Origin of the sequence: uncultured Marinococcus sp., from assembly GCF_947493875.1 — a bacterium.
Taxonomy (GTDB): Bacteria; Bacillota; Bacilli; order Bacillales; family Marinococcaceae; genus Marinococcus.
Map to the genome: position 1 here is coordinate 1 of NZ_CANLSU010000010.1, position 55,643 is coordinate 55,643.

Annotated in this window: 58 protein-coding genes and 3 pseudogenes; 21 read left to right on the top strand and 40 right to left on the bottom strand. The window is 43.7% G+C overall.

The window, feature by feature from the left end; all coding sequences use genetic code 11:
- On the bottom strand, positions 1-74 hold a 74-nt coding region (locus tag Q0757_RS15020; RefSeq protein WP_298788884.1), incomplete at its 3' end, for a metal-sensing transcriptional repressor.
- A gap of 181 nt (positions 75-255) precedes the next feature.
- Here Q0757_RS15020 and Q0757_RS15025 point away from each other — a divergent pair.
- From Q0757_RS15025 to Q0757_RS15040, 4 genes are all read left to right on the top strand, one after another.
- Entirely contained in the window at positions 256-558 is a 303-nt protein-coding gene (locus Q0757_RS15025) for a hypothetical protein (protein WP_298788780.1), read from the top strand.
- A 1,085-nt stretch (positions 559-1,643) separates the two neighbouring features.
- Positions 1,644-2,252 carry a recombinase family protein gene (locus tag Q0757_RS15030; protein ID WP_298788782.1) on the top strand — a complete coding sequence of 203 codons (609 nt, stop codon included), beginning with the start codon at positions 1,644-1,646 and terminating at the stop codon, positions 2,250-2,252.
- A 92-nt stretch (positions 2,253-2,344) separates the two neighbouring features.
- Complete coding sequence (locus tag Q0757_RS15035; protein ID WP_298788784.1) at positions 2,345-2,920, top strand: hypothetical protein; 576 nt, start codon at positions 2,345-2,347, stop codon at positions 2,918-2,920.
- Entirely contained in the window at positions 2,913-3,074 is a 162-nt protein-coding gene (locus tag Q0757_RS15040) for a hypothetical protein (RefSeq protein WP_298788786.1), read from the top strand. The genes Q0757_RS15035 and Q0757_RS15040 overlap by 8 nt, the downstream gene beginning before the upstream one ends.
- A 201-nt stretch (positions 3,075-3,275) precedes the next feature.
- Here Q0757_RS15040 and Q0757_RS15045 read toward each other — a convergent pair whose 3' ends face one another.
- Positions 3,276-4,649 carry a copper amine oxidase gene (locus tag Q0757_RS15045; protein WP_298788885.1) on the bottom strand — a complete coding sequence of 458 codons (1,374 nt, stop codon included), beginning with the start codon at positions 4,647-4,649 and terminating at the stop codon, positions 3,276-3,278.
- Between the two features lie 486 nt (positions 4,650-5,135).
- Entirely contained in the window at positions 5,136-6,191 is a 1,056-nt protein-coding gene (locus Q0757_RS15050) for a class F sortase (RefSeq protein WP_298788787.1), read from the bottom strand.
- 408 nt (positions 6,192-6,599) lie between these two features.
- On the opposite strand from Q0757_RS15050, the gene Q0757_RS15055 reads away from it, so the two are divergent.
- Positions 6,600-6,881 carry a hypothetical protein gene (locus Q0757_RS15055; RefSeq protein WP_298788789.1) on the top strand — a complete coding sequence of 94 codons (282 nt, stop codon included), beginning with the start codon at positions 6,600-6,602 and terminating at the stop codon, positions 6,879-6,881.
- Between the two features lie 207 nt (positions 6,882-7,088).
- Here Q0757_RS15055 and Q0757_RS15060 read toward each other — a convergent pair whose 3' ends face one another.
- From Q0757_RS15060 to Q0757_RS15070, 4 genes are all read right to left on the bottom strand, one after another.
- Positions 7,089-7,619: a hypothetical protein gene (locus tag Q0757_RS15060; RefSeq protein ID WP_298788791.1), complete on the bottom strand. Its 531-nt coding sequence runs from the start codon at positions 7,617-7,619 to the stop codon at positions 7,089-7,091.
- 439 nt (positions 7,620-8,058) lie between these two features.
- Positions 8,059-8,121: a hypothetical protein gene (locus Q0757_RS17005; protein WP_366139541.1), complete on the bottom strand. Its 63-nt coding sequence runs from the start codon at positions 8,119-8,121 to the stop codon at positions 8,059-8,061.
- 1,190 nt (positions 8,122-9,311) lie between these two features.
- Positions 9,312-9,638: a DUF5839 family protein gene (locus tag Q0757_RS15065; protein ID WP_298788793.1), complete on the bottom strand. Its 327-nt coding sequence runs from the start codon at positions 9,636-9,638 to the stop codon at positions 9,312-9,314.
- 373 nt (positions 9,639-10,011) lie between these two features.
- The gene (locus Q0757_RS15070) at positions 10,012-11,451 is read right to left on the bottom strand and encodes a hypothetical protein (RefSeq protein ID WP_298788795.1); all 1,440 of its coding nucleotides are present in this window, start codon (positions 11,449-11,451) and stop codon (positions 10,012-10,014) included.
- Between the two features lie 305 nt (positions 11,452-11,756).
- Between Q0757_RS15070 and Q0757_RS15075 the strand changes: the two genes are divergently transcribed.
- Positions 11,757-12,167 carry a hypothetical protein gene (locus Q0757_RS15075; RefSeq protein ID WP_298788797.1) on the top strand — a complete coding sequence of 137 codons (411 nt, stop codon included), beginning with the start codon at positions 11,757-11,759 and terminating at the stop codon, positions 12,165-12,167.
- Positions 12,168-12,457: 290 nt separating this feature from the next.
- Here the strand turns inward: Q0757_RS15075 and Q0757_RS15080 are convergent, their stop codons facing one another.
- The 5 genes from Q0757_RS15080 to Q0757_RS15100 all read right to left on the bottom strand — a co-directional run bounded on the left by Q0757_RS15080 (position 12,458) and on the right by Q0757_RS15100 (position 17,008).
- On the bottom strand, positions 12,458-12,808 hold the full coding sequence (locus Q0757_RS15080) for a hypothetical protein (protein ID WP_298788799.1): 351 nt from the start codon (positions 12,806-12,808) through the stop codon (positions 12,458-12,460).
- Between the two features lie 23 nt (positions 12,809-12,831).
- Positions 12,832-13,650 carry a replication initiator protein A gene (locus Q0757_RS15085; protein WP_298788802.1) on the bottom strand — a complete coding sequence of 273 codons (819 nt, stop codon included), beginning with the start codon at positions 13,648-13,650 and terminating at the stop codon, positions 12,832-12,834.
- 432 nt (positions 13,651-14,082) lie between these two features.
- Positions 14,083-14,385, bottom strand: coding sequence for a hypothetical protein (locus tag Q0757_RS15090; RefSeq protein WP_298788805.1), 303 nt, complete (start codon positions 14,383-14,385; stop codon positions 14,083-14,085).
- Complete coding sequence (locus tag Q0757_RS15095; RefSeq protein WP_298788807.1) at positions 14,372-15,148, bottom strand: ParA family protein; 777 nt, start codon at positions 15,146-15,148, stop codon at positions 14,372-14,374. The genes Q0757_RS15090 and Q0757_RS15095 overlap by 14 nt, the downstream gene beginning before the upstream one ends.
- Before the next feature lie 1,197 nt (positions 15,149-16,345).
- Complete coding sequence (locus Q0757_RS15100) at positions 16,346-17,008, bottom strand: peroxiredoxin (RefSeq protein ID WP_298788809.1); 663 nt, start codon at positions 17,006-17,008, stop codon at positions 16,346-16,348.
- Between the two features lie 429 nt (positions 17,009-17,437).
- On the opposite strand from Q0757_RS15100, the gene Q0757_RS15105 reads away from it, so the two are divergent.
- A complete protein-coding gene (locus Q0757_RS15105; protein WP_298788811.1) occupies positions 17,438-18,277 on the top strand; it encodes a heme A synthase in 840 nt (279 codons plus the stop codon).
- Positions 18,278-18,300: 23 nt separating this feature from the next.
- Here Q0757_RS15105 and Q0757_RS15110 read toward each other — a convergent pair whose 3' ends face one another.
- Positions 18,301-18,660, bottom strand: a complete 360-nt coding sequence (locus Q0757_RS15110) for a Na(+)/H(+) antiporter subunit C (protein WP_298788813.1) — start codon at positions 18,658-18,660, stop codon at positions 18,301-18,303.
- Positions 18,661-18,723: 63 nt separating this feature from the next.
- Positions 18,724-19,065: a metalloregulator ArsR/SmtB family transcription factor gene (locus tag Q0757_RS15115; protein WP_298788815.1), complete on the bottom strand. Its 342-nt coding sequence runs from the start codon at positions 19,063-19,065 to the stop codon at positions 18,724-18,726.
- A 115-nt stretch (positions 19,066-19,180) separates the two neighbouring features.
- On the opposite strand from Q0757_RS15115, the gene Q0757_RS15120 reads away from it, so the two are divergent.
- Positions 19,181-19,486, top strand: coding sequence for a metalloregulator ArsR/SmtB family transcription factor (locus tag Q0757_RS15120; protein ID WP_298788817.1), 306 nt, complete (start codon positions 19,181-19,183; stop codon positions 19,484-19,486).
- Between the two features lie 26 nt (positions 19,487-19,512).
- Positions 19,513-20,457 (top strand): cation diffusion facilitator family transporter, encoded by a 945-nt coding sequence (locus tag Q0757_RS15125; protein ID WP_298788819.1) that lies wholly within the window; start codon positions 19,513-19,515, stop codon positions 20,455-20,457.
- 384 nt (positions 20,458-20,841) lie between these two features.
- Here Q0757_RS15125 and Q0757_RS15130 read toward each other — a convergent pair whose 3' ends face one another.
- The 6 genes from Q0757_RS15130 to Q0757_RS15155 all read right to left on the bottom strand — a co-directional run bounded on the left by Q0757_RS15130 (position 20,842) and on the right by Q0757_RS15155 (position 27,190).
- Positions 20,842-21,147, bottom strand: coding sequence for a cytochrome o ubiquinol/quinol oxidase subunit IV (locus tag Q0757_RS15130; RefSeq protein ID WP_298788821.1), 306 nt, complete (start codon positions 21,145-21,147; stop codon positions 20,842-20,844).
- 2 nt (positions 21,148-21,149) lie between these two features.
- Complete coding sequence (gene qoxC / locus Q0757_RS15135; RefSeq protein WP_298788823.1) at positions 21,150-21,764, bottom strand: cytochrome aa3 quinol oxidase subunit III; 615 nt, start codon at positions 21,762-21,764, stop codon at positions 21,150-21,152.
- Positions 21,748-23,727 (bottom strand): cytochrome aa3 quinol oxidase subunit I, encoded by a 1,980-nt coding sequence (qoxB, locus tag Q0757_RS15140; protein WP_298788825.1) that lies wholly within the window; start codon positions 23,725-23,727, stop codon positions 21,748-21,750. Before qoxB ends, qoxC begins: the two co-directional genes overlap by 17 nt.
- Positions 23,711-24,556 (bottom strand): cytochrome aa3 quinol oxidase subunit II, encoded by an 846-nt coding sequence (gene qoxA / locus Q0757_RS15145; RefSeq protein ID WP_298788828.1) that lies wholly within the window; start codon positions 24,554-24,556, stop codon positions 23,711-23,713. The genes qoxB and qoxA overlap by 17 nt, the downstream gene beginning before the upstream one ends.
- Before the next feature lie 274 nt (positions 24,557-24,830).
- Entirely contained in the window at positions 24,831-25,847 is a 1,017-nt protein-coding gene (locus tag Q0757_RS15150) for a cytochrome d ubiquinol oxidase subunit II (RefSeq protein ID WP_298788830.1), read from the bottom strand.
- Entirely contained in the window at positions 25,844-27,190 is a 1,347-nt protein-coding gene (locus Q0757_RS15155) for a cytochrome ubiquinol oxidase subunit I (RefSeq protein WP_298788832.1), read from the bottom strand. Before Q0757_RS15155 ends, Q0757_RS15150 begins: the two co-directional genes overlap by 4 nt.
- Before the next feature lie 357 nt (positions 27,191-27,547).
- On the opposite strand from Q0757_RS15155, the gene Q0757_RS15160 reads away from it, so the two are divergent.
- On the top strand, positions 27,548-28,159 hold the full coding sequence (locus Q0757_RS15160; RefSeq protein WP_298788834.1) for a hypothetical protein: 612 nt from the start codon (positions 27,548-27,550) through the stop codon (positions 28,157-28,159).
- A 74-nt stretch (positions 28,160-28,233) separates the two neighbouring features.
- Positions 28,234-29,061: a prolipoprotein diacylglyceryl transferase gene (lgt, locus tag Q0757_RS15165; RefSeq protein ID WP_298788887.1), complete on the top strand. Its 828-nt coding sequence runs from the start codon at positions 28,234-28,236 to the stop codon at positions 29,059-29,061.
- Between the two features lie 162 nt (positions 29,062-29,223).
- Here the strand turns inward: lgt (Q0757_RS15165) and Q0757_RS15170 are convergent, their stop codons facing one another.
- From Q0757_RS15170 to Q0757_RS15180, 3 genes are all read right to left on the bottom strand, one after another.
- Positions 29,224-30,033: a ZIP family metal transporter gene (locus tag Q0757_RS15170; RefSeq protein WP_298788836.1), complete on the bottom strand. Its 810-nt coding sequence runs from the start codon at positions 30,031-30,033 to the stop codon at positions 29,224-29,226.
- A 297-nt stretch (positions 30,034-30,330) separates the two neighbouring features.
- A complete protein-coding gene (locus Q0757_RS15175; protein ID WP_298788838.1) occupies positions 30,331-30,603 on the bottom strand; it encodes a DUF4190 domain-containing protein in 273 nt (90 codons plus the stop codon).
- Positions 30,604-30,918: 315 nt separating this feature from the next.
- Complete coding sequence (locus tag Q0757_RS15180; RefSeq protein ID WP_298788840.1) at positions 30,919-31,875, bottom strand: arsenic resistance protein; 957 nt, start codon at positions 31,873-31,875, stop codon at positions 30,919-30,921.
- Between the two features lie 129 nt (positions 31,876-32,004).
- On the opposite strand from Q0757_RS15180, the gene Q0757_RS15185 reads away from it, so the two are divergent.
- Positions 32,005-32,565: a bifunctional transcriptional activator/DNA repair enzyme AdaA gene (locus Q0757_RS15185; RefSeq protein WP_298788842.1), complete on the top strand. Its 561-nt coding sequence runs from the start codon at positions 32,005-32,007 to the stop codon at positions 32,563-32,565.
- A gap of 486 nt (positions 32,566-33,051) precedes the next feature.
- Here the strand turns inward: Q0757_RS15185 and Q0757_RS15190 are convergent, their stop codons facing one another.
- The 4 genes from Q0757_RS15190 to merR form a co-directional block, all read right to left on the bottom strand.
- Positions 33,052-34,398: an NAD(P)/FAD-dependent oxidoreductase gene (locus Q0757_RS15190; RefSeq protein ID WP_298788844.1), complete on the bottom strand. Its 1,347-nt coding sequence runs from the start codon at positions 34,396-34,398 to the stop codon at positions 33,052-33,054.
- 116 nt (positions 34,399-34,514) lie between these two features.
- Positions 34,515-36,164 carry a mercury(II) reductase gene (gene merA / locus Q0757_RS15195; RefSeq protein ID WP_298788889.1) on the bottom strand — a complete coding sequence of 550 codons (1,650 nt, stop codon included), beginning with the start codon at positions 36,162-36,164 and terminating at the stop codon, positions 34,515-34,517.
- A gap of 13 nt (positions 36,165-36,177) precedes the next feature.
- Entirely contained in the window at positions 36,178-36,405 is a 228-nt protein-coding gene (gene merF, locus Q0757_RS15200; RefSeq protein WP_298788847.1) for a mercury resistance system transport protein MerF, read from the bottom strand.
- Positions 36,402-36,824: an Hg(II)-responsive transcriptional regulator gene (gene merR, locus Q0757_RS15205; protein WP_298788849.1), complete on the bottom strand. Its 423-nt coding sequence runs from the start codon at positions 36,822-36,824 to the stop codon at positions 36,402-36,404. The genes merF and merR overlap by 4 nt, the downstream gene beginning before the upstream one ends.
- A 232-nt stretch (positions 36,825-37,056) precedes the next feature.
- Here merR and Q0757_RS15210 point away from each other — a divergent pair, with 232 nt between their 5' ends.
- From Q0757_RS15210 to Q0757_RS15235, 6 genes are all read left to right on the top strand, one after another.
- The gene (locus Q0757_RS15210) at positions 37,057-37,674 is read left to right on the top strand and encodes a CadD family cadmium resistance transporter (protein ID WP_298788851.1); all 618 of its coding nucleotides are present in this window, start codon (positions 37,057-37,059) and stop codon (positions 37,672-37,674) included.
- 356 nt (positions 37,675-38,030) lie between these two features.
- Entirely contained in the window at positions 38,031-38,315 is a 285-nt protein-coding gene (locus tag Q0757_RS15215) for an SHOCT domain-containing protein (protein WP_298788853.1), read from the top strand.
- A 196-nt stretch (positions 38,316-38,511) separates the two neighbouring features.
- Positions 38,512-39,888, top strand: a complete 1,377-nt coding sequence (locus Q0757_RS15220; protein WP_298788855.1) for a cell wall metabolism sensor histidine kinase WalK — start codon at positions 38,512-38,514, stop codon at positions 39,886-39,888.
- Between the two features lie 96 nt (positions 39,889-39,984).
- On the top strand, positions 39,985-40,317 hold the full coding sequence (locus Q0757_RS15225; RefSeq protein WP_298788857.1) for a four-helix bundle copper-binding protein: 333 nt from the start codon (positions 39,985-39,987) through the stop codon (positions 40,315-40,317).
- Between the two features lie 99 nt (positions 40,318-40,416).
- The gene (locus Q0757_RS15230; protein ID WP_298788859.1) at positions 40,417-41,130 is read left to right on the top strand and encodes a response regulator transcription factor; all 714 of its coding nucleotides are present in this window, start codon (positions 40,417-40,419) and stop codon (positions 41,128-41,130) included.
- A gap of 35 nt (positions 41,131-41,165) precedes the next feature.
- Positions 41,166-41,360: a hypothetical protein gene (locus Q0757_RS15235; protein WP_298788861.1), complete on the top strand. Its 195-nt coding sequence runs from the start codon at positions 41,166-41,168 to the stop codon at positions 41,358-41,360.
- A 27-nt stretch (positions 41,361-41,387) separates the two neighbouring features.
- On the opposite strand, the gene Q0757_RS15240 is transcribed toward Q0757_RS15235, so the two are convergent.
- The 3 genes and pseudogenes from Q0757_RS15240 to Q0757_RS15250 all read right to left on the bottom strand — a co-directional run.
- Positions 41,388-42,230, bottom strand: a complete 843-nt coding sequence (locus Q0757_RS15240) for an HD-GYP domain-containing protein (protein WP_298788864.1) — start codon at positions 42,228-42,230, stop codon at positions 41,388-41,390.
- A 153-nt stretch (positions 42,231-42,383) separates the two neighbouring features.
- Positions 42,384-42,815 (bottom strand): annotated as a pseudogene (locus Q0757_RS15245) (YdhK family protein); the annotation flags it as partial.
- 117 nt (positions 42,816-42,932) lie between these two features.
- Positions 42,933-43,463 (bottom strand): annotated as a pseudogene (locus tag Q0757_RS15250) (peptidoglycan-binding protein); the annotation flags it as partial.
- Between the two features lie 366 nt (positions 43,464-43,829).
- Between Q0757_RS15250 and lgt (Q0757_RS15255) the strand changes: the two are divergent.
- From lgt (Q0757_RS15255) to Q0757_RS15265, 3 genes are all read left to right on the top strand, one after another.
- Positions 43,830-44,657, top strand: a complete 828-nt coding sequence (gene lgt / locus Q0757_RS15255; RefSeq protein WP_298788891.1) for a prolipoprotein diacylglyceryl transferase — start codon at positions 43,830-43,832, stop codon at positions 44,655-44,657.
- 341 nt (positions 44,658-44,998) lie between these two features.
- A complete protein-coding gene (locus Q0757_RS15260) occupies positions 44,999-45,280 on the top strand; it encodes a DUF2933 domain-containing protein (protein ID WP_298788865.1) in 282 nt (93 codons plus the stop codon).
- A 496-nt stretch (positions 45,281-45,776) separates the two neighbouring features.
- Positions 45,777-47,705 carry a copper-translocating P-type ATPase gene (locus tag Q0757_RS15265; protein ID WP_298788893.1) on the top strand — a complete coding sequence of 643 codons (1,929 nt, stop codon included), beginning with the start codon at positions 45,777-45,779 and terminating at the stop codon, positions 47,703-47,705.
- Between the two features lie 135 nt (positions 47,706-47,840).
- Here the strand turns inward: Q0757_RS15265 and Q0757_RS15270 are convergent, their stop codons facing one another.
- From Q0757_RS15270 to Q0757_RS15315, 10 genes and pseudogenes are all read right to left on the bottom strand, one after another.
- Entirely contained in the window at positions 47,841-48,980 is a 1,140-nt protein-coding gene (locus tag Q0757_RS15270; protein WP_298788867.1) for a DUF418 domain-containing protein, read from the bottom strand.
- Between the two features lie 602 nt (positions 48,981-49,582).
- The gene (locus Q0757_RS15275; RefSeq protein WP_298788869.1) at positions 49,583-49,819 is read right to left on the bottom strand and encodes an SHOCT domain-containing protein; all 237 of its coding nucleotides are present in this window, start codon (positions 49,817-49,819) and stop codon (positions 49,583-49,585) included.
- A gap of 132 nt (positions 49,820-49,951) precedes the next feature.
- A pseudogene (locus tag Q0757_RS15280) lies at positions 49,952-51,171 on the bottom strand (MFS transporter).
- Between the two features lie 211 nt (positions 51,172-51,382).
- Positions 51,383-52,792, bottom strand: coding sequence for an MBL fold metallo-hydrolase (locus Q0757_RS15285; RefSeq protein WP_298788871.1), 1,410 nt, complete (start codon positions 52,790-52,792; stop codon positions 51,383-51,385).
- A gap of 31 nt (positions 52,793-52,823) precedes the next feature.
- Positions 52,824-53,138 carry a rhodanese-like domain-containing protein gene (locus Q0757_RS15290; RefSeq protein WP_298788872.1) on the bottom strand — a complete coding sequence of 105 codons (315 nt, stop codon included), beginning with the start codon at positions 53,136-53,138 and terminating at the stop codon, positions 52,824-52,826.
- Positions 53,139-53,247: 109 nt separating this feature from the next.
- Positions 53,248-53,631, bottom strand: a complete 384-nt coding sequence (locus Q0757_RS15295) for a DUF302 domain-containing protein (protein ID WP_298788874.1) — start codon at positions 53,629-53,631, stop codon at positions 53,248-53,250.
- Between the two features lie 64 nt (positions 53,632-53,695).
- Complete coding sequence (locus Q0757_RS15300; protein WP_298788876.1) at positions 53,696-54,478, bottom strand: sulfite exporter TauE/SafE family protein; 783 nt, start codon at positions 54,476-54,478, stop codon at positions 53,696-53,698.
- A gap of 57 nt (positions 54,479-54,535) precedes the next feature.
- A complete protein-coding gene (locus tag Q0757_RS15305) occupies positions 54,536-54,763 on the bottom strand; it encodes a sulfurtransferase TusA family protein (RefSeq protein ID WP_298788878.1) in 228 nt (75 codons plus the stop codon).
- Between the two features lie 90 nt (positions 54,764-54,853).
- Complete coding sequence (locus Q0757_RS15310) at positions 54,854-55,333, bottom strand: DsrE/DsrF/DrsH-like family protein (protein WP_298788880.1); 480 nt, start codon at positions 55,331-55,333, stop codon at positions 54,854-54,856.
- Between the two features lie 68 nt (positions 55,334-55,401).
- Positions 55,402-55,643, bottom strand: a 242-nt coding sequence (locus Q0757_RS15315; protein WP_298788882.1) for a metal-sensitive transcriptional regulator, incomplete at its 5' end; no start/stop codon positions are given.

Genomic DNA, 55,643 nt, shown 5'->3' on the forward strand with positions numbered 1-55,643 from the left:
ATCATACGGAGAATACCACGTAGTTGACCTTCCACACGTTTGACCCGGTGCTTCATTTGATCCGTGTATTCCATCAGACGTTCCTTCTTTCATAACGATATTACCCTATGGGGTATATGAATACCTTAAAACAAATTCCCAGGAGTGTCAACCAGTTTTCTTAAAAAAAAATTTTGGATTCCTAAAATACGGGTGCGCGTATGCTAAAATATAATAACAATATTCATTGATTCAGCAATAGAAGGGAATGAGTAGATGCATAAAACGTATGCAGCCAGCTATCGGCGCCATCGTTTAGGGAAACTTAGTGGCCTTATGGTTCTTGGAGCGGCGGTTTTCTTATGGAAGTACTTACGGGAAGGCCGTTCTTCGCAGGATGCCTGGACTGCGTCCATTCTCCGTCACGTGATGGATCCGGAACAGTCCCGGGAAGAACAAAAAGAACAGATGAAGAAGGCATTCAAGCTTGCAGAAGCTGCCGGAACGAAAAAACAGGAACTGGTTCAGACCTATCAGCACTTGGCTAAGGAGTCCTCCCAGTCCAAAAAATCTAAATGAAAAATTTGTGGTATTGTTCTTTTCCTGCTTTCTCTTTTGTTGATCAAAAATTTCATGGACCGTATTTATTCTATAAAATAAACTTCAAGGAATGATACTTCAGGGGTCTCACTAGGGCGGCATTATTCTTTTCACCTTCTGGTCTTCGATCAAACCTGGCAACATTGGTTATATCTAATACCAAATTCTTTTGACATAAATGAAAAAACGTTTGTTTTCGTTCGTGAGTGGCAGAATGTCTTTTTCCCAACTTTACTTTCTTTGATATTAAAGAAACCACTCGTTTGCTATCTTTGAGAAAAAAGCTAATCTTTCTAACGATTGGCTTTTTTATATACATATCAAAAAGTACGCTTTTTGATAGAATACCTCGACCGATGGTTCTTGCGGGCTAACAATCTTGGTTTTTCGTTAAGGGGAGAGCTTCCATTCCAGAGAGATTGTTAAACCTTTATTAAGATGAATGGCCGAGGGTCGTGTCGTGCTTGCGGGCATGATAAGGTGATTTTGGGAGCGATCTTCCTCCCCGTTACTCCCCTTAAGTAATGATACCCCGTTGGAAAGCCACCCGACCGAGAGGGCTGGCTTTCTTTCGTTGGGAATCAAATCCAAGAGCAACAGGCAGCAGCCTGTTGAACGATGTTGTCGTCGAGGAAAGCCTTTACTCCGTCGTCATTTTCCATGAACATCCTTCTTTTAAATGTTTGTAAAGATGCTCGTCTTTACGTAGCCAATGGATCTTGGGCGTGATAGGTTAAGAGTAGGAGTCGCACGTCTCCCCAACAATCACCCTTGTTGTTCAACACCTACTAGGATGGACCAGCTCTGTATGGGCTGGTCTTTTTTTGTTTCTTATAAACTGTTATGGATCGTCATGAAATGATCAACCATACTTCGCAGATGGAAAATGTTAGCGTTGAAAAAGGTAGACGTTTATCAACGGATTGAAATCATACACATCAAGGAGTTATAAGCGTGGCAAAATATCCAATTTATATTTTTGCCACGTTGTATAATTAACATGGCTTTTTTGATACACTGAATGTAGAAAATCACCGTTTTAACGAGTAAGGAGTCGACCGATCATGGATAATCGCCAGTATGGATACATACGAGTCAGCAGCCGCGACCAAAATGAAGCTCGTCAAATGGATGCCATGAAAGCAGCCGGCATCCTGGAACGGGATATTTTTGTGGATCATGTGAGTGGGAAAAACTTCGAGCGGGAACAATATCAGTTATTAAAACGCATTCTCCGCAGAGGGGATGTGCTGACCATTCATTCGCTGGACCGGTTTGGTCGGAACAAAGACGAGATTTTACAGGAATGGAACGAGCTGACGAAAACGATGCAGTGCGACATCGTCGTGTTGGACATGCCGCTCTTAGATACGCGGGAACAGAATGACTCTATGCGTACGTTTATCGTTGACATGGTGCTGCAGATTTTGTCCTGGATCGCGGAAGAAGAACGGACGCGCATTCGCCAGCGGCAGCGTGAAGGCATCGATTCGGCCCAACGCAAGGGCGTAAAGTTGGGACGACCCCAGGCACCCCTCGACGATTACTTCATAGACATTTACAATCAGTGGAAACAGGGACAGATCACGGCGGTAGAAGCTTCGAAGCGAGTGAATGTCAACAAAACCACCTATTATCGGATGGTCAAACGATATGAGCAAGAACACACTTAATGATATTTAAGATTTAGCATATATAATTACGATACGTGAAATTTATAATTGATGAAACAGAAATCTAGAAACGAACTTGAAGGGGTTTCCGAATGGTTAAAGACATCGATCAAGAACTACCTAAAGGGCAATCGGTTCTTATCCAAACATTAGATGATGAGGATCGTGATATTGAATTAGAAATTAAACAACCAACTTTTCAGGAATTATTGCACGTCTATACTCTCAAAGAGCAAGAAAAGTTAACGTTTCATTGGCAGAAAAAAGACTTGATCGAGTTAGGTATTGAGGAAGTATTTGGTCTTTATGAACATCAAGAGCTAAAGGCGATTAGCGGAGGTAGGTGGGTGAATGACGATTATATGCTTGTGCAAATGGAACGTTTGGACAGAAATGACAAAGAAGTCATGATATACAAAGCTTTTCCTATTATTGCCGCTTTTCTTAGTACCCGTTGCCTGAATAATCAAGAAGATGGATGGTTCATTATCGAATCAAAATCAAATGAGACCTTAATTGACTATTACCTTCAAGAAACAAACGGCATCGATGCTGGAGCTGCTCCCTATAAAGAATCTGTGCGCTTAATCGTCGTCAATCCGCGTAGACAAGAAGAGCTTACACAACGTATAATTAAAGGACAAAGGAGGACACATCATCATGAATAAAACGATTCGAGGCAAAAAAAAGAATCAAGAACAAATAATTGCCGAAAAGTATGATGGCGTTCTGGTAGGGGCAAACCCTGAGCATCGACACACTCGAGAAGAAGTCGAAGATGTAATGAAAAAACTGAAAAAAAATCCGAAGCTTCATAAATAATGCATCAGAGAGAAAGCCTAAGCTTCCATGCTTCAGGCTTTCTTTTTTATTCAATATTTAGCGATAATACCGTATTTTCCGCTTCAAAATACAATGAATGTTTGATGAAGAAAAAAGCTGGTGCCTATCTATCAATGATAGAGGCACCAGCTTTGCATGATTCGTTGGTTTTCCATGTTGGTTCTTTCCGCGGGAGACCTATTAAGCCTCTCTGCGGCGTTTCGTGAGCGCGATTCCTGCCATGACGAGCGCCATGCTTCCGGCAGCAATGCCCCATGGACTAACATTCTGTGCCGTACCGCCGAGGCCGGTTTTCGGCATTTCTTCCGGCATCATGTCACTTTCAAACTGATCTGGATACTGGGCCACCACGGCTCCTGAAACACCTTCCCCTACGCCAAACATATGGCCGTAGGCTTCGCGAACGTCTTCATAAGCCATGTCATACTCTTCCATGGTATAGCTGTCAAAGGCACCAATTAATTGGTTTACGTGCATCTGCAGGCCTTCGGCCAGCGCATCGGCTTCCAGTTCCCCGCCGGTCGCTTCTTCCATGAACTTGGAGAATTCCATCCGGTAGTTATCAAGATTATCAAGGGCTTCCTGTTGAGCGGCTTCGTCTTCCGCCCCGGTCGCTTCCACATAATCCACGAAATAACCGATGTGTTCACTCCACATGTCTTCAAACTGTTGGCCGGCTTCGTCGCCGTACACGGATGCAATTTCATCCGACAGTTGCTGCGTATTTTGGTTCAAAATACCGGCTGCAGCACCGAAATCTTCCGCGCCAGCTCCGCCTTTTTGCATCGCGGTTACCGCAAGTCCTGCGTGCTCGGAGAACAGGAAGTTCATATCGGAACGCAGGTCCACGGCCGGCGTATCCGGGTTGGTGTTATTATATTTGTCTGGGAACTGATCGGTAATGGCTACGGATAGGTTTTCACTCACCCCGTACATATGCTCCATCGCGTCACTGGCCAGCGAATAAGCTTCTTCATAGTCTCCGGCCACGTAGCTGTCGAACGAGCCGATCAGCTGATTCACGTGCATTTCCAGTCCTTCGGAAGCAGCTTCGGCGTCAACGCCGCCATCGGTTGCGTCATCCAGGAACTGGGAGAATTCCTCACGGTAATCCTTCAGGTTGTCGAGCGCTTCCTGCTTGGCCGCTTCATCTCCGGCATTCGTCGCTTCCACATAATCGACAAAATAGCCGATGTGTTCGCTCCACATGTCTTCAAACTGCTGGCCGGCTTCTTCGCCGTAGACCGAAGCAATCGTATTGGACAGGTCTTTCGTATTCGCCTGCAGTGTGGCAGCGGATTCTTCAAAATCCTCGGCGCCATCTGCGCCCTTCTGCATTGTTGTCACGGCCAGATACGCATGCTCCGACAAATATTGATCGAGTTGAGCACGAAGATCGCCTGCCGGCGTGGATACCGATGCCATCATCTCTTCCGATGACATTTCCATGTTGCTTTCGCTTTCATTACTATCTGCAGAAGCAATCCCTGGTGTCGTCGGAATCACCACAGCTGCCGTTAATGGTAATGCTAGTGCTGTTCGTTTCCAATTGATCTTCATATTCATATAAAAACCCCCTTTGTATGTTGTTCCACTCAGTTAACGAAATGAGTCAGCTATTGGATCATTATTTTTTGAAATTTTTTAAAAAAATAAATAATTATTCCATCCATACCAGTCGGTACTTCCAGCCTCAACGGTTTTGACTTTTTACTTTTTGGACGACCACGACGCCCCAAAAATATACTGAAACACCCGGTCTTTCAAGCCATGTGGGGGCAAATCATTGCCTCTGGCGTTGTTCTCAACCTCGAGAACTTCATGCTCTCGGTGAATTTGAAGCACATGTTTTATGAGTCGCCGCTGTCGAGCCACTTGTTGATATCTCGGATCTAAGTGTACATGATCCCTCCATTTCTCCGCGTCCATCATCATCGACTCCCTCATTAACCTTCTGATTTCACACGATAAAACGACAAAGACGATGCCGCGTGACACGTTCATCGCCTTGTTGTTGATGGATAGCTTCTATTCCATCCTCTATTCGTTCAAGGTTACGTCCTTAGAAGGATCCGATTCGGTCCCGTCTGCATTAACAGCTGTCACATGGTACGTGAAGGTTCCTTCCTCGGTTTCGGTGTAGCTTTTCCGCTCGTGTTCATCCACGCTCGCGACGCGGGTGAAATCATCTCCACCTTCTTCCTGGCGGTACACCCGGTAGCCAACAATGTCTTCGTCCCGCACCGCATACCATTTCAACAGCGATCCCTGGAGAGAAATGTTTTCAGGGGGCGGCGGCGGATCCGATGCTTCTTCGCCATCATTCATCAGGGCTTCTTCGCTCTCCTTGGTGAGTTCCGTGTAGACGACCAGCCGTTCATCGTGCGTGCCCTGAGCCTGTTTAAAGGTGCCGGTGCACGTAATCAGCTGCAGGTGCCGGCCGTCGCTGGATCCAAAAATGTCCTCGATCGGCGCATCCTTCCTCGGATAACTCACGACTTTCGTGACGGTAAACGCCAGCTCCTGATCGTCTTCATTAGTCACCTGCACCTCGTCTCCGGCTTCCATGTCCTCCAGGTCAAAAAACACCGCCGGTCCGCTTTTACTATCCACGTGGCCGGCCATGACCGCGTTGCCTTCTTCCCCCGGCGTGACGCCCGGTTCAAACCAACCGACCCCCTCTGCGGAATCCGGTACGCCCATCTGGCCGTTATCAAGCACGCCCACACCTTGCAGGTTCGCCTCCACATCAATCGATGGAATCAACAGCTTCTCTGGATCCGCGAGTTCAACAGGCTCTGTCTCCGTCGTTTCGTTTGGTTGTTCCGAGGCCTCTGCCACCTGGACAAACTCTTCCACCTTTTGCGACGAGGAGGAATCGTCATTCCCGGTATCCTCGTTCGTTTCAGGATTCGTTGCATCCTCCGCTTCGGATAACACCGTGGTGTCTGCCGGTGAGGAGAACAGGGTCTGTTGAGCATATTGCACCCCCAGACCGATTGCCACAAACATCGCCGCTGCGAACAATAGGAATTTGACACGTCGTTTTGTCACTGTTCTTCTTTCCTTTCGTTGTTTGCTCCGTCGTTCCGTCACTATTCTTCTCTCCTTTCGTTGATCGAATCATTATTAGTCAAGTTTTTGAAAAACATAAAGGCTCTCGTAAGGGCCGTCATCGCCGCTGATGCAAATACCCTGGCTTACTTACGGGCCATTGCCGTCAACAGTGCTGATCATGCCCACTTGTGGTATTTCCGAAGGTATTGCTTCGCCGCCCTTCGTAAAAATCTCTTCCGTTTCGATGGTTTCAGGAAGCTAACGAGACCAAGGAATAGTTGGATCATTTTTGACCAAAATTTTCTCTATTCTTAATCTTTTTCCATACTTCGTTCCCGCTATTTTTGGTTCCTATATGAGTAACCATCCATCAAAAGGGGTACTTAAGAATCATAAAACCTACCGAACGAAATGCTTTAGGCCTATAAAAGGGGGCACATATTTGCGATGACCTATGAACGGTTGCTTGTCCGCCTGCAGCGCCGGGAACGCCGTGCCCTGGAAGATCTCTATGATGCGACGGCGTCCCGTCTTTACGCCTGTTTGTATCATGACCTTCCGGATGAACAACAATGTGAATACGTGCTTGGTCTTCTGTACGAGCATGTATGGACCTATCCTCAAGCTTATTGTACCGAAGCCCTTTTCGATCAATTATTGACGTGCGGCCGCCGCTTCATCCAAGACCAACACTTGAATTTCACCATGCGCGGAACGCCAACCGTTTAACCATAGGAACCGAACAATTTTGAAACATGTTTAAAAATACCGTCAAAATTGACCGGTGATTGTTGCCTATTTGTAACTTTTCTCATTAAGCACATGGGAGAGAAATCTCTTCTTTTATATTAACTTTTAGATGGAAAACACTCCGTTTTTATAGCCAAAAACGGGGTGTTAAGGGCAATGTCCAGAAGTTAAGGGTTTTAGACTGTTTTATCGGTTATACTCATTTAAACGCTGTATCCCCATGACAAAAAATGAAATTAATACACCCAATATTAGGATCCCCGGATAAATAAGGTGAAAGGGAAAAAGAGAGAATTCGAAATGGAAGCTAGCTTGTATTCTTTCGATGGAGTACCCGGTAAAAAAAATAACCGTGCCAGACATGACCCAGCTAAAAAACGTTTTCACTTTACGCAAAGACGCTTTTGATGTGGAAACATCAACGTCAAAGAAAGCAAAGTGATGAGCGTACACTCGCAAGATAGGATTTAATATCGTCACAATCACTGCTAAACCTATCCAAATGAACAAATTCCATTTACTACCGTAGTTCATTTCCCCCTCTGGCAAAAAATTAGTGATGACTTCATCAGGTATTCTTTCCCAAACGACAAAAATATAGATGATTAAGCTTAAACATAAGAGAGTAGACAGAAGATCATGAACAATATACAACGGAGATTTTATATCCTTCCCTCGATAAGAAGGATTATGATGGAGAATAGGAATAATAGACACAACCCTTGCGTACGGAATAAATATGAAATTTTTATTATACGATAGAGTTCCATTAGTATGTAGCTATTTTATAACTATTTTTTCGACATCAAAACGCCGACAAAAGATTAACTTTTTCCTCTCCACACTGCTGATAATCGTCATTATGGTAAGTAGATCATGGCTGATAGCCCGATAAATCAGGGTTTGGCAAAAACGGCATGAAAAGAACCATGCAGTTTTCATACAGCCTTGATCTAACAGGCGTTTCCGGGGCCGTGTCCGCCGCAGCCGGACACCCGACTGCATAAATCCTTTCGCCAAAAACATCGGCACAACGGGTGCTTTTGGAAGGAAAAACCGTACGGTAGATGAAATTTCCTTCGGGGCCGCCAGGGTTTTTGGATCCACCAGGGTCGGGTATACTATGTTCATAGAGCGTCCACTCTATGAGGGGTTTTTATTTACGATTGTCATTAGACATTATTGTCGCAACGAGTATCCCGAAGGAAATCATCACCATTAAAATGCTGGTTGTCGGACTTCGACAAACAGCAACGCCCCCGGCCTACTGTGAATAGGTTGGGGGTGGTTTTATTTTCAGGGTTTGTTACTCCAACATATTCTTTTAGGCATATATGCTTTCAGGCATATTTTTATTGCTGCGGATCGTTTCGGCTGAGGAAGTCTTTCTTGATCACACGCCATAGATAAAAGACAATCGGGAGGCATAGCAGAAAGAAAGCGAAAGCCCCACCCACATGATTTTCCCTCACCCAATAAAAGGCCCAGCCTAAACCAAAGGTGAGCATCGCCACGTAATACAGTACTTTGATGTATCTCAACTAACCATCCTTTCTACTCGTTCTCGACCTCGAGCCCCTTTCCTCCATGGTTCTTTTTCTCTCTCCCGTTTATAGAAAAGCACACGGAGAAAACAGACGTTGCTTTCCCCCTTCGCTCGTACTAAAGATAAAATTCTGACCAGGTACACCGTTTTCTCTTGCTTGTTCCGGGGTATACAGGGACTACAACCACCCAACCTTTCTCAGGGGTTTTTATTGCTTGTCATTAGACAGGATGGTGGCGACTGTAACGCTGCGATCACCCCTGGCCTTTCTTCTGCATCCGCAGAAGAAAGGCTTTTTTCGTGCCCCGGTCTTCTGATGCTTCCAAATATGCCTACAGGCATATTCCAGAGAACATTTCAGCTGAGATGAAGTCCTCAGCAAGCCACAGTGCGATAGTTCCTTCGTTGGGAATAGTAACACGGTCATCGAACAAACGAAAAATACCTGTGCGGCTTCTCTGGGCGTTCTGCGGAATCGAGAGATCGTATGGTATCTTGAGATCAGTCAGAAAATGGAAGGAGCGATCCGATCCATCATAAGCTCGGGAGGATATTTGTCTTTCTGCTTGCGATAGCCTTTCTCGTTCTCGGGATCATCACGTTATGGACGATGCCCAGGCCAGGTGTGCCTATATCGTTATCCCTCACACTTGGCCTCGTTTATCTTACGCTTGGCATCAGCGAACTGATTCGTCTTCAGCGAAAAAACCGTGCCAAATCCTAAGGAGACCCGGCCCGTTCCATGGCTCACCTGGAAGGAAGCCTTTGAAGCTTCGGCAGCTGCCGGGGCTCTTTTTTTATGTCATATTGAGATCATTGTTACTTATCGCAATGATGAACAACCGTGGAGGGGGAAGTTGTTGTTACGATTCCTGGGCAGGTTTCTCCGGCGCTCGTTCGAGCACCTTGATCACTTTTTTGTATTCCCGGCCCGTGTCTTCGATGTCTTCCCGAAAAACGTTCATCACCACGACCGACCGTTTTCCTTTTTTCGTTGGCACCTGGATAATGTCTCCCGGTTGGATCGAATCTTCGCGCAGCCGTTTCGGAATGTTCCAGTGATACAGTTGGTTCGTGTTTAAGACCGGAGCGCCGTTTTCGTCCCAGCGGAAAATATGATACGCCGCAATCGTATTGTTCGTTTTCATGGTTCTTCGTTCCTTTCGTTCGTTCTTAACTTTGTTGTTCATTTCCCCAGGTCGATGATTGTTGTTCACCGGAGTCGTTCACTTAAGTAACTCATTGTTCCGATGTGTTGTTCCAAAAATATGTGTGAAGTTATTTTTGGAATATTCGGTTTATAACTTTAAGCATTTTTTATTTGTCCTTTACACGCAGCATACGTCACAAAGACGTTCCAAAAAGGCCAAAAATCAGGGGAAAAAATTTCCCCAAGCGGTGGGGAAAATTTTTCCCCTTTTTGCTTATTTGTGTTCCCACGTTTGGCCCGGCACTGCCGGGCTTCCCACCCCAGGTGGGAACAAAAACCCCTTATGCTCTTTTACAAAATTTGCGTGTTTCATTTCTTTAAACTTTTCTTCTAATTTCGATAATGTTTTTTCATTACTGTTCTTCTTCCATCTTTTCTATTTGTTCTTTCTCTTCCTCAAAAGATAACAAGTAACCTCCATTCTTAATTTGTCTTTGTTCTTTTTCACGTAATTGTTTGATGCTTTCTTTTACATTTCGAATACTCGCTTTGGGAGGTGCTTCAAAATCATAAGTTTGTGGTGCTAAATTAAATCCTAATTCTTTTAATAATAACTCTTGAACGATTTCTTTTAACTTCATGATTCTTTCGTTATCTTTTTCTTTAAGTGTATAACTTCGGCCATGACTTAATCGATCACGTAAATCCTTCAAGCGATTAACAAATGGTTTTACATCTTCTTCGTAATTCTCCATTTCCACTCGTTCTACATGCAATTCTTTTTTGATTAATTGTTGAATAGCATCTCCAGCTGGTTTTGCATTTCCTCCTCTTGTACTTTTTTTAATATGGTCAATGTCCTCTAAGCTAAAAACGAAGTCTGATTGAAGCAAAGCCGTGTCTAAATTTTCTATAAGATGATTTAATTCTTCGCTCGCATACTTTTGGTTCCCACCATTGTGATGTGTACCTAAGGATTCTAAGCATCTATAGTAACTTAAAAACTTATCCTCTAACGATTGGTGTTTAAACCGAAAAGTTGAAACAAAATGCATCCAGAGCTTAAAATTCTTACTAATCATTGGATCAATAATAGCTTGTTTTATTTCATTAGAATTTGGCTGTAAGCGATGAAGGTACTGAGTAATCTTAGGTTTTTGGAGAAACATATTCTCCTCCCGAGAGCTATAAAAGATTTTACTCATACCTTTGGTATACGCATGTTTGTTCTTATAACTAAAATGTTCGACTGGAGTAAAATGATTAGCCAGAAAAGACACCATTGTGGTAAATCGGAAAAATAAATCTTCTAAGTAATGAAATCCGACGCTCTTTTTTGTTCTAAATGTGACCAGCACACGTGGTTGTTTAATTTCTTCAAAAAGTGTGCCTCTCTCCCACGAGCCTAACTTGATCTTAAAAATAATTTCATTATTGTGATGATGGAAACGTCCTTTTATTTCCTCTTGTGTATTAAGTCCTTGGAAAAGAAGATGAAGTTGGGTATACGATGCTGTTAAACCAAATAATTTTATATCCTGAAGATCCGTAGCTTGTAATTCGAAGGAGTTATCTATGTAAATTCCGGGCCGAAAAATTACTTCTGCTTCATTTTCATCGCTAGCATGGAATTTTTGCAGTTGGCACTCAAACAAACTGATCCATCCTCCGCTTTTCATTTTTTTGCAATGAAAGACAAAGGTTTCATTTAAATTATTTTTAAATGTTTCCAGTAGTTCCTGCTCCTCCACTTTCACATGTATCGTTTGAATGTCTTTCGTTAGTTGTAGATAACCGGTCATTGTTTGTCCCTGGTAATATACTTTGACAATTCCTTCAAAATCTTTTTGCATCGAAATCATCCTTTAGTAAGTAACAAAATATCTTTCTTTTGAAACAGTTTAACTTGTAAAGAGCATAAGGGGTTTTTGTCCCCAAATGGGTGGGGAACCCCGCAAAGCCGGGCAAAACGATGGGGACATGAAAAAGTACTTTTACACACCTTTTCGCACACCTATTTACACACGATTTACACATGCTTTTTGACGAAGCTTTTCGATATAGAAATTTCAATATGTCACGAAAATGTCTTCCGATATAACAACCTTGAACTTCCTGGACGATAAAACAAGAAGAAGATATTCAGGGAGGTTCACGTATGAGTGCCAAACAACGAAAGAATTATATGCTGTCCGAACAAACGATTGCTTATATTGATAAGGTCAAAGAACAACAAGGGGTATCGGCTAGTGCTGCTCTTCATCACATTGTGGAAGAACATCGAGATCAGGAATGGCGACAAGAGCTCTCGAATTATTTAGTCGATAAGGTGGCTGGCGAAGTTCAGAATAGGCTGCACGATGATTTAAAAAAGATTCGTATAGGAGCCAACACCGCTGACCGTAAAGCAAGCATCTTATTAGAAGTGATGAACGTGTTAATGATTCATCATGATTTGAAAGATTATGTGTCTACAGCAGAAACGTTATCACCGATACTAGATGGGGCAGATGAATATATAGCCGATAACATTGCTAAAGCGAAGCAGCGAAAAGATAGTCGGAATTAAATGTACACATAAAAGTGCATGAAAAATCTATCGCATTAGCGAGTACCATGAAGCATAAATGTTTGCCCGACTCGAAGTTGTTTAGTCGCATTGATTAGTCCTTCATTATCAAGCTTTACCAATGCGAACTGGAATGGCCTCAAGGACGAACCAAACATGCGACATGTTCGAATGCTTTTCGTACCATAAGCTTCTTTGTTGATTGCTCCTCTGAAAAAGATTTCAACAACAGAAAAAAGGTTTTGAGTATGGCTGTGTTTGCTCTACGGGGTACTCATCATCAACGATGCTTACGTTGCATCGTTTCCAAAGGTCTTCCAGAGCTTCGGAATCTTGTTCGCTTTGTGCGACGAGACGACGTAATGCGTAAACGGCTGCTTGGTTTCCGGATCCTTATAGGTATTGATCTCATACGTCTCCGTGGGAGCGGTGACCACGACTTCGGCGGCCCACTGTGCACGCTTTTTCCCCTTCGATCGACGATCACTTACCGTAATACCGGGAACTTGGCCTTCATTGACGATCAAGTACTGCGTCATGCTATGAGCATCCGCTTCGATCTTCACATGAAAACCGATCGTGGTTAATTCTTTTTCCAACTGTTTCACACTTCGATTGATTTTGGAGATGGTCCCTGCCATCGACTTCTCCCTCCTCCATGGGTTTATGAGCCATCCTGCAGCCAATTATAATTCAGTGGATGATTAGCTGGTAAATGCGGATACGGTTGGTCAATCACGCCTCGTTTCAGGCGATGTTTGTGTAAAGTATTGTCGAGGCACGTTCGCAGATATGCTTCATAATGACGAACCGGTTCTTGTTTGTTGGCGATTTCGTCTTTGACTCGTTGAATCAGTTCTGGAGATAATCCTTCTTGGATATATTCTTTTTCGATTTCATATGTATTCATCGTTTCCGAAGAAGAATTGTTAACGTTATTGTTAACAATAGTATTATTCATATCAGTCTTACTATACTCAGTCTTATTTCCGTATGATTTTGATACTTCTTGATGTATCATTTTCATATTTCTGGAGCTATCATTTTCATATTTCCGGACATATGATTTTGATAAATCCTTGTCCCCCAAGGATTCTGGATCATTTTCCTTTTTAATTTTATATATATCATCATCAGATGCTAGGGGCTTTTTAATATATAATTTGTTAGGTTTGTTTAACCCTACACGTACTTGATAAAGAAGATCTGCTTCAGTTAATTCTTTTTTAATCTTAGAAATTTTATTTGGACTTTTAATATTCAAGATGTCCATTAGATCATCGTTTGTATAAATGAAATAAATATTCCCATTCTCATCAAACCAATTGTTTTTTATAGAAAGTTGAAAACGGTCCTTTAAAATAGACCAAGCAATTTTTGTATCATTACTCATATTCATATACTTTTCATTTTGAAAAAAAACTTTAGGCAGTTGGTAATAAGTTAATCCTTGTTCCTCATAGATATTAAAGAATGTAGACATAATAAAAACTCCCATCTGTTTATTAGATTGAGAGTTACTTTATACACACACATATGCTATATGAAACAAATTATTGATATAGCTTAAACGTATCCCTTGAAAAGATATGAGAATATGCTAAACTAAAGTCAAATAGTTTCTTCTAGCCACAGAAGAATTAGTGTATAGAGTTAACTCTCTACGAAAGCAGTCGGTGTATCCAGCACCGGCTGTTTCTCGTTTATTAAGTATATTTTATCTGAATAAAAAGCAATAAGCAAATCGCTTTCAAAACATTACTAGCTAGGATAAAATATTCTTAGGCTCTTTGTTTAAATACATATGGCCATCCCTTAAATAAGTCACTTCTCTCCAGGGAGTGGCTTATTTTTTATTATTCAAAGCATAACCTACAATTGTTTTCTTTGTTGAGATTTTGCATGAAAAATAGACTTATAACATGTCTTTTTCTTTCATAGCTTTTTTAACGGCTGCATTAACAAACTCAGAAATAGATCCTCGTCCGTATTGATTTTTTAAACGATCTAATTCAATCAACACCTCGGGGTCAAAATAGATTCCTTTAACCTTCGGCTTTTCTTCATTTTTGTTCTGATGTTTTTTAAAGAAGTTGTCTAGTTCGTCCTCATTATTAACCTCTTTATCATTATCAATATTAACATTATCATCATTGTTAATATTACTATTGCCTGCAACTTCTCCAAATCCTGCAATATTTCTTTTATTTTTTGCCATTATCCAGTTCCTCCTTAATATTGAAGTAGACTTCTGTAGCTGGGTTTTTTTTACGATTCATAACAGCAGGCTGCTGTTCATATGCAATACTGTTAGCAAACTGCACCGATCTAGGGATGATCTGTTTGAACATACGTATATTATTTTTCTCACAGTACTCTTCACATTGCTCAAGAATCTGTTTGTGTAGAACAGTTCTACTATCTACCAACGTTCCAACGACTCCACTGACTTTTAGATTTTTATTATGGCTTCCTCTAAAGTTATCTATTACTTCTAACATCTTAATAAATGAACGCATTGAATAATGTTCTGGTTGAAATGGAATAATTATATCTTGGACAAAAGATAAGATATTACCTGTGATAAGTCCAATATTAGGAGGGGCATCCATTATTATTACATCATAAGATGCTAACAAGGGTGTAAGTTTTTCACGCATGATATGAAAAGGCTTAGGATAATCATTAGAATTTGATAGTACATCAAACTCTAAAAATGCTAACTCATCGTTAGCTGGCAGTATATGAAGATTCGAGTTTATTTTATCTATTGCAGCCTCAGGAGAGACGTTTTGGGCCAATACGTCATAAATGGTGTATTCATATTGATCTGGGTTGCGGCCATATGTAAGAGCTACGTTGCCTTGATTATCAGCATCAATAATCAATGTTTTTTGCTCCTGGGAATAAATTGAGGCCAGACTTGTAGCAATGGAGGTTTTTAATACCCCGCCTTTGTTAGTTGAAACGGCTAGTAACATATTCTTTCCCTCCTTAGATGAATTCTAAGATTTTATAATAATTATTATGTCGTACATAAATCCCTTGGGCTAAAGGATAGTCGTCGGCGAACTCATAAATTTTATTAATAATTGTTGTTTGATTTATCATTAACCTAAATCAGTTTATATTTGTTATAGATAACCATAGCATAACTATCTTGAAATATAAATAGTTATTAATAAAAACATTAAAGTTAATATTAGTATTAACTTTAATGTTTGAAGGTTAACGGAAAAGTGTTTACTAAAAACAAAGATAGTATTAAGTAGACAATATCCATATAAAAATAATAGTAGGGATATTACCTTATGTTTGCGCTAAATACCTTCTCATAAAGCTATTGATTATTAGCATAAAATTTTCATTATTGTTATTATTTATATTAACATTAACAATAATAATTAACGAGAAAAATACTATGAAAGTATTGAAAACAAAATAAGTATCTTAGAATTGTAAAGCAACCAACAAAATAATATTAGATGATATAAGAAGATCAGGAAACGTCAATAAATTTGTGTGATTGACTGTCCTTCTCCACTCATGAAGTTAATTTTGCCGTTGAAGCATATCTTTTAATTGATGTTGGGTCTGGGCGAAGTCTAGTTGGAAGTGAGTGGGGAACTTTTGATTGTACGCGTCGAACCAGCTGATCAAAAATTGTTCGATGGGTGCTTCATTCGGAAATTGTTCTTTTCGTTTAATTTATTTTTTCAGCTGTTTGTTGAAAAATTTCGACGAGGTTGATCGAAAATAGTCTCCGCCAGGTTGCAGAGGAGAAATAATAAAAAGTGAGTAAGATGGGGGATCGACGAGCACCCGACGAAGCGATGGGTAGAGTGGCAATTAATCGGTGATAAATGCGGTGAGAACCTAGGCCGATTCATCACGGTTGTTGACTCGTCACACGGTATTGTTTTAATTATTAATATTAATAATATTAATAATATTATAAATGTTAATATAAATATTGTTATCAAGTGAAATAATATTTATTATGCCAAGGTTATTTGAAACTATACTTCCGATAAGGGCCGTTATGTAGATAAGACTGGGTACGTCACAAAAAGTACGCACAAATAAAAAGCTTGAAGTATATTTTAAGATGAAATGATAAGCAAAAACTGATGACCTCAGCAATGACTCCCGGCTAAAAGAAGCCAGGAGCTTTGTTTTTATTGGATGTCTTTTTGACAGTAGTACCAATCCACGCAGTCGTAGTCATCACTGTTCATTCGTTCATTGGCTTCATCTTTGGTCTTTGGTGGGCTCACGATAGCTTTGTCCCCAGACTGCCAGTTCGCCGGGGTGGATACACCGTGCTTGTCCGTGGTACGCAGCGCTTCGACCAACCGAACGATTTCTTCCATGTTTCGTCCGGTGGATAGGGGATAATAAATGACGGCCCGGATTTTTTGTTTGTCATCAATGACAAAGACCGCTCGGGAGGTTTCGGTGCCGGTGGATTCCGGCATGACCATGCCGTACTGGGTAGCGACCTTTTGATCCAGGTCCGCAATGATTGGAAATTCAATGGTGGTCTGGAAATTTTCTTCAATGTTACGAATCCAGGCGATGTGGGAACTCACGCTGTCTATGCTGAGGCCTAACAGTTCGGTATCCATTGCTTTTAAGCGGTTGTAAATGTCCTGAAAAGCCACAAATTCCGACGTGCATACCGGTGTGAAATCTGCGGGATGAGAAAAAAGCACAAGCCATTGACCTGAATAGTCGTTCAATGAGATAGTTCCATGCGTCGTTACCGCATCGAACACCGGTGCCTGCTCCCCGATACGTGGAAGACCCTGAGATTGGATATGTGGTTCTTGTTGGTCCATGGTGTTAACTTCCTTTCATGAAAATAAATATGGTTGCTCTAAGGCTTTTACCAAACGAGATGAAACAGCAAACGCTTGTTTTTGCTTTTTAACGAATTGTCATCAAATGGTAACATTACAGGAGCGGGTACGAGAGAATATTGATAAAGATGCTTAGAATTGATAAACACTGATAGGAAATTAGCGTTTATGTAGTTTGATTTTCAAGGAGTTTACCAATAGATATAAATAATGAACCTTTTTAAAGGGATGTAAGCGACACACGTATCATGCAAAGGTCGACAATTATTTTAGATGTATAATCTTTTCAAAAGTATATTTATTCTGATGACAAGCGAGAATGTTCCCTCTTTGTTCACTCGTTAAAAAGTTTTGACATATGTTAATATATTAATATGTATCGAATCTTTTTATGTTAGGGGATTGCTGGTGAAATTGGGATTAAAGATTTTCAGTGTATTTACTGCTGTAGGAATGCTCATTGTTTTGCTTCAAGGGTCCATTGTTACTAATACGGGCTCGGGAGAAGGGTGCGGTGCCACCTGGCCGTTGTGTTTTGGAGAAGTGGTCCCCCAAAATCCTGCTTTAGCTACCATTATTGAATATAGTCATCGGCTGTGGTCTAGTTTAATGGGTCTCTGTGTCTTAATTCTGGCTTTTTGGTCGACAAAACAATTGGCTCATATTCGCGAAACGAAATTTATCGCGTTAATGGCCGTGTTGTTTATTGTGTTTCAAGGTTTAATGGGAGCAGGCGCAGTTATATGGGGAAATTCAGGGTTTATATTAGCTTTGCATTTTGGGATAAGCACGATTTCTTTTTCAACTGTAGCTTTGCTTGCGGTATTTTCTTTTGAAAAAAATCCTTTACAATGGCAACGGGGATCGGTCAGTAAAACATACTTCTGGTATTTAATCAGTGTCACTGTGTATTCGTATATGGTGATTTATACAGGGGCTTATATTAAGCATGCTTCGTACGACATCACGGTTCAATGGATTCATCGGAGTGCAGCGGTTGTTTTGATTCTAATGATTATCACTCTCTTGGTTTGGTCATGGAAGAAGTATCGATATTCTATCTTAGGGCATTTAAGTACGTCTATTTTTCTCTTGATCGTAGTACAAGCGTTCTCTGGGTTAGTTATTGTACTAAATGGCTCTTCTTTAACAACCGTGTTAATTCATGCATTAACCATTAGTGTGATTTTTACCATCATGATTTATATGATTATTGTCGTCATTCGTTCGAGGGTGTTAGAAACGTGATCGCCCAGGGTGTTTGTGGCCAATCATTTGGTTGAATCTTGGGTGTGAGGGTCATAGAGGTTGTTGAGCCTATCCATTTCAGCCGTCCCGGTCACTTTAAACGTTCGATACCCGAGCACAAGAATAAAAGAAGTAATACCAAAATTAATAACAATAGCGGTTAAAATGAGAGCTTGGGGCAAGGGATCGACATAAGTATCTGCATCCAATCGTAATAAGGGAGGCAAACCGCCTTTGAGTCCTCCCATGGTTAATAGCATGATATTAGCTCCGTGGGTTAATACCGAACTGCCAATAATCATTCGGATAATGTTTTTTGATAAAACAAGGTAGGTGCCCACCATAAATAAAAAGCCACCAAGCATCGACATTAGGATTTCCATAGGGCCTCCTTCAAGAGAATCATTTATTATACGTCAAGCATGCGAAGGAACAACTAAACGGTGTTATCCTTGTTCTTTCCAAGCAATGATTTTACTAACAACATGTTCTAGATGTTTGTCTTTAATTCTGTAATGATTCTCTCTCCCTTGCTTTCTTTTTTCTAAGATATTTACTTCATGCATTTTGCGTAAATGGTGAGAGGCTGTGGCGGCCGAACTTCGAATCAATCCAGCAGTCTCTGTAACGTTTAATTCTTGTTCAATAGTTAACGCGTACATAATACGTAGCCGCACCGGATGCGAAAAATGATGAAAGATGGGGGATGCGATATCTACTTTTTGTATTTCTTGGCTTAATCGAAGCATTTTTAGCCCGTGGATGGGTATAGGCTTTCTATACGTCATAAAAATCACCTCACATTATTATAAAGAATATAATCATCTATTTTAATAATATATTAACATATGTTAATATATTATTGTATTGAACATTAAATGACAATTGAAAGGAGCACGTGTGATGGATTCTTATAATGGAAAAGCTCTGGATGAAGAAACGTTATTTATGGTTTCACAGACATTCAAAGCGTTGTCTCATCCTAATCGTATACGCATTTTGCATCTTTTAGCTCATGCAGAGTACTCTGTGAATGAAATTGCGGAACACTTGGAACTCAAGCAGGCTTCCGTTTCACATCAACTTGTGTTTTTGAAAAATTTAAGATTGGTCAAATATCGTCGAGCAGGGCAAAGTCTTTATTATTCGCAAGACGACGAGCACGTAATGCATATGCTTAACGAAATGATTGAACACGCTCAGCACTAACTAAGAGATGATAAGGAGGGAGTTGAATGAGTCACGATCATGATCATGCCCATGGGGCAAACAAAAAAGCTTTAATGATCGCATTTATTATCACCACCATTTACATGGTTGTGGAAGCCATTGGTGGATTTCTAACCAATAGTTTAGCTTTATTGGCTGATGCGGGACATATGCTAAGTGATTCTATATCGCTTGGTGTAGGATTGATCGCGTTTATTGTTGGAGAAAAGGCGGTCAGTAAAAGCAAAACGTTTGGGTATAAACGTTTTGAAATTCTAGCTGCTTTATTTAATGGAGCTACACTAATTGTTATTGCTGGATATATTTTCTATGAGGCTTATCAACGTTTCATGGATCCGCCGGAAGTAGCGTCAGTGGGCATGTTGTTTATTGGTATTGTGGGGTTATTGGTCAATGTTTTGGTTGCTTGGATGCTTATGTCCAAGGGAGATACGGAAGAAAACCTTAACTTGCGTGCTGCCTTTTTACACGTTATTGGTGACCTATTAGGTTCTGTAGGCGCTATTGTGGCTGGTTTGCTCATTTTCTTCTTCAATTGGGGATGGGCAGACCCCGTGGCGAGTGTCATTGTCGCTATTTTAATTACCATAAGCGGAGGACGTGTAGTACGCGAAAGCGTTCATGTTTTAATGGAAGGAACGCCAAAAAACATTGAACTGGAAAAAATAAAACAAACCATTGAAAAGCATGGGAAAGTACAGTCGATCCATGATTTGCATGTATGGAATATTACTAGTGAACAGATTATGCTTTCTTGTCACGCAGTGACAAGCAGTGATTACACGATTCAAGAAGGACAAGACATGTTACGCGAAATCGAAACAGAGCTTCAAGACCTTGGTATCTATCATGCCACGATTCAGTTAGAAACAAGTGCCCATGATCATGAAGAGCGCCTGTTGTGTGCTATTGCTTCTCCTGAAGAACCTCATGATCACCATGCACATTAAAAGAAGAGCAATAAAAAGACCTTTAATGTGAAGAGAACACTATGCTATCAAGTAAATACCAAAAATAAAGAAATCACTTCAACGGCTTGATTCCGATATAATACCGGGATCAAGCCGTTGACATATTTCTTATATTATTGGTTGGGAGAACCTCAGAGATGCTGTGCTCGTAACATTCGTATCGTTTGAATCCTCACTAACTGAGACAACATTCAGCCTTACTTTTCGTCCGTACACGAAAGGCCAGGATTAGCTCGATGTTTTTCGATCGTAGTCTTAATAATGTATAAAAATACCCCTTTGAAACAGAAGTAATGAGAACGTTCATTGCTCTATTTAAAGGGGGATATTCAAGTTAAATATTTTCATGGGAGTTAGAAATTACTACATGCCAGTTTCCATGATCCATATTGTGCCTGCGACAACGATGAGCGCTACTGTCAAACCGTAAGCAACGATAGCTATTTGAAATGCTTTGTCTAACTCATTGAGGTGCATGAACATGGTTAATTGTACGATCAATTGAATAGCAGCTAACGCAACAATGGCCACAATCGTTACTTCTCGACTATAAGACATAAAAAAGGTCATGAATAAGGCCAAAACGGTTAAAATAATAGAGACAAAAAAGCCGAGCAACTGCTTCCATGGAAAATGCTCTTGATGGTGGTTAAATACTTTTTCATTCAAGGTTAAAGCCCTCCTCCAATCAGATAGACAGCTGTGAGAATGAAAATCCACACAGCATCTAAAAAGTGCCAATAAAGGCTCGCAATAAATATCTTTCTTGAAGTTGTCGCATTGATGCCCTCTCGAAGAAGGTGAACGAGGACCGTTGACATCCAAAAAATGCCGAAAGTGACGTGGGCTCCATGTGTACCGACTAGGATATAGAACGAAGACCAATAAGCACTTGTCGAAATGCTTACACCTTCTTCTACATAAGTGATGAATTCATTGATTTCCATTCCTAAAAAAGCGAGACCTAGTAGTAGCGTGATGGCCATCCAGATTAGTAAACGGTTTTTATTACGACGGCGGAGTTCGAAAATACCAATACTAGAGGTGAAACTACTAGTTAACAATAAAAAGGTTTGAATAATCACGCCGGGATATTCAAAAATCTCGGACCCTGTAGGTCCTCCGGCTGTCCGATCTAAATATACTAAATAGGTTGCAAATAAACATGAAAACAGCACAAGTTCTGCAGCTAAAAAGATCCAAAACCCAAATATCTTCACTTGACCGTCTTCGTCTTCATATTCTGGTGGCAGTTCTGAGAGAGCATTATTATGTGGTTCTGTCATAATTTTTAGTTGGCCTCCCTTCTTCTGTTTCTTTTATTTTCCATGCTGGAATATGATAGCCTTTATCTTTATCAAATGAACGAATAAACATTACCGCGGCTATGCCTACAGCACCGATAATAGCTATTGAAATCCACTCAAATACTAAGCCGAAACCAGCGATAAAGAAAAATAAAGACATGAAAAAAGGTTGACCAGAATTGTTCGGCATATGAATGGCCTTGTAGTCTTTTTTCTTTTCGATAGTTTTCGGTTGATGTTTTTCAGTCCAATAAGAATCAATTCCCGTGATTTGAGGGGTATGAGCAAAATTATATTCCGGCGCTGGCGATGGAATAGACCATTCTAACGTTCGTCCGTCCCAAGGGTCTCCGGTGGTATCTTTTTGTCCGTACCGGGCACTGTAATAAATGTTGTAAACAATGACTAGAAACGCAATGCCCATCAAGTAAGCACCTATCGTTTCAATAAAATTTAATGATGTCCAACCAGCATCAGCACTATAATCGTTGACGCGACGCGTCATCCCTAAAAGTCCTACAATATACATTGGGAAGAAGGTTAAGTTAAATCCGATAGCAAACAACCAGAACCCCCATTTCCCTAATGTTTCGTTTAGGGTATGGCCAAACATTTTCGGCCACCAATAATGAAGGCCGGCAAAAATAGAGAACACTGTCCCAGAGATTAAAACATAGTGAAAATGGGAGACGAGAAAATAGCTATTATGATATTGATAATCTGCTGGCGCACTAGCTAACATCACTCCTGTAGCCCCGCCAATAACAAATATAGGAATAAAACCGAGAGCCCATAAATTGGCTGTACTCATTTTTATTTTCCCTTTGTACAATGTTAACAGCCAATTGAATATTTTTACGCCAGTGGGGACAGCAATGGCCATCGTAGATATAGAAAACACGGAATTGACGGCTGGCGCATTTCCCATGGTGAAAAAGTGATGCACCCAAACCACAAAACTTAATACCGAAATAACAATCATGGAATAAACCATTGCTCGATATCCAAACAGTTTCTTTTTAGCAAAGGTACTGATAATTTCTGAAAAAATACCAAATGCCGGGAGAATTAAGATATATACCTCAGGATGTCCCCATAACCAAAACATATTTACGTACATCATAGGAAGGCCTTCTCCCGCAACGGTGAAAAAATGGGAGCCAAAAATACGATCAATAGTAAGAAGAGCTAAAGCTATTGTGAGCACTGGAAAAGCAAACACGATAATAATGGAAGTGATTAATGTTGACCAAGTAAAGATGGGCATCCGCATTAATGTCATTCCTGGTGCACGCATTTTGACAATAGTAGCGATAAAATTTACCCCGCTCATTAGTGTTCCTAGACCAGAGATTTGGAGGCTGAGGAGGTAATAATTGATGCCTGGCCCAGGACTTAATTTATCCCCCGCTAATGTTGGGTAGTTCACCCAACCAGCGTCTGGCGAGCCACCAATAACAAATGATAAGTTAAAAAGCATCGCACCAAAGAAAAATAACCAAAAACTTAATGAGTTAAGGTACGGAAAAGCCACATCTCGAGCGCCAATTTGTAAAGGCATAGCCACGTTAATTAGTCCAAATAGGAAGGGCATGGCCATGAATAGTAGCATGACTACTCCATGGGTTGTAAAAATTTCATTATACTGTTGAGAATCTAAAAAATTCATTGAGGGAAGCATAAGTTGTGTACGCATCATCAGCGCATCTATCCCTGCTCGAAAAAGCATCATTAGTGAAGCTATCATGTACATAATGCCAATTTTCTTATGATCGACAGAAGTGATCCATTCGTTCCATAACCATTTCCATTTTTTGAAGTAGGTTAAGATGCCTATAATAAATAAGCTTGTGAGCACAATCATGATATCGGCCGCGTATATAAACGGTTCTCCTGTAACAAAAAAATCATTGAACAAGAAATCCTTAATGTTGGTCAGCATTGTTTTTGGGACCTCCTCTCATGTTTCGCAGATAGTCATATTTTCTAGGATAGGAAGAAAAAGCCATAGGTTCGACGGTCCCCGGGTTTAACAGTTGATCCATCCCTTGATTTGTGATGGGGGGTTTTGTTTCTTGTATTTGTTGCGTCCAAGCAGCAAACTCCTGTTTCTTTTGAGAATTCACCTCGAATGTCATATCACTATAGTTTTCACCAGAGAAATTTGCGGCTTTTCCTTGAAAAGTACCAGTTTCATCCGCTTCTAAGTATAGAGTTTCATTCATCCCTGGCATGGTATATTTTTGGCCCCCGAGTTGAGGAATCCAAAAAGAGTTCATGGCGGCTGCGGACGTCAATTCAAATTTAATCGGTCGATCTTTGGGAATATTAAGATAGTTAACAGTTTGAATTCCTTGCTCTGGATACCGAAAAATCCACTTCCATTGCGCTGAAGTGACTTGAACAATTAACGGGTCTTTGTCTGGACTTGGGGATTTTTCTAAGGAATACGTTGCTTGAACGGTTGGTACTGCTAAAAAAGCCACAATCACAATAGGAATGACAGTCCAGAGAATTTCTAGTTTTTTATTTCCTTCCATATCAGGAGGCTCGTAATTTGGATCAGACTTATTTTCACGATATTTGAAAACAACAATGCCAAACACGATAAAAACAGGAATAAGTACTAAACTCATCAACACGATAGAATAAATAATAAGATCATATTGGGTTTTGGCTACCGGTCCTCGAGGATCTAGCACCCCTTGGCAACCTGCAAGTAAGACAACGAGCGAAAAGAGAGGAATCGTTTTGACAAGTAATTTTTTCATATGATTTTCACCGTCCTTTATAGTGTGTCATTGAATAAGAAGCGTGATAGCACTTCTTAAAGTAACAAGCAAAAATTCAAAACTGACGTAATATAAACAAACGTCAATAAATGTACAATTTTATATAAATAAAGAGCACCGCCCAACAATCAAGGGCGGTGCTCCTTATTTATAGATTTGAAGATTTCTGACCGAACCAAGCAAACACTGTTAATACAGCAGTGGCTAAAATGAGATGCGGCGCAATCATGATTAGAAAAAATTCCATGTCTCATCATTTCCTTTCTCCGCGAACATAAGAAGCATCGAACAAAAATAGGCGCATCAATAAATACAAGGATGGAATGAGTAAAAATAATCCTGCGATAAAGGCGGCTATCAGGAACCAAGCCATCGTTTCATTGACAAAGCCATCATAAATCGTAAGTTCTCCATATAATAACCATGGAAGATGGGAAGCTCCATAACCGAACCAAGCGGTGAAGAATTGAAGCATCACTAGCACAAAGGTCATTCCAAGTCGCTGTTGCCGGTAAGTGAAATAAACAGCTAGGCAGAAAAAGAACAACGAAAGACCAAACATCCACCAAATATTGAGAATATCGGTAAAATGATCTGGATTTTGCTTACTAAGGCCGATGAAAACCAGTAAACTAGCAAGAAGTGTAGGCAGAGCCCATATGAACGTATATCGCCGAAAAAGCCGATAGGAGTCGTTATCTCCCGCTTTATATGCATAAAACTGTAGAAACGAAGCTGAAATAAATAGAACACTCACAATAGCTAAGATGACCACACTCCACGCATAAAAACTGGAGAATAATTCATTATATAATAGCTGAACATTCTCCTCATCCACGGCTACATAGCCGCCTTCCGAAATGGTGAGAGCGATCGTTAATGATGCAGGAATCAGCAATCCCGTTACTCCATACAAAAACGAATATATTCGACTATCTTTGGCGCCATACGTATTGAATGCGTAATAAGAGCCACGGATAGCGATTAAGATGATCGAAAAGCTGACCGGTACTAATAAAGCAGTGCCGAAATAGTAAGCTGTAGACGGAAAAAAGCCTACAATCCCTACAAAGAAAAAGACGAAAAACACGTTGGTGACTTCCCACACCGGAGAAAGATACCGTTGAATCAATGAATTAACTTGGTGATCCTTACGGGAAATTTTATTAAAAAAATGGAAAAAGCCAGCACCAAAATCAATGGAACTTACAATCATGTAACCATATAGAAAAAACCATAAGACCGATAACCCTAATACTTCGAGGCTCATGATTCATCCCCTCGTTTCTCATATCGACGCTCGAACTCGTGGGCAGCAGGGTTATCTTTAAACATCTTTCGTAATACGACGGTTACCGTAATTCCCAATACTGCGTACAATAAAATAAATAAATATAGCATGAGATCCACGTTCTCAGCTGTGGTCGCGCCTTCTTGGGTTCGCATAATACGGTATAAAATCCAAGGCTGACGGCCGATCTCTGCAAATATCCATCCAAATTCAATAGCTAAGATCCCCAATGGTCCTCCAAGAATAATGGCTCGCATCAGCCATTTACTGTATTGCCAGGCAGGTTTCCATTTACTAATGAGCAAATACAATAAAGAAACTACTAGCATATAAATGCCTAAAGCGACCATGCCATCAAATAAATAATGAATGTATAGCGGAGGTGTGTTTTCAGGTTGAAAGGCGTCTAGACCGGTAACTTCGGCAGTAGGATCACTGTGTGCTAAAATACTTAACGCGTACGGGATTTCTAAGGCACCAGAAACCTGTTGGTTTTCTGATAACCAGCCGCCTACAATAAGAGGAGCTTCGCTTTCAGTTTCAAAATGCCATTCGGCCGCTGCTAATTTTTCTGGCTGGTATTCAGCTAAGTATTTGCCCGAAAGGTCTCCGATAAGTGCTGTAGCTGAAGCGAAGACAAAGGCTGATACCATGGTTAATTTCAATGCTTTTTTGTGATAAACATTTTTATTGCCGCGCATAATTTTAAAGGCTGCGATAGCCCCCAAAACAAAAGCAGAAGCCAGATAACAAGTAACAATCACATGAGCTGTTTTGGTTGGGGTAGCTGGGTTAAACATGGCGACTAAGGGATTGATATTTGTGATAACACCATTGACTAATTCAAATCCTTGAGGTTGATTCATGAAGGCATTTACGGTCGTGATAAAGAAAGCAGAAAACGAAGCTCCTATCACTACAGGGATAATTAATATAAAATGCTTCCAGCCAGAGCGAAATCGATCCCACGTATATAAGTAGATGCCTAGAAAAATTGCTTCGAAAAAGAAAGCGAAGGTTTCCATAAACAGTGGTAGAGAAATCGTTTGGCCAGCTAGTTCCATAAAATTTGGCCATAACAAGCTTAATTGCAGCCCAATTGAAGTTCCTGTCACAACTCCAACCGCTACAGTTATGACAAATCCACGAGCCCATCTTCTAGCTAAAAGGGTATAATGCGGATCATTCTTTCGTAAGCCAGTCCATTCAGCTAAAGCTATTAAAAGCGGAATACCAACGCCGATAGTAGCGAAAATAATATGAAAGCCTAAAGTCGTGGCAGTTAAAATTCGGCTAGCTGTGGCCGGGTCTAAATCAAACATTATTATCCCTCCTTATATTTAAAATAAACGCCCTATTAATGAAAGCATTAAAATAAAGGCTACAACAAAAACAATAATAGCTAATATCTTATCTTGGCCTAATTTCATAATTGCGCCCCTCTCCCAATGTAAAAAGATTCAGTGGGAATCTATTTGATGATGCCTGAGCTAATGTTGGTTCATCTTAAAGGTTTATACGACTGTATGTAAGTGCCATTAACGAAACGTCATACAATAGTTTAATAACGGACAAAAAATGGTCAAAAATATTTAAATAATAACATATGTAAATATTAGAATATATGTTTTAATAAGCAGTGTTGTATGCATAATACTTTAATGAAAAAGGAGGCCCACATGACTTATCAAAATAAAAATTTAACTTTGCCATTGGCTTTTGTATTCGATGAACATTATCAACAACTTTCAGCTAGCAGTAAATATGCGTATGCTGTTTTGCAAGAAATATCGGATTGGAAGCAAATCAGGCATGGTTATTTTCCTGTCGAGAGCCGTCCTTTCAGTATCAATCGATCCTATTTACAGGAACTATTACCACATACAAGTGCTCCTGAGATTTTGAAAGAGCTCGTAGCCTTTCAGTTGGCATCAGTGCAAAAAAAATCAGAGGATGCATGGGTGCTGCAACTTCTTCCGGTAAAATGTAATCGGCCACAAGATAACTTTCTTGAAGAATTTGTAGATGGAAACACTGTGTCATTAACCTTTAAACAACAAGTCGAGAGATTGAAAATGCCATTATATATTCAGCAGGTATTAATGGAACATCAACAACGTTTAGTCAAAGAAAATATAAGTCCTCTTGAAATCGACGAACATTTTTTCAAGCATAAAGAAATAGTACCGATAGCGACCTATGCTGCTAAGTTAAATAAAGCACTCAAAACGAAAGGAACTATTGTTAGCATTTCTGATATCCTAGATAACGAGCTAAACTTAAAAAAATAAATGTTCGATGCGATAACTCATAAAAAACATCGGAGTTAGTGCATATTTAGCAGGCGGGAGTGGCGGAAGACATGATTTATGCATCAATACAGCCGATCGACCGGGTCGCCTTTGAGATTGGATCGATCCCTATTTACTGGTACGGCATACTTATTGGCGTCGGTGCTTTGCTTGGGTACATACTGGCTTCCTACGAAGCGAAAAAGCGGGGGCTTCCGGACGATATTTTCGCAGACCTGCTCATTTTCGCTATACCAATTTCGATTATTTGCGCCCGATTGTATTACGTCATCTTTGAGTGGGAATACTATGCCGGGGATTGGGGCAGTATTTTTGCCGTGTGGGAGGGCGGCCTTGCGATCTACAGTGGATTGATTGGCGCTGTGCTTACAGGCATCATTTTTTCGAAAATCAAGCGCGTTTCTTTCTGGAAGCTGGCGGACATTGCTGCACCGAGCCTGATTTTGGGCCAGGCAATCGGTCGCTGGGGCAACTTTATCAATCAGGAAGCCTATGGCGGTGAAGTGAGTCGCTCATTTTTAGGAGGCCTGCACCTGCCGGAGTTCATTATCAACCAGATGTATATTGGAGACGCCTATTATCATCCAACGTTCTTGTATGAGTCGCTTTGGAATATGGCTGGGTTTTTGTTACTGTTAGGATTGCGCCGGGTCAATCTCCGGCGCGGGGAACTGTTTTTGACGTATGTGATCTGGTATTCCTTCGGGCGCTTTTTCATTGAAGGGCTGAGGACCGATAGCCTGATGCTGTTTGATACCATCCGGGTGGCGCAGTTAATTTCGGTGCTGTTGATCATAGTAGCCGTAAGTTTGATTTTGTACCGAAAAAGGATTGGGCTTTCTAAAACCAGATATTTAGACAATGAGGAAATTAGATCCTAAAGTAATATACTTTTAAAATGATAGCAATTACTTTAAGCAGTCTCATATCGTAGCAAAAAGGGCTCTCCTAAAAATAGGACAGCCCTTTTTGCTCTTTTATATACAAAAGATATTAGTTGATAGTTTTGTTGCTCCCATGTTGGAAGGATCATTTGGTTTTAGTTATCCCAGAGAAACATCTAACACCATCATAATGCTGAACCCTATCATCAAGGCACAAGTCGTGAGTCTTATATGCCCGCGTTCTTGCGAGCCGGGAATAGCTTCTTTCGCAACGACAAAGATCATTGCCCCGGCGGCGAAACTCAAAGCATACGGAACTAAAGGTTCAATTACGACTACTGCCCAAGCTCCAAGCAAGGCGGCTACGGGTTCGACAAATCCAGAAAACTGTCCGTAAAAAAAGCTTTTTCTTCTGCTCATTCCTTCTCGTTGAAGGGGTAAAGATACAGCTGTTCCTTCTGGGAAGTTCTGAATACCAATGCCAATAGCTAAGGCAATAGCTCCTGCTAGACCTGCTTCAGAAAAGTTGTTGGCTAAAGCGCCAAAAGCTACACCAATGGCTAGCCCCTCTGGAATATTATGCAAGGTGATCGAAGAAACAAGCATGAATGTTCGGTGTTTGGAGCGAGGATCCTTAATTTCGGGAAAATAACGGTCCGGGTTAAGCATAGGAATGAGGTAATCTAATAGTAATAGAAATACTCCTCCTAGCAAAAATCCTATGACAGGAGGCAGGAAAGGCACCATCCCTTGCTCTTCCGCCATTTCGATACTTGGAGCCAATAGGGACCAAAAACTAGCGGCAATCATTACGCCGGCAGCAAAAGCTAGCATGCTATCCATAAAGCGTGTAGACGCTTTATTGGTAAACCATACGAGACTGGCACCAGCAGCTGTCATGAACCAAGTAAATAGGGTTCCAATAAATGCTTGCCACATGGGTGATAGTTCCATAAACCAATTCATCACGTTAGAAAACTCCTTCGGCCGAATAAAATACAAATGTCCGCTTTATTATCTAAATTGGTCTAGAAAAATGTTGTTAGACTTTATTTTCTTTAACGATAAAATGTTGCCTTAAAGCAATAATATTATAGTAAGGAAAAAAACACAACTTTTTGATAAATTCTTTAAATGATTGACACTACTATCAGAGCACTTTCAACAGGAAGTGGAACATTATGAATAGAAAAATATCAAACCGTAGTAATTAGAAAAAAGACCGGCGCTTTTAGGTCAGAGCAACCTAGAAGCGCCGGTCTTTACTTATAATATAAACACATTTAACGTAACCACGGTCCCTATAGTTATTCCAATTATGCTGAAAAATAGCCCAGCTAAAGCTGTTTTTTTGCCACGATAATGATAAACTTTAATATCCTTTAAGGCTTTGGTGGCAGTCCATAAACCAATTATGCCGAAAATAAGACTGAAAGGAAAAAGAATTATAAGAAAAATAAACGCATCAACGCCCAAGATTAAAGAAATAATAGCTTTGATGCTGCTCGACTGTTTGACTGCTGTATTAGTATTGTTCACGTCCCAACATTTCGCCCCTTTACTTTCTTGCATTGTGTATGTATTTTTTTACCGTAACACTGGCATCGATCAAAGACAATAAACATGAGTGGCATTCTCTTGACAATTGTAAAAGACGTTTCTAGGGCCTTCCCTAATTGATCTTTAACATCAAAACATAGCAACGTTAGACTTTAATGTATAGCCTATCAAAAAGTACTGTAATCATATAAAAATAAAAGTTTCCAACAGTATCCGCTAATAAACTCGGTGAGGTTGAGTGATTGGTGAGTGTTGCTCTAAGAATAACCAGCAGGAAAAACACCCTAAGAAAAATTAAGATTGCTTGGGGCTGTTGTTTATCTTTAATAATACCTGAGCAAGGAGGGCTAAGACCGGCAATTCCAATAAAGGGCCGATAATCAGCGCCAGCGCAATAAGCGGCTGATCCGGAAAAGCGGTCAGCACGATCGCTAAGGCTATGGGGGAATTCCTGGCAATGGTGGTCATGTTCAAACTGATGATGTCTTTCACAGGAAAAGCAAAGACTTTCCCCAGGCCTTGAGCCAGGAAGAAATTGATGAGATAAAAGAGCCCAAGGGGAAGCAGCATCAGAAGAATCACCTGGAGATTGGTAAGCAAATACGATGCCTCCGAGGCAAACATGGCCGTAATCGCTAAACATAGAAACACTATTTGTGACGAAGCAAAAAAAGGCACGACCTTTTGTTCCAAGATTTTTTGCTTTTGTCGGAACAGGTAGCGGGTCAGCGTAGCCAATACAAACGGCACAGCTAAAAATAGGATTACTTCCAGGATAATGGCGCCTTCAAACGTTCCCATCGTTCCGGAAAAAATCCATAAGTACACCGGCAATAATGTTACCTGTAAAAGCAAATTCACCGGTAAAATAGATGTGGAGAGGGAGACGTTCCCTTTGGCTATAGACGTAAAGACCAAATACCAATCGGTACAAGGGGTGACTAATAACAGGATGAACCCCAGCCACAGGGCCGGATGATCAGAGAGAAACAAAGCTCCAAGCCCCCAGGCCAACAGAGGCGTCCATACGAAGTTCATCAGCACACTGGTGCTGACAAAGGTTCGTTTGTGAAAGGCTTGTTTTAATCCCTGAAGCGGAATCGTCAAAAAAAGCCCGTAGAGCATGAGGAATAAAAAGGGCATAATCCATGCCTCGGCGTGCTGTTCGATCCAAGTGAATTGCCCTAGAAACAACCCAAGACCCACAGCAGCTAGAATAAAAAACGTTTGTGATTTTTCGATCATATTCATCAAATGAGCCCCCTTATCTTTCTAAAGGGTACGATGTGCACAACCTACCGTTAAAGCCAGTGTACCCTGCGATTTCGAGAGGCGCATTAGCCATATTGACCTGGAATTTCAAAGGAGCGAAAAAACGCCATGAATGAACAGCAATGGGAAGCCATTCGAACCAACAACAAAACCTATGACGGGATTTTCTATTATGCGCTGTCGACGACGAAGACCGTCTGTCGGCCTTCCTGCACCTCCCGGACGCCCAATCCGAAACATGTATTTATCTACCGGAGTGTCGAAGCCGCCGTCCACGAAGGATTTCGGCCCTGTACCCGGTGTAAACCGGAAGCCGAAGACTGGGAGGGCTATCAGGAAGAAGTGGCCAAAGCCGCAGCGGCCTATCTTCAGACGCACTATCACGATCCGTATCGCTTGGCTCAGTTAGGCGAGGCCTTGAAGAAACATCCGTCCTATATTCATCGCAGCTTTAAAGCTATCCGTGGCATGACGCCCCTGGCGTATCTTCATACGTTGCGCCTGGAAGAAGCGAAACGATTGCTGCACAACCAGCATCTTTCGATGATCGACGTGGCCCTGGACGTGGGATACAATGACAGCACGCAATTTTCGGTGAAGTTTAAAGCCTATACCGGCATGGCGCCCTCGATCTATCAAAAATCATTAAAAACAAAAAGTACTATTTAGTTCGGTAAACCAACCAATGATAGGAATGCTTATATAGATGAAAGCAGATGGCTATCTCTCCATGGAATTTTTCAGCCACCTAATCCATTAATGGAACTTTTTCTTGTTTTAGAATAATAAGCATACGTGCTCCTTGGGCCAAATCTTCTCATGGCTTTATATGCTGTGTTTTTTCTCTTCGTGGCCTCCCGAATCCCCCATTAGATCTTAAAGACGGTTTCTATAGCGGTCCTAGGAGAAGAGCCATTCATTTAGATGACGGGGCCAAGTTCAGGACGATCGCCATTTTTTGGATGCTAACATCGACCTAATTCTTCCCTTGATTTACTATCGCATCTTCCTATAAACAGCGTTGTGGTCGAAAACCGGCGGTCTTACCGGAAACCGATCAGGCCTATCTGTGGTGTCATCATCTTTAGCCCTGGGTTATAGTATTAGCAAGAACATTTAAAAGTTATTATTTATTTTTTTAAGGTCGTACTACATTCATAGCATGTGAGCAATATCAGAAGCCGCCGTGGGATAAGCAAAAGTCATTTGTTTTAATTCTTTTGTAGAGATGCCAAAACGGATAGCTGTTGCAAAATGGTTAATAAGTTCATCAGCCTCTTCGCTCATCAAATGAGCCCCAACAATTCGATCGTCATCTTTATCGATAAGAACTTTAAAACTTGTATGAGATTCATTCGTGCGTTTATAAGTGAACCATCCCTCCACTTCTTGGTGCTTCACTTCAATATTTTTTTCTGATTTTTTTGCTTCCTTCTCCGTCATTCCTACGGAAGATAGCTTCGGCACTGTGAAAACCACAGATGGCATTGGTGGATAGTCTACTTTTTTCATGTTTCCTTTCAATATATTAGAAGCGACTATATGGGATTCCATGCTTGCTACGGGGGTAAGAGGTAAACCACTGGTTGAGGAAGCATCACCGGAGGCATAAACATGCGAATTGGTTACACTTTGGAGATAGTCGTTTACGACAATTCCATCTTTGTCTTTGTCAATTTTCCCTCTATCTAGATTTAAATCCAAGGCAGGTACTCGGCCTGCTCCATGCACAACTAACTCGGATTGAAAAGATATACTCTCTCCATTGCTTTGAGCTTGTACGTAAAATTTATTCTGACGTCTTTCGATACTTTCCACAGAGTGATCTAAATGAATTTGGATACCCAATTCTCTTGATTTTTGTAGTAGAGAATCAACTAAATCAGGATCAAAATTTTCTAAAGGTCTTTTACCACGATGAATGATGTGAACGTCTGCTCCTGCTCGTGCTGCAATATGAGCAAATTCAAAGGATATATACCCTCCGCCTACAAAAACGATGCTTTCAGGAAGGTTGTCCAGTTCTAAAAATTCATCACTATAGGTTAAATATTCTTCACCTCGAATCGATAAAGGGCTAGGCGTAGCACCAGTGGCAATCAATATATACTTCCCCTCAAGGACTTCTTCTCCTACCGTTAATTGATTTTCATAAATAAATGAAGCTTTTCCATGATACGTATCTATTCCTTTTTGGTTTAATGCCTGCTCTTTTTTATCGGGCACAGAAGCTGTAAAAGTTCTTTTAAACTGCATAAGCTCCGGCCAATGAATGGTCGTATCTCCATGAATTCCAAGTCCTTTCATCCGTTCGTGCCAATCATATAGTTCGACGGCCCCGTGCAATACCTTTTTAGGATCACACCCTCGTAAAGCACAAGTACCTCCATAAGGGCGGTCGTCTACCATGGCTACATGCCATCCTGCTTGATTACACTTAGCTGCGGTGAGTGATCCTCCAGAACCTGAACCAATCACAATAAGATCGTATTTGTTGATCATTTTTATTTCCCTCCTAATATCTTTTCATGTTACACGTGCTTACTTTTTGAACTGCCAAATTCAGTATTTTACCCATGATCAACTATAGTTGATCGGAAGTTATAGGGTATAGATTTTTAACCAGCACAACAAGACAGTTTCGAGACATCTTTATCGAAAGTAAGGCTGGTTAATTTTAGTCCTTCCGCCATCGTAAGATAAGGAGCCATAGTCTCTTGGAGGTCATGAGCGGTTAATTTAAATTTCACAGCTAACGTAGCGGCATAAATGACATCTCCTGCATTTTCAGAAGCCACATGAGCACCAATAATTTGGTTGGTTTTCGCGTCCATGATCAGCTTGAAAACACCATGAGTTTGGTGGTTTACTAACGCTCTTGGAACTGATCCTAATGGAAACACGGACGTTTTTACCTCATAGCCCGCTTGTTTGGCCTGGTGTTCTGTTCGTCCAATAGAAGCAATGGAGGGAGTCGTAAATGTCACTGCAGGGACATATTCTAGATTTTGCGTTTTTGCTGGTTGTTTGGCTACGTTTTGTCCAACGATGCCCCCTTGGTGAGCTGCCACATAAACGAATTGGGGACTAAGTGTTACATCGCCGGCTGCGTAGATATGAGAAATATTGGTTTCAAGAAAGTTATTGATTAAGACTTCGCCATCTTTCCCAAATTTTAAACCAATGTTCTCTCCTTGAAGTCGCTCCGTATTGGGCTTTCTCCCTGCAGCAATTAGAAGATGATCACTTTGAACGATTGTTGATTTTCCTTTCATTTCAATATGAACAAACTTTTGACCGTTTGTTTCTTCAACTTTGTGATAACGGACATCTTTCAATAAAGTGATGCCTTCTTCTTGTAATACATTTTCCATGGCTTCAGAAATTTCTGGATCATAGCCTTTCAAAAAGCTTGAACTGCGTTGCATCATCGTCACTTCAGCACCTAAATGGCGATACATTTGTCCTAATTCCAGCGCAATGTATCCAGATCCTATAATAAGTAGATGGTCAGGAACTTCACGCAACTCTAAAGCAGACGTACTTGTTAAAAAGGACGTTTCTTTTAATCCAGGAATATCGGGAATGAAGGGAGAAGCTCCTGTAGCAATTAAAAAGAATTCAGCCGTTAGATCTTTCCCTTCTACGGATATGGTGTGTGAATCACGGAAGTAAGCCTCTCCTTTGATGAGATCGAACCCGTACTCTTCAATCAGGTCTTCGTACTTTTCTTGGCGCAATTGGTTAACCAATTGCTTTTTTTGTGTTTGTAGCTCATCCATATTTGGTTGTTGAGCCGAAGTCATCAAACCCTGGAATGGCTGTTGTTCGGTTTGGAATTGAAGGTGTCCAGCTTGCAGAAGGGTTTTAGAAGGAACACATCCGATATTGACACAGGTGCCACCAATATCTCCTTTTTCTACCATGGCTACTCGTAACCCATTTTCAGAGGCTTGAATGGCTGCAGAATAAGCTGCTCCTCCGGACCCAATTATTAAAAAATCATAATCGTACCACCCCTCCGAAGCTTTTTTTTCACTATCAGATGAAATAGGAATCACCGTCCCCGGTTGGTATGGGGTTTTTTGTAGTTCTTTCTTTATATTTTCTTCTTTGTACCCATGTGGTAATTGGAATTCCGTTTCCCCTTTTTGATAGTTCACATGAATATTTTCAGCGCCATTTTGATGAAGGGTGTCTCGTACATGATTTTCACAGCTTACACATGTCATCCCTTTGATTTCCATTCGAATTGTTTTCATATTTATTCTCCCTTCATTTTTAAGAGCAGCAATCTTTATTGGATAATGTGTTTTTTCTTTTTTTATTCAAGACGAATGCAAGGATCAAAAATACTATTAACAGGGGAATTAAAACGTAATCCAAGTAACCTACCCATACTCCTAGCCCAAGTATTCCTAATAAGATGACTAATAAAGGTGTGGCGCAGCAAAGAAGGGTGAGGAAAAATCCGGTCAAACTTCCTATCAACCATTTATTTTTTCTCATACAGGCCCTTCTTCCTTTTCCACATCTTCAATCACGTGTTCTATCATCGGGCAGGCGTACAAGTCTCTTTCGTTCGGACAACAGTCTTTTAATTCATTTAAAACTTTTTGGATGTGTTGTAAGTCATTAATTTTCTTGTCTACGTCTTGCTGTTTTTCTGAAACGAATTGATACATATCTTTGCAACGATCAGAATCTTTGTCTACTACGCCTAATAGTTTGTGTATTTCACTTAGTGAAAAACCAAGATATTGCATTTTTTTAATAAAATTAATACGCTTTACTGTGGCTGTTCCATATATCCGATAGCCTGAATGGTTTCGGTAGGGTTGAACTATTAATGATTGGCGTTCGTAGTAACGGATCGTTTCTTTGTTCACATTACAAATGTCGGCTAACTCGCTAATTTTCATTTCCAAAGAAATCACCTCTAGGGATAGTATAAACCGTGTACCATAGTCCGGGGTCAAGAGGAGTTGATTTATTATGTCAATCGTAAGCTGAAGAGATAACATTTTTACTTTGTAGATTAAATATAGGATATTACTTAAGGCTTGTGATGCTCATGATGAAGAATAATTGAAGGTGAGCATGCAGTTCATGGATAGGTAGTGGAGAAAACTATTTAAAACGAAAAGAGGAAAGAATTCTATGTTTTCGACCATCGTTACAGCAACAATTTTGTATGCAGCGACAGCCATCGATCTTCTTGTGATATTGATGATCTTTTTCGGAAAAGCGAAAACAAAAAAGCAATATCGACAAATATATCTTGGGCAATATGTCGGCTCGTTGACGCTCATTGCCATTAGTCTGATTTTAGCTTATGTGTTGAATTTTGTTCCGGAAGACTGGATGCTAGGATTTTTGGGGCTTATCCCCATGTACCTGGGTATTAAAATAGCTTTGGTAGGCGATGATGATGAAGAAGCGGTCGAAGAACAATTGAGCCAGCGGGGGCTAGGAAAACTGACGACCACCGTTGCTCTGATTACCATAGCCAGCTGTGGAGCGGATAATATCGGTCTCTTTGTGCCGTACTTTGTCTCGATTACGGTGGCTGAACTCCTGACGACTTTAACCACTTTTGTGGTACTCATCTTCGTGCTGGTCTTAACGGCTCAAAAATTGACCGATATTCCAGGAGTAGGAGAAATAACGGAAAGGTTTGGTCGATGGATCATGGCATCTATTTACTTCGGCTTGGGGGTTTATATCTTAGTTATTAACGGTACCATTAGCACGTTAGCGATGCTTGTATCAGCGTAAATGACCGTGATTAAGTCTGAATAAATCTTCCTTTGTTTCAATAAATACTGGTACGGGGTATGGGGATGATAAACAGGATTAAAAGGGGGAGTGTTGATGTAAAAACCTATGAAGAGGGGCTGAACCGGTCTGTGGGTAGTAGGAGCTGGTAGGTTTTCCTTTGTTCCCTGTAAAAATTTCACGAGGATAGAAGAAACATGGCTCATCTTCACGTTTTCTTCAAATTGGTATGCGATCATTTCCTGTATGGAATAAAGACATATGTAGCCGAGTGGTCATGCTTGGGGTAACGTGTATGGCTTTATATCTATGTGTCTGCCTTGATGGAGAGATGTAATGAAACAAGGAGGATAACTATGGGGAACGAAGATATATCAAGGATGAATGAAAACATGTCTATGATGAATGGAGATATGTCCATGATGTCGATGGGGATGTGGCTTTGGATGCTGCTGTTGATCGCGTTGGTGGTTGTTGCTATTTACACGCTTATCCACGTCGCGATTAATTCTAAAAAAAATAACAAGACCCAGGCTTCGTCGGATACCTCGTTGAACACGTTGCGGGAGCGGTTTGCCCAAGGGGAATTAACGGAAGAAGAATTTGAACAAAAACGGCGTGTACTTCAGAAAGACAAATAAATGGCCGAAGAGAGCCCTCGTTCCTCATGGAAGAGGGCTCTCGCTTGTGTGGCCCTTCTTTCGCAAGATAGTCTATTAATAGAGGAGATAAGCTTTTCTCCCAAAATCGGGGCGGATGAGGACCTATCAACGTTCGCGAAGGAGAAGGGGTGAAAAGGTGCGAAGGAGGCTGCGAACGTTTTGGAAACATATTGCCGTGAAACTAGCCGCTATTTTGTTTTCGTTATTGGTCGTGGTGTTAGTGCCCCTCGCTTTGGTTATTCATGAAGTGATTTCCGGTCTTTTCTTTGAGCGAGAAGTGGAGGACATGAGGCAAAGGGTTTCTCATTATGCGTCCATGTACGACGAAAACGGCACGATTGCCACTAGTGTACTGGAAACGTTGACCGCCACCGATCAGGATGTATACGTGTTGGATGAGCATTTTCAATCCAACCGGCACGTGGGAGACAATACGACAGCCTTTGCCGGTGAGCTGTCTCCAGAAGCACGGGAGGAGATCCGAGCAGGGGGCACGGTGGAACGGACATATACCGATGACGCTACGGGAGAAAACTACCTGGTTGTCGGCAGGGCCCTGCAGGCGAATGAAGAAGTCACGGGAAGCTTGTATCTGTTATCGTCCCAATCAGCGATTGAAACGGACATCCAGGAGATTCAGCGATTAATGACGCTTGCGGTCGTCGGGAGTTTTCTGCTGGCGTTTGGTTGTATCATTGTGCTGGCCCGGCGCTTGACGCTACCTTTGGTGCGGATGGAACAAGCGACCCGTCAACTAGCCAAAGGCGAGCTAGAGGTTCGGGTCGAGCAGGCGTCCCAAGATGAAGTAGGATCCCTGGGTGCAGCGATTAATGATCTGGCCCGAGACTTGAAACAATACCGGGACGCCCGGCGAGCGTTTTTGGCAGATGTTTCGCATGAATTGCGAACACCGGTGACGTACATGAAAGGCTATTCCCATATCCTGCAAGAGAAGCTGTACGATCATGCGGAAGATCAAGAGGCGTACTTGGCGATTCTGTCAAGTGAAGCTGAACGATTAAATCGACTAGTGGAAGAACTGTTCGACCTGGCGCAAATGGATGATGGGCATATGAACGTAAGTAAACAACGGGTAGCTGTTGCTCCGTTGATCCAACGCATCGTTGATGGATTTGCCTTGCCTGTCCGTCAGCAGGGGCTGGAGCTGAACATAGACATTGAGGAAGAGCTGATGGTGTATGGAGATGAACTGCGACTGGAACAAGTACTCACGAACCTGATGACGAATGCCCTGCGTTATACGGAAACCGGAAGCATCTCGATTCAAGCTTTCTCCAATTCCAATCGCCAGCCGGTGATCACGGTGACAGATACAGGCATCGGCATCCCCGAGGAGGAACGGCCGTTTCTTTTCGATCGCTTTTACCGGGTGGATAAGTCTCGGTCCCGGGAAGGTGGAGGAACGGGGTTGGGGTTAGCCATCGTGCAGCAATTGATGCACGCGCATGACGGAGATATTCATGTTTCTAGTACGCCGGGAGAAGGCACGTGTTTCATGCTTATCTTCCCTTCGCTCGGAAAAGATGTTTAATAGAAAGAAAGTTTTTGATGGTTCTTCACACTTTCTTCACAATCAAAGGGGACAATCACAACAGGTGGCGGGGGAGGGAATACGAAACAAGAAAGGATGGTTTCAATGACATACGAAGAATGTGCGCAAGAATGCCTTCGTTGCATGGAGCAATGCAATCGCTGTTTTGATGACTGCCTGAACGAAGATGACGTGAAGATGATGGCTGAATGTATTCGCCTCGACCGCGAGTGTGCGGATATGTGTGCTTTCGCAGCGAAAGCCATGCAGAGCAACAGTCCCTTTGCAAAAGAGATTTGTGCGCTGTGCGCAAAAATTTGCCGCGCCTGCGGGGATGAATGTGCCAAGCACGAGCATCATCAGCACTGTAAAGACTGCGCCGATGCCTGCTATCGTTGTGCGGAAGCATGCGAACAAATGGCCACGTAACAGGAGGGCCCGGGGAGCCGCTGGACTACGTCCGGCGGCTTTCTTCTTGTATCATGAACATACATAGGATACTACTGCTGAGGAAAGGAAGGGACAAAGGTGAAAAACGAAGCGTATCATATTCTGGTGGTCGACGATGAATTTCCCATGAGGCAGATGCTGCGTATCTACTTGCAGCACGCTGGTTACAGGGTTACCGAAGCATCCGGAGGAACAGAAGCATTGGCTCTCTGGCAAAAGCAGTCGTATGATCTGTTGATCCTGGATCTGATGATGCCGGAAACGGATGGCTGGACGGTTTGTGAAACGGTTCGAACCTCCAGTGCGGTGCCGATCTTGATGCTGACCGCCCGAGTCGGCCTCGAAGACCGGGTAGAAGGGCTGCAGTTGGGAGCGGACGATTACCTGGCGAAACCATTTGAAGCCAAAGAACTGACGGCCCGGGTCCATGCGCTTCTGCGCCGGTCCTATTATAATCTTTCCTCATCCCCAGGACCGTCTTCGGAGATTCAACGAGGAGAGCTGCGGGTGAATCCAGAGGAGCGATCGGTGTATGTTTCGGAAGAAAAAGTCCTTTGCACCCCGAAGGAATTTGACCTACTTCATACGCTGATCGTGAAGCCTGGAAGAGTGTTTAGCCGGGAACTGTTGCTTCAACAGATTTGGGGCATGGATTACATGGGGGACGTGCGTACGGTGGATACGCACATGAAAAATCTTCGATTGAAATTGAGCCCCTTTTATCAAGAACAAAACCCCATTCACACCGTCTGGGGCGTAGGGTATAAGTTTGAAGCGTCGGGACGGGCCTAGGTCTGGATAAGATGGATCGAAGGGAGGAACATGGAATGAAGCGGATGGAATGGGTAATTGTCGTCGCGTTTATCGTTATCGGCCTCGGTTGCCTGACGATGTCTGCCATCTGGGCGGCCCCTTTTATGACGGTGCATACGTTTATTCATCAGTTGGCGTTGGTGTGCTTCTGGGTTTTCCTTCCTTTGGGCGCCTTGCTTCTTCTTTTTTATATTGTCATGAGAAGGTGAGGGGGACGCCATGAGATACTGAAAACGTTAAAAGGGGTCGATCCACTGGTGGATCTGGATGGTTTGATCGATGGGAAGGTAAAAGGTCTCGTTGGTTTGATTGTCCCGAACGAGAGGCAGCGTGGGAAGGGCTTCCTCCATGTCTAGGATAATTGCCGAGGCGTCATTCGTTAATTGAACGGTAGCCCCTGCGGGGAAAATGCCCAACAGCTCGCAGAAAGCGCGAACATACTGGGGATCTAACGGCCCAACTTCGTCTCGTATCATGGACACCGCCTGGTGAGGTGGCACCGCTGAAAGGTAAGGGCGATCCAGAGACAGGGCGGAATAGACATCGACGACAGCTAGGAGTCGAATAGGATCTTTGAGGGAGGATGCCGACATTCCATATGGATAACCACTGCCATCCGAACGCTCATGATGACTGTAGACCATAGAGGCAATGGTGTCCGAATACCCCTGGGTGGTCAGGATGTCATACCCGTGCCTGGCATGCGTTTGGAGTAATTTCCACTCGGCCAGCGTGGGGGTTTCCTGTTTCGTTAAGACCGAGCGGGGAATAGCGGTTTTGCCGATATCATGAAGCAGCAACCCACACGCTACCTCGCGTATATTCGACCATGCTAATTGGTGAGCCAAAAGGGACCCCAGAAGAAAAACATCAAAGGAATGGCGGTACGTATATCTATCCCAGTCGGCCAACTGTTGAAATAATCGGCGTGTCGTATCGTCCTGCATCAGGGAGTGGAAAAGCTGTTCTAACCACGAATAATAGGACGGTTGGTGTAATTTCCCTCCCAAACGGTAGCCATGATCCAAACCCAGGGTGTTTTTCAAAAATAATCGACGGTCGTCCTCGTTGATTGGCATGTCTATCTCCTTCCCTCTTTTCCTAGTGATAGAAGTATCTCCATAAGCGTTATTGGACACGGGCGCTACTACGGGTAGGTAAACCAAACGTCCCCTATGGTAGAGGGGACGTTTGGTTTGCTTATAACGATGGTTTTCTTCACGGAAGGGACGTTAGTTGCTGCGCAGTTCGCTTTCGGTCAACCATTTGTGATTGGTGACTTCTTCCCCGTCCGTGGTGGTGAAGTCGACCATGTAAACGGTGGTTGCCTTTGCTGTATCGATGGTAGCCGTAGCGCCATCCATGCCTTTCATGTGGGAAACGTCAAGCACGGCGGTATCCCCCGGTTGTAGTGACTTTTCTCCTGTGTTATTCAATTCTTCATGGATGATCCATTTGTGATTTTCGACAAGGTCCCCGCCATCGGTTGGTTGGAACGTTACGGCATAGGCGGTCGTATCATAAGCTCCGACGATGGTGGCGGTCGCTCCTTCCATGCCTTCCATATGATTGGCTTCTATCGTGGCTGTATCTCCTACCTCAAATGTAGGATTTTCAGCTTTTTGCAGATCATCCGGCACTTCTCCGGAGCTGGAATGATTCATATGCATATCGCTATGTCCTCCCATGGAGTCTTTCATTTGGTGTTGCTGATCGTTGTTCATCATGCCCATCATTTGTTGGCGATCTTCCGGGTTCATGCTGTCCATCATGTGCCCCATGGTTTCCGGACCAACCAGGCCATCGACTTGCAGCTCGTGTTTCTGCTGATAAAGCATGACGTTTTCCCGGGTCTCCGGACCAAACATGCCGTCGGTGTTCGTTGCAATCCCCTGGTTGGTTAATAGCTGTTGGGTGTGGCGAACATGCATGTTGGCGTCCCCGGTACGTAAAATACCCATGTTTTCGCTCATAGTGTCTTGCAACGCCATCATCGTTTGGGGACCAACGATGCCGTCCACGGCGATATCAGCCTCTTCTTGAAACGTTTGTACGCTTTGGCTGGTTTCGGGGCCAAAGATGCCGTCTACGTCGGTGGAAATGCCACGATCATGCAACGTTTGCTGGAGCATGTTGACCATTGGTCCCTGTGTTCCTTCGGCCATCATGCCCGAGGAACTCCTTTCTTCGTGATGATCTGCCATGGAGTTAGGAGCGTTGGCGTTATCGCTTTGAGAAGCTTCCATGGTTACCGGGGCCAGCAGCAGACCAAAAGTGGTCACAGCGACTCCCCATGTTATTGGTTTTTTCATTGTTTGCCTTCCTCCTTGCGCATTAAAGTGGGTACACTACTAGTTGTACCTCTTAGGTATGAAGAAACTGTGAAGATTTTTTAAGAATCGTTTGTCGGAGTAACTTTTTTCCAAATAATCGCGTGAGGCTCATTTATACGTTATCTTCATACTTTCTACACAGGATCCCCTTATAATATAAATGCAGGATTTCAATGAATTTCCCTAGCAGAACAAAGGTTTCGGAAAGTTACATGAGGTGTTCATAAAGGGTGAAAATGATGAAATAAAAGAGAGGAAAAGTTAGTCAATGTTCAGGGCGTGGTAGGGGACGAACGAAGAGTTTTAATATTACACATTTAGCAGTCAGGAGTGGCAGAAAATATGATTTATTCATCGATGCAGCCGATCGACCGTATCGCCTTTGAACTCGGATCTGTGCCTATATACTGGTACGGCATTCTCATTGGCCTGGGTGCTCTGCTTGGGTATATATTAGCGTCTTATGAAGCGAAAAAACGAGGACTCCCGGATGACATTTTTGCGGATTTGCTCATTTTTGCCATACCAATATCCATTATCGGTGCCCGGTTGTATTACGTGATTTTTGAGTGGGGGTATTATGCCCGGAATCCAGGAAGTATTCTGGCGGTATGGGAAGGCGGCCTCGCGATCCACGGCGGATTGATTGGAGCCGTGCTGACGGGCATCGTCTTTGCTAAAATCAAGCGTATCTCTTTTTGGAAACTGGCGGACATTGCCGCGCCGAGTATTATTTTGGGTCAGGCAATTGGTCGCTGGGGCAACTTTATCAATCAGGAAGCCCACGGCGGTGAAGTGAGCCGTTCGTTTTTAGAGGGACTGCAGCTCCCGGAATTTATTATTAACCAGATGTATATTGAGGGAGCTTATTACAATCCTACGTTTTTGTACGAATCGCTTTGGAATATCGCTGGATTTTTCCTATTGTTAGGAATGCGCCGGGTCAATCTCCGCCGCGGGGAATTGTTTTTAACGTATGTGACGTGGTATTCTTTCGGCCGATTTTTTATCGAAGGAATGCGCACCGACAGCCTCATGTTGTTTGATACGATTCGAGTGGCACAGTTGATGTCGGTGCTCTTGATTGTAGCAGCGATAAGCCTAATTATATATCGAAGACGGGCGGGGCTTGCCAAGGCAAGATACTTAAGCAAAGACGGCGCTGGGATCTAAATTATAAGGAACGCTAATCCGAAAACGCAGTATCGAATAATGAAAGATTACTCTTTTTAAGGATATCTTTTTTTGCGAAAGGAAGAATAAAACTCTGGGGCGTTAGGACCTTAATTAAATAATAAGGGGTCATATGGACATCCATAAAGCTGCGTTTATCAGTTTGGCCATCATCTGTATAAGACATTTTCTTTGGACGCAGACTTTCGATAAGGAGAGCTTCAGGAGACCCGATTGTCTGTCCATACAATAGTGAAGTGAATTAAAAATCGAGCTCATGGGATTCTTCAAACTTTTTACACAAATGAGGTTTATACTTACATGAAATGGAGGTGAAATGAATGAGCTGGACACTTCTTTTATTATTGGCCTGTCCCGTTATAATGTTGTTCTGTATGAAGGGGATGATTGGTGGGGACAAAAACAAGAGTGCTGAAGAACACAATAGCAATCACTTCCAGGGTTCTTCGCAGGGAGAAGGAGAAGCTGTGCCATTAAGAATGGCAGATGTTATAGAGGAAAACCATCAGCTGAGAGAGGAACTCAAGTTCTTGAAAGCATCAGAATTTAAAAATGATAATACGGGTCGACTAGAAAACATTCAGGACAAGCAGCAAGTATAATAAGAGGGAGCGGGTATACCTGCAAGTTCCTAATGTTAGGTTTTTGCCCAACTGGTATAAGTTGGGCTTATTTTAATGAAAATAAAGGTTCATCTTCGGTAGATGGTTGCCTGAAGAAATCCTTCGAACAGTATTGATCAGTCGGTGGGCATGTATACCATAAAACATGTGCGATCTGTGGTCATCTGAGATTCGTATGTCCCCTTCTCCATCATGTGGAAATATCGTTCAAACGAAAGGTTCACGTGACGTTGGAAACGAATTGATCTTCATACCAAATGATTGATGGTCTTCCAAAGACATCGAAACGTATAGAAAAGGTTAAAACGTTTATTTTTAAAAATACTAGGGTAGGGTATAAGAGATATTTATTGTAGAAAGAAGGGATAATGTGACAGAACATAACGATCAGAAACACTCTCATGAAGAAGAGCCGGCCTCTTCGCATGATGGCCATGATCATTCCGGAGGGCACGATCATCACGACCATCATGAGATGATGATTCAGGACTTTAAACGCCGATTTATGGTCTCGCTCATCCTGACGATTCCTATTTTGCTGTTAACGAATGCGATCCAACAGTTTCTGGGATTGGACTGGGGCTTTCCTTATGATGTTTGGATTCTCTTTGGTTTAGCAACGATCGTCTTTTTCTACGGCGGTTGGCCATTTTTAACGGGCGCCATTGATGAAATCAAGCAGAAGAACCCGGGCATGATGACGCTGATCGGCCTAGCGATCGTGGTCGCGTATGGCTACAGCACGATGGTCGTGTTCGGCTGGTCCGGCCGGAATTTTTTCTGGGAACTGGCCACATTAATTGACGTCATGCTGTTGGGCCATTGGATTGAAATGCGTTCGATCATGGGCGCCTCGAATGCGTTGAAAGAACTGATTAAACTGATGCCCAATGAAGCCCATCGATTAAACAGCGACGGAAGCACCGAAGACGTGCCGGTCGATCAGGTGCAGAAAGACGATCAGGTGCTCATTAAGCCAGGAGAAAAGGTGCCCGTGGATGGAATTATTATCGATGGATCGTCGTCGGTTGATGAATCCATGCTGACCGGAGAATCGGTGCCGGTAGAAAAAAAAGTGGATGAAGAAGTGATTGGTGGGGCGGTCAACCAGGATGGCAGTTTAACGATCCGGGTGTCCAAGACGGGGGATGAGACATATTTATCTCAAGTCGTCACTTTGGTTCAGGAAGCGCAAGAATCGAAGTCCCGGGCGCAGGATTTAGCCAATCGTGCGGCCAAATGGCTATTTTACTTGGCCTTAGCGGCTGGTATTGGCACCTTCATCATTTGGATAGCTTTGGGCAATTCGATTGATATGGCGGTTCAACGGGCGGTCACCGTTATGGTTATTACTTGTCCACACGCGCTCGGGCTGGCGGCTCCGCTAGTGGTGTCCGTTTCGACCGCCATTTCCGCCAAGAAAGGACTGTTAATTCGCAACCGACCGCCATTTGAAAGTGCCCGCAATATTGAAGCGGTTATTTTTGATAAGACCGGTACTCTGACAGAAGGAAATTTTGGGGTTACCGATATTGAAGCAGACGGAGCCTATGACAAGCAGGATGTCTTGCGGTACGCGGCCGGGGTGGAACAACAATCGGAACATCCATTGGCTCGAGGCATTATGAGAAAGATGGAAGAGCAGCAGGAACGCCCGCCGACTGTGCAGCATTTTGAAACCATGACAGGAAAAGGCCTAAGCGGTACGGTCGAAGGGAAACAGGTCCAAGTGGTGAGTCCCGGGTACATGAAGCAGGAACGCATGGATTATGACACAGCGATCTTTGATCAGTATTCGACGGAAGGAAAAACCGTCGTGTTTGTTCTGATTGACGGTGGTTACGCCGGCATGATTGCCCTCGCAGATATGGTGCGCGAATCAGCGAAAGAAGCGGTAGAAAGGCTGAAGCAACAAAACATCGAACCGATCATGTTGACTGGGGATCATCAACGTGTCGCCGATTGGGTAGCCAACCAGCTTGGGATTGAAGAAGTGTATGCCGAAGTGCTCCCAGATCACAAAGCGGACCAAGTGAAAAAGGTCCAGCAGTCCGGTCGAAAGGTCGCCATGACGGGCGACGGCATCAATGATGCTCCGGCCCTCGCCACGGCGGATGTAGGAATCGCGATTGGAAGCGGGACGGATGTGGCAATGGAAACGGCGGACGTCGTGTTGGTGCAAAGCAACCCATTAGATGTGCTCTCCGTGATTGATTTATCCCGGAAGACATACCGGAAAATGATCCAAAACCTGTGGTGGGCAGCAGGGTATAACATTGTCGCCATTCCTTTAGCCGCTGGGGTATTGGCACCTTTGGGTATTCTCCTCAGCCCAGCTGTCGGGGCAGTATTGATGAGTGCCAGTACAGTTATTGTTGCTATTAACGCTCAACTGCTTAGGTGAAAATAAAAAACAAGGTAATGAAACAAGCTGCTTTCCTGATATCCTGGGAAGCAGCTTGTTTGATGCCTGTCATGTTATTATAGGGTACTTTTTTTCAAAAGGAGCCCCCGTTTCATAAATGGTAGAAATGTTCCTTTAATAACGATGGTCATTTCTGCGAACCATAGGCACCCATTTCATGTAAGTACCGATTCGCCAAACCCATTCCAATGGCCCGTAGTAAAAATATTTTAGCCATAATGGACTAACAAGTACTTGGATAGCAAACACCAGCACACCAATACTTAAAGCGTACACGTAGCTCGGTGGGTCCAAAACCCCAAAACCGTTGAAAAATGTTCGACCGCTTGGGCGGAACAGGCTCACAAAAATAAGCGACTGCAGGAGGTAATGAGTGAAAGTCATTTTCCCGACAGCAGTAAACATCGAAAGCCCAGTGGAAGCTCGTTGATGGCTTGTACCAATCAGAAGCAGTGCCTGGGCGATACTGATACTCACCAGAAAGGCGTAAAGATCGTCCAAATGATAAAGGATAGGGCTGTCGATTTTGATATAGCTCCCCGTTTTTCCTAGAATGCCGATAAGAAAGCAGCCCAGAGTGAATAGCCATTTGCGACCCCGGTTCTTAAGTACTTTTGAATAAAAGCTACTTCGATAAGCGTACATGCCGAAAAAGAAATAGCCGAAATGGTTGATCATCGACGACCATTCAATGAACAGATATTCAACCCCGGTTGGATAAGTTCGATTCGGAGGGAGGGCGTCTTTCATCCATTGTTCGGGGTCCATCTGAAGAGATGTGTACCCATTCAAAAGATCAATCCCGACAGCATAACCAATCCAAAAAAAGCATGCTAATCCCAACAGCCACCGGGGAGGAAGCCGGAGACAACCGAGCAGCACGAGCCCCGCTGAGGCGTACATGAGCAGGATGTCCCCGGCCCAGACAAAGTAGCCGTGAAGCCCTCCGACGAAAAACAGAATGACGAGCCGCCGGATAAGGGTGGGGTAGGGATTACCGCTTTTGTCATGCATCCGATCGTAAATGAGCACGAGGCTGAGGCCAAACATCATTGCAAACAACGGCCGGGCACTGTCTTCAAAAATAATTGAAATAATGGTTTTGAGGGAAGTGTCGAGCCATGTTGGATCAGTCATAACGACGCGGGAAAGCCCGGAAATATTGACAATAAAAATTGCAAGCAAAGCTACGCCGCGTATTTGATCAAGCATGTCGATACGCTGCCCTGGAGTATTATCGTGAGAGGGGGTCACTAGCGGGCCTTCTTTCTCTATTAGGTAACGAATATCTTAAATTTGAGCAAATCATTTATGATTGTATGAAAAAAATATGGAGAAAGTGTGAAGACCTTCGCTAGTTTCAATAAAAAGAGCTTTCAATATGATGGTACCCATGGGGAATTACCGTTTCCAGGGGATTGCGTCAAAGCAAACCCGACCTTCGCCGGAGGCCCAGGGCCAGTCTATACTTCAGTATCTTGCAGGCGGAGAGCCATTCCGGAAGATACATAAAGAACAAATGAAACAAGTGTTCTGACTTGTCGAAGGAGCCATCACTCCCAAACCGAGTAATTGGACCTCTATCAACAGCTATCCCTTAAAATCATCGAAACTGTTTGTGTTCGGGTGTTTTACTATAAAAGCATTTTTGCTAAACGGAAAATTAAACTTCAAAAAGTTGGCGATGCGTTGGGTGTTAGTATCCTCTTAAAAATTTCGTATACTGTATAAAAACTACTTTTAAAAAAAGGATTCCTTATTTTACGGTATAGGAATTATATCGAAGAAGTGATAAATCTCCTCTAGGAACAAAAAAACAACAACTATCAAAGGAGAAGTCGTTGCTTTCTTTCCATTTAATGGTCGTTGATTTTTCGTTTCAACCGGTCGTATTCTTCTTCAGAAATGTCGCCGTTCGCCAGACGTTGATCGAGCCGTTCCGATGCGGTGCCCGATTTGGTCCGGGACGAATGCTTGGTCGAAGGCCGAAACATCCAGACAAGCACCACAACGATAAGAACCAGAAGAAGGAGCACGAGAAAGCCAAAGCCAACTATTCCACCGCTCATCATGCCGCTGCTACCGTTCATCATTCACTTCACCTCCCATTAATCGTTGTTTTTTACACATATATGCGAAAAAAGCCATGGACTCCATACTACAAGCACGACGCTGGCGACAGGGACCGGCCAGCACAGGCAGATAGAAAAGATAGCCGTCCCCTGTTACTGCTTCTTCAAGGATTCCTGCATCCGAACGAGCGTGACGATGCCGGCGGCAAATGGAAGCACAGCTACGAGGCCAATGGCCCAGGAAACGTTCAGCGTGTCCACAAACAGGCCGGCGAGTAGGGACCCGAAGGCGCGTACCCGCTGTCCCGCCAGAAACGGTACACCCCGTTCGCTTTGGCGCGCCAGGGAGCGGGGGCTGTGTCGCTGACCGCAGCGATGAGGACCGGATAAACCATTGCTGTCCCGAGGCCGAGCAGCACGGAGCTTCCGAGCCACCACCCGTAAGTAGTTCCGGCCAAAAGTGCCCACAGGGAAAGGGCCTGCAGCCACAGGCCGCCGACGATGAGCCGCTTACGGCCGATCACATCACTCCAGGGACCGGTAAACAGCTGGGCCATGCCCCAGGTAAGGGGATACGCCGCCACGATTACACCGATTTGACTGACGGATAATCCGCCGGAAGCGAAGAAGAGCGGGAACAGGCCCCAGGCCATGCCATCCTTGAGGTTGGTTGTCAGCCCGGCAAAGCTGAAGCTCGACAGGGCGGGCTGCTTCCAGGTCGTCTGGACAAACGCCTGGCAAAAGGGCAGGGAGGTTTCCCCGGAAGCCGTCTGACGAGCCACCTGCCTGCTCGTATCCGGCACGAACAATGAAAGCAGGAACCCGATGCCAACGATGCCGAAGCCAAGAAAGAACGGCTCGGGGCGCAGGGAAGTCGTCGAAGCCACGTAGCCGGAAACGGCGGCCATTAGGGAAAGCCCCATATAGCCGGCAAATTCATTCAGGCCGACAGCGGTCCCGCGCTGGGTTGGTTTCGCCAGATCCACCTTCATATTCACGGTCATCGACCAGGTTAGTCCCTGGTTGATGCCTAAGAAGATATTGGCGACGATGATCATCCACCAGGCGGAGGCAAAAATAATCAGGAGAGGGACGAAGAAGCCGAACGCCCATCCCATTAATAAGATTTCCTTGCGCCCGAAGCGGTCGGCAAGCGTACCGGCCAGGAGGTTGACCAGGGCTTTGGAAAACCCAAAGCTGACAATAAAGGAGAGCGCAGCACTGGCCGATGCGAGGCCAAACAGCTCTTCACCGATCAACGGAAGCACGGTGCGTTCCAACCCGACCATGGAGCCGACAAAGACGTTGATGAGGACCAATAGAAAAAAAGGAAGCCGGTTTTCAACAATTCCAATAGAAGCAGTGGCTGGCATCAGGGATCACCTTTAGTTTTAAACATTCGTATGGTTATTGGTGCTAACGTATAAGGGTCTTGGAGAAAAACGTTCAGCATAGTTGTTTGTCTCTCTCACGTAGATGGAAGAGGCCGAACGGAGCTCTTGGTATGCTTCTTTACCGATCGATGAAAAAAGGGGCTCTATAAGGTAAGAGCCCCTGAGTACATCGTTCACGTTCCAGCGATGATTAGCTGGTCGTTTCGAGCTGCTCCTTTTTCCATTTCATGAAGCCGCCCTCCACGTTAATCACGTCAAAGCCGTGATTTTGGAGAATGCTCGCCGCAATCGCGGAGCGTTTGCCCGAGGCGCAGTGGACGGCGACCGGCTGCTCGGTGGAAAGTTCATCGGTCCGGTTCGGCAGCTGCTGAAGCGACACATGGACGGCGTCCGGAACGTGCGACTGGTCCCATTCGTCCTGGTAGCGGACATCGAGAATCTGCACGTCCTGGTTACGACGACGCTCTTCGACCTGCTTCGGTGTTTCGTTCGTATACGTGCGCAGGTTCGAGGCGCTGGCAACGACCGACGTGGCAAAGAACCCTTTCAGGCGGTCCATGCCCATGCCGGTGAGAATCCGGCGCAGCTCGTGGTAGTCGGCTGGATCAGCGATCAGGTAAATATCCGCCTCATAGTCGGCGAGTCGGCCCATCCATTCGGCGAACGAACCCGGGTACGGAAGGTTAATGGTGCCCGGAATGCTTCCCATCGCGAAGGCGGCGGCACTGCGGGTGTCGACGACCATCGTATGGTGTTGCTCGGCCAGGGCGGCCACGTCGTCTCCGGTGCCCTGCATTTCCACCGCCGCCGGGATCTCGGCGAGCGGGGTCATGGCCTGCTTGTTCACTTCTTTCATTTTGGCAAAATACGTTGGCGGCTCGCTCTGGCCGTCGAGGAGAAAGTCCACGAAGGCCTGCTCGTCGGTCGGTTGAAAGGCAGGATTGTACATCCGCTCGTAGCCGACAGTGCTTGTTGGCACGGCCCCGAGCGCTTTGCCGCAGGAGCTGCCGGCGCCGTGGCCCGGCCAGATCTGCATATAATCACCGTATTTCTTGAACTGCTGTAGGGACTCGAACATCTGCCGGGCCCCTTTATCCGCGGAATCCTTGACGCCGACGGATTTTTCGAGCAGATCCGGACGGCCGACATCGCCGACGAAAACGAAGTCGCCGGTAAATACGCCCATTGGGCGGTCGGCGGCGGCACCGTCGGTGAGTTCATAGGAGACATGCTCCGGCGTATGGCCCGGCGTGTGCAGAGCTCTCAGCTTGATGTTGCCAATATAAATGTCTTCGCCATGTTTCACGCCGTGGAGCGGCAGATCCTGATTCCACTCGTAGCCGCCGTTTTCGGCGCCTTCGGTGGAATAATAGATGGTGGCGCCAGTCCGGCGGGCAAGCTCGGTCACCCCGGAGACAAAGTCCGCATGAATATGGGTCTCAAATGCTCCGGTAATACGGAATCCCTGTTCGCGGGCAATCTGCAGATAGTCTTCAATATTGCGGGATGGGTCGATGACGGCCGCCTCACCGGTGGCCTGACAGCCAATCATATAGGAAGCCTGAGCTAACGACGTGTCATAAAAATATTTCAAATACATCAATCATCGCTCCTTCAAATTAGAATAAATATTACTCGGTTTTACCGGTCCATTCGTTCATGCCGCCGGCCATGCTGCGGACTTTGAAGCCATGGTCCTGGAGGGCTTCGGCTGCCCGTTCACTGCGTTTGCCGGAGCGGCAGACGGTCACATAGGACTGCTTAGGATCGAGTTCGTTCATCCGCGCGGAGATATCTCCCACAGGGATATGAACCGACTCGGGAATGCGTCCTTCGTCGAGCTCCTCGTCTTCCCGGACGTCAATCACCTGGACGCCGCTGTTGTTTTCGAGTTCCTGCTGAACGTCTGTCGGTTGGACTTCTTCGATGCGCTTTTCTTCTGCCATCATATTCACCTCATCATTGTTGAATGTTGTTCCTGTGTGCTTCTTGTGTTTGTCCTCACTTTCGTCCTATACCATGTACCGGATAGGGTATAAAAGGAGCCAAAAAATTTTAGACAGTCTGATCGATGCCTTGTTTCATGCGCTGTTCGATATCTTCGGCGGTCGCTGTTAATTCTGGTTCTTCAGCCAATTCCATCAATACGGACGGGCGGGGCATACTGATATACGTGGACCCTGCTTCTTCGTACACAGTTACTTTACATGGAAGAAAATTGCCGACCAGCTTATTTTTGTTTAATACCTGTTCAGCCTCTTTCGGATTGCATACTTCAAGCACCCGGTGCTGGTCCTGAAAGTCGATGCCTTTTTCCTGTAATTTGCCTTGCAGATCAAAATTCCAGAGCACGCCAAAACCAATGTCTTTAAGGTTGGCTTCGAGATCTTCGACAGCTGTACGGACAGGTTTCGAGGTGGTGACGGTATAATGAAACATGTAAATGCCTCCTTGTTGGTTCTCTACTTCTTGCTATGCCCGGGGGTCTCTAGAATTAAACACGTTATCCGCTAAGGATCTGGACCCATATTTGAATGGCGGTAGCTAAAATGATGACGGCCAATATGCTTTGCAGTAGCTTGGTGTTGACCTTCTGGCCGGCTTTGGCCCCGAGTGGCGCTGCGATCAGGCTGGCCACAATCATGATCAGGGCCGGGCCGTACAGCACCTGGCCGGTCGCCACTTTACCAACGGTCGCCCCGATGGACGAGATCAGGGTCACGGCGAGCGAGGTCGCGATCGTCATGCGGGTTGGGATTTTCAACACAACCAGCATAATGGGCACCAGGATAAATGCGCCGGCGGCGCCGACAATGCCTGACCCGATCCCGACCACGAAGGACAATCCAGCGGCTAGAGGCTTATGGAACGTAATCCGTGTAAGGTCCTGGTCGTCCAGGCCTTTTTTCGGTACAAACATCATCACCACGGCGATGGTCGCAAGCAGGGCGTACACCATATTGACGCCGGCTTCGCTGAAGAAATTCGAGGCATAGGCGCCAATAAAGCTGCCGATCAGAATGCTTGTGCCCATGTACAGAATCAGCTGCCCATTCAGATAGCCGCCTTTCCGGTAGGCCCAGACGCCGCCAATAGTGGCAAAAAAGACCTGAACGGCACTGATGCCGGACACTTCGTGAGCGGAAAAGACCGCCACACCGAGCAGAGGGGGAATGTATAACAGCATGGGGTATTTGATGATCGATCCGCCGATCCCGACCATGCCGGAAACAAAGGAACCGACAAACCCCAGCAGGAAAATCACGACGATAAACAGCAGTGACAATGGAAAAACCTCCCTTGCAGGGAAGCAAATCCATGACTTCCCCGGGTGACGATATTGTTAGCCTTTTTGAATCCAGAATTTATATACGCCATTGTCTTCGGTGTGGTCCAGCAGTTCGTGGCCTCCAGCTTTGGTCCAGGCCGTTAAGTCGCTCTGCGCGCCTTTGTCAGTCGCGTGCAGCTCAAGCACCTCGCCACTGTCCATGTCTTTAATGGCTTTTTTGGTTTTCAGAATCGGCTGCGGGCAGGCAAGCCCCTTCGCATCAATTGTTGTTTTTGGTTCCATCCATCATTTCTCCTTTAAATTAATTTTTATGATTCGTACCGGTCAGAATCTGTTAACGTTCCGACCTTTAGGTAACCCGGCGAACACCTTTTAAATAAACAGGTTCACGTTCCCATCGGATGCTTCGCCCAGATAGGCCGCCACGCCGGCGTATTCAATGTCATCGCGCAGTTCTTTTTCATCAAGCCCGAGCAGATCCATAGTCATGGTACAGCCGATCAGCCGTACGTCCTGTTCACGGGCCATATCGATCAGCTCCGGCAGCGGCATGGCATTGTGCTTTTTCATTACTTTTTTGATCAGCTTCGGTCCGAGACCGAGAAAATTCATGTTGGAAAGACCCATGCGGTCGGCGCCGCGGGGCATCATTTTACCGAACATCGCTTCAAGTTTTCCTTTGGCAATGCTTTGCTTTTCCGGTTTGCGGAGAGCATTCAATCCCCAGAAAGTGTGGAAAATAGTTACTTCGTGGTCATACGCGGCTGCGCCGTTGGCGATAATGTACGCCGCCATGGCTTTGTCGTAGTCGCCGCTGAATAATACAATGGTGGTCTTTTTGGTTTCCGTCATGCCATCATCTCCTTGTCTAATTCTTATTATACATATACCGGTAAGGGTATACAAGGGGGTAAAAAATATTAACGGCTTTTCACGAGAAGGTTAACAGCTTCCTGAATAACCTGTTCGTCATTGTCCCCGTTTTCTGTCTGTTCTCGAACGCATTGTTCGAGATTGGAACCGACAACGAGGCCCACGGCGCGGTCTAAGGCTGTGCGAGCCGCGTTCATCTGGGACACCAGTTCCTTACAGTCCTGCTCCTCGTCCATCATACGGAGAATACCACGTAGTTGACCTTCCACACGTTTGACCCGGTGCTTCA

Bases quoted from the DNA above. Each gene is read 5' to 3' on its own strand.
- Q0757_RS15210 (WP_298788851.1), top strand. From the start codon at position 37,057: ATGTTTTCGACCATCGTTACAGCAACAATTTTGTATGCAGCGACAGCC.
- qoxB (WP_298788825.1), bottom strand. From the start codon at position 23,727: ATGCTGACCAACATTAAGGATTTCTTGTTCAATGATTTTTTTGTTACA.
- Q0757_RS15030 (WP_298788782.1), top strand. From the start codon at position 1,644: ATGGATAATCGCCAGTATGGATACATACGAGTCAGCAGCCGCGACCAA.
- Q0757_RS15150 (WP_298788830.1), bottom strand. From the start codon at position 25,847: ATGAGCCTCGAAGTATTAGGGTTATCGGTCTTATGGTTTTTTCTATAT.
- Q0757_RS15125 (WP_298788819.1), top strand. From the start codon at position 19,513: ATGAGTCACGATCATGATCATGCCCATGGGGCAAACAAAAAAGCTTTA.
- Q0757_RS15085 (WP_298788802.1), bottom strand. From the start codon at position 13,650: ATGTCTACATTCTTTAATATCTATGAGGAACAAGGATTAACTTATTAC.
- Q0757_RS15305 (WP_298788878.1), bottom strand. From the start codon at position 54,763: ATGGAACCAAAAACAACAATTGATGCGAAGGGGCTTGCCTGCCCGCAG.
- Q0757_RS15160 (WP_298788834.1), top strand. From the start codon at position 27,548: ATGACTTATCAAAATAAAAATTTAACTTTGCCATTGGCTTTTGTATTC.
- Q0757_RS15115 (WP_298788815.1), bottom strand. From the start codon at position 19,065: ATGACGTATAGAAAGCCTATACCCATCCACGGGCTAAAAATGCTTCGA.
- Q0757_RS15070 (WP_298788795.1), bottom strand. From the start codon at position 11,451: ATGCAAAAAGATTTTGAAGGAATTGTCAAAGTATATTACCAGGGACAA.
- Q0757_RS15285 (WP_298788871.1), bottom strand. From the start codon at position 52,792: ATGTATTTGAAATATTTTTATGACACGTCGTTAGCTCAGGCTTCCTAT.
- Q0757_RS15065 (WP_298788793.1), bottom strand. From the start codon at position 9,638: ATGAACAACAAAGTTAAGAACGAACGAAAGGAACGAAGAACCATGAAA.
- Q0757_RS15225 (WP_298788857.1), top strand. From the start codon at position 39,985: ATGGTTTCAATGACATACGAAGAATGTGCGCAAGAATGCCTTCGTTGC.
- Q0757_RS15295 (WP_298788874.1), bottom strand. From the start codon at position 53,631: ATGTTTCATTATACCGTCACCACCTCGAAACCTGTCCGTACAGCTGTC.
- qoxC (WP_298788823.1), bottom strand. From the start codon at position 21,764: ATGACAGAACCACATAATAATGCTCTCTCAGAACTGCCACCAGAATAT.
- Q0757_RS15090 (WP_298788805.1), bottom strand. From the start codon at position 14,385: ATGGCAAAAAATAAAAGAAATATTGCAGGATTTGGAGAAGTTGCAGGC.
- Q0757_RS15185 (WP_298788842.1), top strand. From the start codon at position 32,005: ATGAATGAACAGCAATGGGAAGCCATTCGAACCAACAACAAAACCTAT.
- Q0757_RS15100 (WP_298788809.1), bottom strand. From the start codon at position 17,008: ATGGACCAACAAGAACCACATATCCAATCTCAGGGTCTTCCACGTATC.
- Q0757_RS15215 (WP_298788853.1), top strand. From the start codon at position 38,031: ATGGGGAACGAAGATATATCAAGGATGAATGAAAACATGTCTATGATG.
- Q0757_RS15040 (WP_298788786.1), top strand. From the start codon at position 2,913: ATGAATAAAACGATTCGAGGCAAAAAAAAGAATCAAGAACAAATAATT.
- Q0757_RS15155 (WP_298788832.1), bottom strand. From the start codon at position 27,190: ATGTTTGATTTAGACCCGGCCACAGCTAGCCGAATTTTAACTGCCACG.
- Q0757_RS15025 (WP_298788780.1), top strand. From the start codon at position 256: ATGCATAAAACGTATGCAGCCAGCTATCGGCGCCATCGTTTAGGGAAA.
- Q0757_RS15120 (WP_298788817.1), top strand. From the start codon at position 19,181: ATGGATTCTTATAATGGAAAAGCTCTGGATGAAGAAACGTTATTTATG.
- Q0757_RS15310 (WP_298788880.1), bottom strand. From the start codon at position 55,333: ATGACGGAAACCAAAAAGACCACCATTGTATTATTCAGCGGCGACTAC.
- Q0757_RS15055 (WP_298788789.1), top strand. From the start codon at position 6,600: ATGACCTATGAACGGTTGCTTGTCCGCCTGCAGCGCCGGGAACGCCGT.
- Q0757_RS15240 (WP_298788864.1), bottom strand. From the start codon at position 42,230: ATGCCAATCAACGAGGACGACCGTCGATTATTTTTGAAAAACACCCTG.
- Q0757_RS15290 (WP_298788872.1), bottom strand. From the start codon at position 53,138: ATGGCAGAAGAAAAGCGCATCGAAGAAGTCCAACCGACAGACGTTCAG.
- Q0757_RS15180 (WP_298788840.1), bottom strand. From the start codon at position 31,875: ATGAATATGATCGAAAAATCACAAACGTTTTTTATTCTAGCTGCTGTG.
- Q0757_RS15110 (WP_298788813.1), bottom strand. From the start codon at position 18,660: ATGGAAATCCTAATGTCGATGCTTGGTGGCTTTTTATTTATGGTGGGC.
- Q0757_RS15275 (WP_298788869.1), bottom strand. From the start codon at position 49,819: ATGATGAACGGTAGCAGCGGCATGATGAGCGGTGGAATAGTTGGCTTT.
- merF (WP_298788847.1), bottom strand. From the start codon at position 36,405: ATGAGAAAAAATAAATGGTTGATAGGAAGTTTGACCGGATTTTTCCTC.
- qoxA (WP_298788828.1), bottom strand. From the start codon at position 24,556: ATGAAAAAATTACTTGTCAAAACGATTCCTCTCTTTTCGCTCGTTGTC.
- Q0757_RS15235 (WP_298788861.1), top strand. From the start codon at position 41,166: ATGAAGCGGATGGAATGGGTAATTGTCGTCGCGTTTATCGTTATCGGC.
- Q0757_RS15080 (WP_298788799.1), bottom strand. From the start codon at position 12,808: ATGGCAGGGACCATCTCCAAAATCAATCGAAGTGTGAAACAGTTGGAA.
- Q0757_RS15075 (WP_298788797.1), top strand. From the start codon at position 11,757: ATGAGTGCCAAACAACGAAAGAATTATATGCTGTCCGAACAAACGATT.
- Q0757_RS15260 (WP_298788865.1), top strand. From the start codon at position 44,999: ATGAGCTGGACACTTCTTTTATTATTGGCCTGTCCCGTTATAATGTTG.
- Q0757_RS15265 (WP_298788893.1), top strand. From the start codon at position 45,777: ATGATGATTCAGGACTTTAAACGCCGATTTATGGTCTCGCTCATCCTG.
- Q0757_RS15035 (WP_298788784.1), top strand. From the start codon at position 2,345: ATGGTTAAAGACATCGATCAAGAACTACCTAAAGGGCAATCGGTTCTT.
- Q0757_RS15190 (WP_298788844.1), bottom strand. From the start codon at position 34,398: ATGATCAACAAATACGATCTTATTGTGATTGGTTCAGGTTCTGGAGGA.
- Q0757_RS15095 (WP_298788807.1), bottom strand. From the start codon at position 15,148: ATGTTACTAGCCGTTTCAACTAACAAAGGCGGGGTATTAAAAACCTCC.